We start from the raw sequence: 56,224 nt of genomic DNA, 5'->3' as shown, positions 1-56,224 counted from the left end.
CGGCCAGACCTTCCAGGTCCCCGCGGGGACGGTCTACGAACGGGTCGTCACCGAGGGCGTGCCGATGGCCCTGTACGCGTCCGACATCCCCGTGCTGATCACCGACCCGCGCGAACAACCCCTGCGGGACTACCTCGCCACCCTCGGCTCGGCGCGCATGGTGCCGCTGGTCGCCCGCGGCACGGTGCTCGGCGCCGTGGCCGTGACCCGGGTCCGCGCACGCGAGCCGTTCGACGAGCAGGACGGCGTGCTCATCGACGAGCTCGTCGCCCGCGCCGCCCTCAACATCGACAACGCCCGCATGTACACGAGCCAGCGCCAGGCCGCCCGCACCCTGCAGCGCAGCCTCACCAACAGCGCCCTCCCCGAAGTCCCCGGCCTCGAACTGACCGGCCGCTACCTGCCCGCCAGCGAGCACGACGTCGGCGGCGACTGGTTCGACGTCATCCAACTGCCCCGGGGCCGCACCGGGCTCGTCATCGGCGACGTGATGGGCCACGGCATCCACGCCGCCGCCGTGATGGGCCAGCTCCGCACGGCGGTACGGACCCTCGCGCGCGAGGACGTGCCGCCCGCCCGCCTGCTGCGCTCCCTCGACGCGGTCGTCGCCGACCTCGGCGAGGACGAGATGGCCACCTGTGTCTACGCCGTCCACGACCCGGCGACCGGCGGCTGCGTGATCGCCCGCGCCGGCCACCCGCCGCCCGCCGTGGCCGCCGCGGACGGCACGGTCACCTTCCTCGACGGGCCGCCCGGGACCCCGCTCGGCACCGGCGGCCAGGACTTCCGCACCGAGGAGGTGCCGCTGCCGCCGGGCAGCCTGCTCGTGCTGTACACGGACGGCCTCATCGAGGCCCGCGACCGTGACCTCGACGAGGGCATGGAGCGCCTCGGCCGTGCCCTGCGGTGGGCCGCACAGCCCCTGGAGGAGCTGTGCGACGGGATCCTGACCCAGCTGCTGCCCAGCGCCCCCCAGGACGACGTGGCGGTCCTCCTGGCCCGCACCAGGGCCTGCTGAGGGCTCCGCCCCGCACGTCCCGCCGTCACCAGGCGAGGTCCTCCAGCGCTTCGAGGTCCGGGGCGGCGCCCGCCATGGGCTCGGGGCCGCCCGTCAGGGACAGCTCCGCCCAGATGACCTTCCCGCGGTCCGTGTAGCGGGTGCCCCACCGCTCCGCGTACTGGGCCACCAGGAACAGGCCGCGACCGCCCTCGTCGGTGGTCGCCGCGTACCGCAGGTGCGGGGACGTGCTGCTGCCGTCGGACACCTCGCAGATCAGGTTCCGGTCGTACAGCAGGCGGACCCGGACGGGCGCCGAACCGTACCGGATGGCATTGGTGATCAGCTCGCTGAGGACGAGCTCCGCGGTGAACGAGATCTCCTCCAGCCCCCACGCGGCGAGCTGGGCGGCGCCCGCGCCCCGCACCCGCGACACGGCCGACGGGTCGCCGGGCACCTCCCATTCCGCGATCCGGCCGGGGTCCAACCGCCTGGTGTCGGCGATCAGCAGGGCGATGTCGTCGCTCGGCGACGGGAACAGCAGCGCGGCCAGCACGTCCGCACAGGCCTGGTCGGGGCTGCGGCCGGGCTGCGAGAGGGTTTCGCGCAACAGCGCGAGCCCGGAGTCGAAGTCCCGGTCGCGGTCCTCCAGGAGACCGTCGGTGAACAGCACGAGCCGGCTCCCCTCGGGCAGCCGCAGCCCCGTCGCCTCGAACGGCATGCCGCCCACGCCCAGGGGGAGACCCGGCGGCAGCTCGGGGAACTCCACCCGTCCGTCGGCGTGCACCAGGGCCGGCCCGGGATGGCCCGCGCTGGCGATCGTGCAGGCACCGGAGGCCGGGTCGTAGACGGCGTACAGGCAGGTGGCCCCGGTGATTCCGGCGGGCTCCTCCTCGGTGTCCGGGCCCTCCCCGTCCGCGCCGGGACCCGCCCGGCCGCCGGTCCACGTGGGCCCGTCACCGCCCCGGCCCGAGGCCGCGCCGCCGCCCGGGCCCACGGCCGGTACGCCGCGCTCCAGTTGGTCGATCCGGTCGATCAGCTCGTCCAGGTGCCCCAGCAGCTCGTCGGGCGGGATGTCGAGGGTGGAGAAGTTGTGCACGGCCGTGCGCAGCCGGCCCATGGTCGCCGCCGCGTGCACGCCGTGCCCCACCACGTCGCCCACCACCAGCGCCACCCGGGCCCCGGGCAGCGGGATCACGTCGAACCAGTCGCCGCCCACCCCCGCCTTCGCGGGCAGGTACCGGAAGGCGACGTCGACGGCGCTCAGATCGGGTAGCACCCTGGGCAGCAGACTGCGCTGGAGGGTCACCGCCGTGGCGTGTTCCCGGGTGAAGCGGCGGGCGTTGTCGATGGACACCGCCGCCCGCGCGCCCAGCTCCTCGGCGAAGGACAGGTCCTCCTCGTCGAAGGCCTCCTGGGTGTCCGCGGCCCGCCAGAAGTTCGCCATGCCCAGCACCACGCCCCTCGCCTGGAGCGGTACGGAGATCAGCGAGTGCAGCCCGTAGTCGAGGGCCACCCGGGTGCCCGCGGCGTCCTGGGCACGCCAGCCCATCGCGGCGTTCAGGTCGGCCGCGAGCACCGCGTGCCCGGCGTCCAGGGCGGTGGCCATCGGGGCGGTGGGGACGGCGAACCGGATCACGTCGCCGACGGGCTGGAGCGGCTGGTCGGTGCGCACCCCCGACATCGCCGCCCGGCGCATCTCGGTGTGCACGCCCGCGGCCGGTGACGGCTCCTCGCCGCGCAACACCGGCTCCAGCAGCTCGACGGTGACGAAGTCCGCGAAGCGCGGCACGGCCACCTCCGAGAGTTCCTCCGCGGTGCGCACCACGTCCAGGGTGGTGCCGATCCGCACCCCGGCGTCGTAGAGCATCTGGAGCCGCTCGCGGGCCACCTCGGCGCGGCCGGCGAGCGCCGCGAGCTCGGTGGAGTCGCGCAGGGTCATGACGCTGCCCGAGGGCCGTCCGGAGAAGGTCTCGGTGGGGCGCACGTTCACCGCGATGAGCCGGTCGCCCGCCCGGTGGACCTCGTCGGTCACGACCCTGCCGGAGGTCAGCAGCTCGGCGGTGCGCGGGTCCAGGCCCAACTCCGCGACGGGTCGCTGCTCGGCGTCGGGGGGCAGGTCCAGCAGCCGGCGGGCCTCGTCGTTGGCGAGGACCAGCCGGTCGGAGTCGTCGATGATCAGCACGCCCTCGCGCACGGCGTGCAGCACCGCCTCGTGGTGCTCGTTCATCCGGGCCATCTCGGCGGCGCCCAGCCCCCGGGTCTGGCGCCGCAGCCGCCGGCTGACCAGGGCGGCGCCGCCGGTGCCGAGGAGCAGGGCGCCCGCCGCCGCGCCGAGGAGCAGCGGCAGCTGCCCCTCGACCACGTCCGCGACGTTCTCGATCTCGATGCCGGTGGAGACCAAACCCACCACCTGGCCGCTCTCGTCCCGTACGGGCACCACCGCACGGACCGCGTCACTGGGCTTGCCCTGGAACACCTCGGTGAACGAGCGGCCGGCCCGCGCGCGGGCGAGGTCGCCGGAGGCCCGTTGCCCGATCAGCTCGGGCCGGGAGTCGGTGTAGCGGACGCCGTCGGTGGTCATCACCGCGACGAAGTCCACGCCGGAGCCCTTGCGGGCGCCCTCGGCCAGGGCCTGGAGACCGACCGTCGGGTCCGGGCCCCGCAGGGCCGCCGGCAGTCCGGGGGCGTGGGCGAAGGCCTCGGCGGCGGCCAGGGAGCGGTTTCGGGCGTCCTGCCGACTGTCGTAGCGGGCCTGGAACACCAGGGCCAGCGCGGCTGCGGTGATCAACACGGCGACGATCACGGCCTGGAGGGCGAACACCTGCCCTGCGACGCTGCCGGGCGCCAGGGAGAGGCGCGCGAGCAGGCTTGCCGGCCGCGCGTCCCGCTGTCGACCCGAACTTCCGGTCATGAGCCCTTTCTAACACTGTCGCCGCGTCCCGGTGCGGTGGCCGCCGCCGCACGGTACGCGCGCGGGCTGAGGCCGACCCGCGCACCGAAGTGCTGGCGGAAGGTGACCTCGCTGGCGAACCCGGCCCGCCGGGCCACTTCCGGGACGGGGTGGTCGGTGCGCTCCAGGAGTTTGCGGGCCTCGTCCAGACGCCGCCCGAGCAGCCACCGGTGCGGGGTGGTGCCGGTCGCCGCCGTGAAGTGCCGGGCGAAGGAACGGGGCGACATCCCGGCCCAGCGGGCCAGCGTGGCCACGTCCAGCGGCTCGTGCAGCCGACGCAGCGCCTGTTCCCGTACGGCGGCGAGGGTCTCGGCGATCCGGTCCGCCGCCGGAACGGGCCGGTCCAGGTACTGGGCGTGGTCACCGGTGCGGAAGGGCCCGGTCACCATCGAACGGGCGACGGCCGCCGCGGCCTCCGCCCCGTGGGCCTCGCGCACGAGGTGCAGACACAGGTCGATCCCCGAGGCCACCCCGGCGGACGTCCACAGCCCGTCGTCCTCCACGTAGAGCGGGGCGTCCTCGACCAGCACCCCCGGGTAGCGGGCCGCGAGCTGCGGGGCGAGCCACCAGTGGGTCACCGCTCGGCGCCCCTCCAGCAACCCGGCCTCGGCCAGCACGAAGGCCCCGGCGCACAGGGCGGCCACCGGCACCCCCCGGGCGTGCGCGGCGCGCAGCGCGGCGAGCACCGGCTCGGGCGTCGGGTCGGCGGGTTCGGCCAGCGCGGGCACGACGATCAGGTCGGCGGTACCGAGCCAGTCGAGTCCGCGGTCGGGCATCAGGGTCAGCCCGCCGGGCAGCGCGATCGGGCCGCCGTCCAGCGCGCACCGGCGCAGCTCGAAGGGGGGCACCCCGACCCGGCTGCGGTCGGGTCCCCACACCTCGGTGATGACGGCGAGGTCGAAGCTCCGGATCCCGGGCTGGGCGACGATCGCGACGCGCTCCATGGGGCCACTGTGCCAGACCCCGCCGCAGCGTCCTGCCAGGCCGGCAGGATCCCATCGATCAAGGTCCCGGGAGCCCCTGGGACCGGCGTGCCGCCGGGGACACGATGGAGCCATGACCGACACCGCGCACACCACGTCCCACCCGGCACCCACCACCCCCGTGGCCGGCGCCCCGCAGCTTGCCGCCGACAGCGCCCTGATCGTCATCGACGTCCAGAAGGCCTTCGACGACGCCTCTTTCTGGGGCCGGCGCAACAATCCGGACGCCGAGGACAACATCGCCGCCCTGATGGACGCCTGGCGGGAATCGGGGCGCCCGGTGGTCCTCGTCCGGCACAGGTCCGTGCAGCCCGGTTCCGTCCTGGCCGAGGACCTGCCCGGGTACGCCTTCAAGGACCTGGTGGAGGAGCGCCGCCACGAGGACCTGCTGATCACCAAGTCCGTCAACTCGGCCTTCTACGGGACGCCCGACCTGGCCGACTGGCTCACGGCCCGCGGCATCCGCCAGGTGGTCGTCGCCGGGATCCAGACCAACATGTGCGTCGAGACCACGGCCCGGATGGCGGGGAACCTCGGATACCGGGTCCTCGTACCGCTGGACGCCACCCACACCTTCGACCTCGCCGGTCCCGACGGACTGTCCCTGACCGCCGACGAGCTGGCCACGGCCACCGCGGTGAACCTCCAGGGCGGCGGCTTCGCCCGGGTCGTGACCACCGCCCAGCTGCTGTCCGCGGCCCGCGTCGGGGTCACCGCGTAGTCGGGGTCACCGCGCCGTCCGGGCCACCGCGTGGAAGGCGAGCCGGGCGTCCTCTCCGACGCACCGCATCCCGGCGGCTGCCATGACCCGCCGGGACGCCGTGTTCCCCCGGTCGGTGTCGCCCGGCACCGCGGTCGCCCCGTGCCGGCGGGCGTGCTCCACCAGGGCGCGCAGCACCGCGGTCGCCCAACCCCGGGCCGCCGGGGCCGGCCCGTGGCCGACGGTCGCCCGGCCCCCGCCCCGTCGGCCGGCCCGTGGAAACCGGCGCCGCCGATCACCGTCCCGTCCGCGCGGCGCAGGATCTCGTACGCCCCGAAGGGCGCGGGGTCCCGCTCGCGGCCAGGACCGCCAGGTACCGCTCCGCCCCGGCCCGGTCCCCGGCGTCCGGATACCCGGGACACCCCGGGCGGCCCGCGGCGGGGCCGCCGGCCAGGATGCGCCGGGCGCCGTCCGCGTCGAGGGGCAGGAGGTCCGGTCGGGGCGTCGCCAACGTGTCCATGGCACCCCGGACCACCGGCCGTCCCGGACCCGCGCATCCGGATATCGGCGGGGCCGGTTCACCCCGGCCGGCCCCGCCGATGGCGAAGGCCCGGCCCCCCGCCGTCGCGGGGGAGCCGGGCCTTCGACCGTACGGGCCGGTCCGTGGGTCAGAGCACGTCGGCGGCGATGTTCTCCGCGACCCGCTCCAGCAGGGGACCGGCGTTCGGAATGGACTTCGCCGGGTCGGGCTCCAGGTCGGTCAGCGGGTAGGCCTTGCGGATGCCCGCGGCCTCCAGCGCGCCCTGGTCCAGCAGCAGCCGTCCGCAGACCGCCACGACCGGCTTGCCCGCGGCGCGCGCCGCGGCCGCCACGCCCGCCGGGGCCTTGCCGTGCAGGGTCTGCTCGTCGAGGGAACCCTCACCGGTGATGACCAGCGTGGCCCGCTCCAGCGCGGGCGCGAAGCCCAGCACCTCCAGCATCAGCTCGATGCCGGGACGGAACGTCGCCCCGAGGAGCAGCGCCCCGTAGCCGATGCCACCCGCGCCGCCGGCGCCCGGCAGCACCGCGCACTCGGCCGCCTTCGCGCCGATCGACTTCTCCAGCACCACGGCGAAGTGCGCCAGCGCCGCGTCGAGCGTCGCCACGTCCTCGGGCGAGGCACCCTTCTGCGGGCCGTAGACCGCGGGCGCGCCCTTCGGGCCCGTCAGCGGGTTGTCCACGTCGCTCGCCAGGACGAAGTCGACCTCGGCGAAGCGGGGGTCGATCCCGGACAGGTCGGCCGAGGCCAGACCGGCCAGCGCGCCGCCGCCCGGGCCGACCGGTTCACCGTTCGCGTCCAGGAACACCGCGCCCAGCGCCGCCAGCATGCCGGCGCCGCCGTCGGTGGTGGCGCTGCCGCCGACACCGAAGACGATCGAGCGGGCGCCCGCGTCCAGCGCGGCCTTGAGCAGCTCGCCCGAGCCGTACGTGGTCGCCGTCAGCGCGGCGAAGGTGCCGGCGGGCAGCAGCTGGAGGCCGGAGGCCTCCGCCATCTCGACCACGGCGGTACCGTCGCGCAGCGCGAAAGCGGCCGTGACCTGGTCGCCGAGGGGTCCGGTGACCCGTACCTCCCGGCGTTCGAAACCGGCCGCCACGGCGGCCGCGACCGTACCGTCGCCGCCGTCCGCGACGGGGAGGGTCTCGATCTCCACGTCCGGTACGGCCCTGCGAAGGCCGGCCGTCACCCGCTCCGCGACCTGAACGGCCGTGAGCGAGCCCTTGAATTTGTCCGCGGCGATGAGCACGCGCGCGGTCTCAGTTACTGCTCCGTCCGTCACCTTGCTAATCCCTTGCTATCGAACAGTGCAGTCGCGCCCCCATGAGCCTATCCGGAGGATCCTCCTATGCCCATGGGTGGCCTACGCCACAGGCGGCGCGCCATGCGGCTAAATGCGGATATACGCCCGCATAGTGTGGCCGCATGAGCACGGATTCACTGGAACAGCCACGTCCGGATACCCCGGGCGGGGGGCCCGGACGTCCTGCGGACGGCACGCCCGACCGCGGCGTCGTCACCATCGGCGTGATCGCCGTGCTGGCCGTCGTCGCCTGGGCGGCCCTGGGCAAGGACTCCTTCGACTCCGCCTCCGGAGCCGCCCTCGCCTGGGTGCTCGCCAACTTCGCCTGGCTGTTCGTGATCGCCGCCGACGTCTTCCTCGTCATGTGCGTCGTCCTCGCGTTCAGCCGCTTCGGCCGGATCCGGCTCGGCGCCGACGACTCCGAACCGGAGTTCACGAACCTCGCGTGGATCGCGATGATGTTCAGCGCCGGCATGGGCATCGGCCTCATGTTCTACGGGGTCGGCGAGCCGCTCACCCACTACCTGGCCCCGCCCCCCGCCTCCGGCGCGGCCCCCGGCACCGGCGCCGCAGCCCTCGCGGCCATGGAGTACTCCTTCTTCCACTGGACGCTCACCCCCTGGGCCATCTACGGCATCGTCGGGCTCGCCCTCGCCTACGCGACCTTCCGCAAGGGCCGCGGCAACCGCCTCAGCTCCGCCTTCGTCCCGCTGATGGGCACGGCACGGGCGAACGGCCCCGCCGGGAGGGCCATCGACCTGCTCGCCGTCTTCGCCACCGTCTTCGGCACCGCGACCAGCCTGGGCCTCGGTGCCCTCCAGGTGTCGAAGGGCCTCAACATCACCACCGGCGTCGAGGACTCCACCACGGTCGAGCTGATCATCATCGGCTCGCTGTCCGCCGCGTTCGTGCTCTCCGCCTTCTCCGGTCTGCACAAGGGCGTCAAGTGGCTGAGCACCATCAACATCGTGCTCGCCGCGACCCTGATGCTCTTCGTCTTCGTGCTCGGCCCCACCGTCCACATCCTGGACGTGATCCCCGCCGGCGTCGGTGGCTACCTGGACGAGCTGCTGCCCATGGCCAGTCGCACCGGGGCCTTCACCGACAGCGCCTGGCTCGGTGCCTGGACCATCTTCTACTGGGCGTGGTGGCTCTCCTGGGCGCCCTTCGTCGGCACGTTCATCGCCCGGATCTCCCGGGGCCGCACCATCCGGGAGTTCCTCGTCGGCGTCCTCCTCGTCCCGAGCGGCGCCACCGTGGTCTGGTTCTGCGTCATGGGCGGCACCGCCATCCAGCTCCAGTCCACCGGCGCCGCCGACCTCGCGAGCAAGCTCAAGGAGGGCACCGAGGCCTCGCTGTTCGCGATGCTCGACGCGCTGCCGCTCGGCACCGCCACCTCCTGGGTCGCGATGGTCCTGGTCATGACGTACTTCGTCACCAGCGCCGACTCTGCCTCCCTGGTCATGGGTTCGCTCACCAGTCGGGGCTCGCTGAACCCGCCCACCTGGCTCGTCGTCACCTGGGGCGTGCTCATGGCCGCCGTGGCCGCCGTGCTCCTCGTCGCGGGCGGGCTGAAGTCCCTGCAGACGGCGACCATCCTGGTCGCCCTGCCCTTCGTCGTCGTCATGCTGCTGCTGTGCTGGGCCCTGGTGAAGGAGCTGCGCGAGGACCCCGGCGCCGGCCCGGCGCGCCACCACGCCCTGCACGGCATGCGGGACGCCGTCAAGGCCATGGTCGGCGACGCCGTCACCGAACAGGGGGCGGGCCGTCACCCCCGGCTTCGGCGCGTCGCCGAGTCCAGGGGGCGGGACCGCGAGGACGGCGGTACCCCGGGGGTGTGATCGCGCGGGGCTGCCCTGCGGACGGCCGGGGACGGCTGGGTAGGGTGGCGCCGTGACCACCACCGAAGACTTCGCCACCTACATCGCGAGCCTGCCCCGGGTGCTGGCCGGCGCGGCCGCCCTCTTCCGCGACGCCGAGGGCCGGGTCCTCCTCGTGGAGCCCAACTACCGTGAAGGCTGGGCCCTGCCCGGTGGCACGATCGAATCCGACCTGGGCGAGACCCCGCGGACGGCGGCCCGCCGCGAGAGCGCGGAGGAGATCGGTCTCGACGTCCCGCTCGGCCGGCTGCTCGCCGTGGACTGGTCGGTGGCCACCGACCGCCCGCCGCTGGCCGCCTACCTCTACGACGGCGGCGTGCTCGACGACGCGCAGCTCGCCTCGATCGTGCTCCAGGAGGAGGAACTGCTCTCCTGGAAGCTGGTCGAACCGGGCGAACTCACCACGTACCTTCACGGATCCCTCGGGTTGCGGACCGAAGAGGCCTACCGCGTGCTGGAGTCCGGCGAGGGCACCGTGGAACTGGAGAACGGCCGGCGCCCGGTGGCGTAGCGGCAGATCGCAGGGCAGGCGGGTACCCGAAGCGGACACGAGCAGGACAGAATCAGCAGATGATCACGATGTACGCCTGGCCGAGCACGGCCGACGGGCCCGACGCCCTCCCCATGGTCCACTTCACCACCGATCAGCAGGCCGGTGACGAGGTCACCGAAGACGGGTCGCCCGTCTGGCTGTTCGACAACGCGATACGCGAGGGCGGCTGGGCCCCCTTCGAGGACTTCGAGGGCTGGTCCGCGCCCGCCGAGGGCTGGCAGGCCTTCTACCGCCGCGAGGACGACCTCCTCGCCGTCACCGGCCCCGCCTCCTGCGAGGGCTGGTACCAGGGCCGCCTCGGCGCCGACCCCGCCTGGGTGGACGCGGCCTCCGCCCAGCAGAGCGTCGTCCTCCTCGCGGCCCCCGTCCAGCACCCGGACCTCTACGCCTACGCGGTGGAGGCGGGCGCCGGCTTCGCCCTCCTCGTCCCGCTCTCGGTGATCTGAGCTACTTCCCCGCCCCCTCGAACTCCAGCAGCCGCACCTTGCGCTCGATGCCGCCCCCGTAGCCCGTCATGCCGCCCGAGGCACCGATCACGCGGTGGCAGGGCACGATGATGCCGACCGGGTTCTTCCCGTTGGCCAGGCCCACCGCGCGCGAGGCGTTCGGCTTGCCCAGTTCCGCCGCGAGCTGCCCGTACGACCACGTCTCGCCGTACGGGATCCGCACCAGCTGCTCCCACACGCTGCGCTGGAAGGCGGTGCCCTCCATCCGCACCGGGACGGTGAACTCCCTCAGCTCACCGGCGAAGTACGCGGTCAGCTGCCGGCGCACCTCCGGGAAGGGCTCCTCGGTGTCCGCGACCCGTTCGCCGAAGGACTCCTCGTCGGGCCGATGCCGCTGACCGGTCATGTACAGGCCGCTGAGGACGCCGTCGGTGGCGACCAGGGTCAGCGGGCCGTAGGGGCTGTCCACGACGGTGTACTGCTTGCTGCTCATGGGGTGTGCTCCTCAGACGGGCAGGTGGTTGATGGGGTGGGCGTCGGTGGCCCACAGGTACTGGACGGCGTAGGCGCGCCAGGGCCGCCAGAGCGCCGCCCGAGCCGTCAGCGCGGCCGGGGTGGAGGGCAGCCCGAGGCCCTGGGCCGCCCGCCGCACCCCCAGGTCCGACGGCAGGAACGCGTCCGGGTCGCCCAGGGCCCGCATCGCGATGATCTCGGTGGTCCACGGCCCGAAGCCGGGCAGGGCGCTCAGCCCGGCGCGGGCGGCCTCCCAGTCGCTGTCGATGCCCAGCGGCAGCGAGCCGTCGGCCAGCGCCCCGACGAGGGTGGTGAGCGTCGCACGGCGGCTGCGCGGCATCGACAGCGTCTCGGGGTCGAGGGCGGCCAGGGCCTGCGGGGAGGGGAACAGGTGGGTGAGGCCGCCGTGGGGGTCCTGGACCGGCTCCCCGTGGGCGGCCACCAGCCGGGCGGCGTGCGTGCGCGCCGCGGCGGTGGACACCTGCTGTCCGAGCACCGCCCGGACCGCGAACTCCGCCGCGTCGACCGTGCGCGGCACCCGGCGCCCCGGAGCCTTGTCCACGAGCGGGGCCAGCAGCGGGTCGGCCCGCAGCTGGTCGTCCACGGCCTCCGGGTCGGCGTCGAGGTCGAGCATCCACCGGCACCGGCTGATGGCGATGGTCAGGTCGCGCAGATCGGTCAGGGCCAGCCGGCAACCGATGTGGTCGGGCCCGGGCGTCAGGGCGACCACGCCGGTGCCGTACGGGAGCCTCAGCGTCCGCCGGTAGGCGCCGTCGCGCCACTCCTCGACCCCGGGGACGGCGGTCGCGGCGAGGTGCCCGAACAGGTTGTCCGGGTTCAGCGGGGCCCGGTACGGCAGACGCAGGCTGAGCGTCCCCGGGATCCGAGGCTGCGCCTCGGGCCGCCCGGCGGTCCGGCCGGCCCGGGTCCGCAGGTCGCTGGGGGAGAGTGCGAAGACCTCCCGGACGGTGTCGTTGAACGCGCGGATCGAGGAGAACCCGGCGGCGAAGGCCACGTCGCCCATCGGCAGCTCCGAGGTCTCGATCAGCAGCCGGGCCGTCTGGGCCCGCTGGGCCCGGGCCAGGGCCAGGGGACCGGCCCCGAGCTCCGCGAGGAGCTGGCGCTCCACCTGCCGGGTCGAGTAGCCCAGCCGGGTGGCCAGTCCCGGCACGCCCTCCCGGTCGACGACCCCGTCCTGGATCAGCCGTACGGCGCGCGCGACGGAGTCGGCGCGGGCGTTCCACTCGGGGGAGCCGGGGCTGGTGTCGGGCCGGCACCGCTTGCAGGCCCGGTAGCCGGCCTGCTGGCAGGCCGCGGCACTGGGCAGGAAGCTCATGTTCTCGACCTTGGGAGGGACGGCCGGGCAACTGGGCCGGCAGTAGATCCCCGTCGTGCGGACCGCGGTGAAGAACCACCCGTCGAAGCGGGCGTCCTTGGACTGTACGGCTCTCACGCAACGGTCGGTATCGGTGTGCATGGCTCCAGGATCCCGACCCCGGACCCTCCGGGCTGGCGGTTTTCCGACATCAAGGCTAACGCCGGGTCCCGCCCGCGGGGGCTCACCGGCGCAGGCGGGGACGGCGGCTGCGGACACGGCGAAGGCCCCGGGTGCCAGGGCACCCGGGGCCTTCGTCACGTGCGTACGGGCCCAGGCCCTACGGCAGCTGCGCCGCCCGTGCCTCGCGCCGGTTGTGCCGGAAGGTGTTGGCCCTCCGGGTCGTCGCGAACAGCGGGATGGTCGCGGCCAGCGCGATCTGGAGCGCACAGCCGGCCTGGAGCAGGATCTGACCGCCCGGGGCGTCGAACGCCCAGGCGGCGAGCAGGCCCATCGCCCCGACGATCCAGCTGAGCATCGCCGCCGCGAGGACGCCCCGCGGCTTGGGGTACTCGACCCGGCTCACCATCAGCCAGGCCACCCCGATGATCGCCAGCAGCGTCGGGATGAAGGGCAGCTCCAGCAGCACGATCGAGACGACCGTGAGCGCGCCGAAGGGGCTCGGCATGCCCTGGAACATGCCGTCCTTCAGCGTCACGCAGCTGAATCTCGCGAGTCTGAGCACCACGGCGAGCAGGACGACGATCGCGGCGAGCGCCGACATCTTCTGGTGCGCGTCGTCGGCGACCATGCCGTAGACGAGCACGAAGTAGGCGGGAGCCAGACCGAAGCTGATCAGGTCGGACAGGTTGTCCAGCTCGGCGCCCATCGGCGAGCTGCGCAGCTTGCGGGCCACGATGCCGTCGAAGAGGTCGAAGACCGCGGCGAGCAGCATCAGTATCACCGCCGTCGCGGCGCTGTGCCGGGCCATGCCGGACTCACCGCTGCCGGTGAGGTGCGGAATGAGGATTCCGGTGGTGGTGAAGTACACCGCCATGAATCCGCACGTCGCGTTGCCGAGCGTGAGGGTGTCCGCTATCGACAGCCGCAACGAGAGCGGCATGTCGTCCTCGGCGGACTCCTCCTCGGCGGACTCGGGCACCCACCCCGCGGACGGGGTGGAGGGAGTCTCAGGGTCAGTCACGGTCAATTCGGGTCACCCCCGCGGTGGTGGTCTGACCGACCTCGACCGCGACCTCGACGCCCTCGGGGAGGTAGATGTCGACGCGCGAGCCGAAGCGGATCAGTCCGATGCGTTCGCCCTGCTCCACCTTGGTGCCGGCCGGCAGGTACGGGACGATGCGCCGGGCGACGGCGCCGGCGATCTGCACCATTTCGATGTCGCCCAGTTCGGTGTCGAAGTGCCAGACAACGCGCTCGTTGTTCTCGCTCTCCTTGTTGAACGCCGGGACGAACCCGCCGGGGACGTGCTCCACGGACGTCACCGTGCCCGCGAGGGGCGCGCGGTTGACGTGGACGTTCAGCGGGCTCATGAAGATCGCGACGCGGGTCCGCCCGTCCTTCCACGGCATGATGCTCTGCACCACACCGTCGGCGGGCGAGATGACGCGGCCCTGCGTGATCTCACGCTCGGGGTCGCGGAAGAACCACAGCATGCCCGCCGCGAGCGCGGTGGCGGGCACGGCCGCCGCGGCCCAGCGTCCGGACTTGCGGGCCCGGGTGAGGCTGAGCGCCGCGGTGGCGACGGTCGGCAGAAGCCACGGCGATGCTCCGCGAGCGATACGTCCGCCGAGGAGGCCGACGCGGGGTGCAGAGGTTTGGCTGTGGGGCATGGATGACCTTCGTAGCGGGTGATTGCCGCGCCGTAAACGGGGGGACGGGACGGCGGCTTTACTGGAATGCTATCGGTTGCGCGCAACAACTGGGCAAGCCAGAAGCCGAGTCGATGGCCGCCGTCCAGTCACTGGCTGTGATCCCGTTGCGATGGATCGCTGGACGATCCATCGCAAATGGGACTTTCAGCCCTGGAGCCGGTACTCCTCAAGCAGGCGTCGCCCGATGATCATTTTCTGGATCTCGGCGGTACCTTCACCGATGAGCAGCATCGGCGCCTCCCGGTAGAGGCGCTCGATCTCGTACTCCTTCGAGAATCCGTATCCACCGTGGATACGGAACGCGTCTTCCACGACTTCCTTGCAGTATTCGGAGGCGAGGTACTTCGCCATCCCTGCTTCGAGGTCGTTTCGTTCCCCGGAGTCCTTTTTGCGTGCTGCATTGACCATCATCGCATGGGCTGCTTCGACCTTGGTAGCCATCTCGGCCAGCTTGAACTGGATGGCCTGGTGCTCAGCGATGGCCTTGCCGAAAGTATGACGTTGCTGGGCGTAAGAGACACCCAGTTCGAACGCACGTTGTGCGACGCCACAACCACGGGCCGCCACGTTCACGCGGCCGACCTCCACGCCGTCCATCATTTGGTAAAACCCTCGGCCCGTCTGTCCGCCGAGGACGCGATTGGCCGGAATGCGCAGTCCGTCCATGATGAGCTCGGTCGTGTCGACGCCCTTGTAGCCCATCTTGTCGATCTTGCCGGGGATGGTCAGGCCCGGACGGACCTCACCGAAGCCCGGCTCCTTCTCGACGAGGAAGGTCGTCATCGACTTGTGGGGCGCCGTGCCCTCGGGGTGTCCTTCGTCACTTCGCACCAGAACGGCCACGAGAGTGGACGAGCCGCCGTTCGTGAGCCACATCTTCTGGCCGTTCAGGACGTACTCGTCCCCGTCCTTCACCGCCTTGGACGTGATGGCCGACACATCGGAGCCCAGCGCCGGCTCGGACATCGAGAACGCGCCGCGCACCTCGCCCAGCGCCATCCGCGGGAGGAAGTGGTCCTTCTGCTCCTGCGTGCCGTGCTGCTTGAGCATGTACGCCACGATGAAGTGCGTGTTGATGATGCCCGAGACGGACATCCAGCCCCGCGCTATCTCCTCCACGCACAGCGCGTAGGTGAGCAACGACTCACCCAGGCCGCCGTACTCCTCGGGGATCATCAGCCCGAAGAGGCCGAGTTCCTTCAGGCCGTCGACGATCTGCTGGGGGTACTCGTCGCGGTGCTCAAGCTCGGTCGCGACCGGGATGATCTCCTTGTCGACGAACTCCCGGACGGTCTTGAGGATCTCCCGCTGGACGTCGGTCAGCCCGGCGGTCTGGGCGAGTCGGGCCATGGCTACTTCCCCTGTTCCTTCAGCGTGGGCCGGCCGGGCTGCTCGCCGCCGCGCTCCTTGATGTACGTCTCGGTCGGGACCATCACCTTGCGCCGGAAGACGCAGACGAGGGTGCCGTCCTGCTTGTAACCCTTGGTCTCCACGTACACGATGCCGCGGTCGTCCTTCGACTTCGACGGCGTCTTGTCGAGGACCGTGGTCTCGCCGTAGAGCGTGTCGCCGTGGAAGGTCGGCGCCACGTGCCGCAGGGACTCGATCTCCAGGTTGGCGATGGCCTTCCCGGAGACGTCCGGCACGGACATGCCGAGCAGCAGCGAGTAGATGTAGTTGCCCACGACCACGTTCTTGCCGAAGTCGGTCGTGTTCTCGGCGTAGTTGCTGTCCATGTGGAGCGGGTGGTGGTTCATGGTCAGCAGACAGAACAGGTGGTCGTCGTACTCGGTGACCGTTTTTCCGGGCCAGTGCTTGTAGACCGCCCCGACCTCGAACTCTTCGTACGTGCGTCCGAACTGCATGGGACTCGGGGCCTTTCTAGCCGACGGGGATTTCGAACTTGCTGGTGCGCTGCATACCGGCGGCGCGACCCTTGCCCGCGATGACCAGGGCCATCTTGCGGCTGGCCTCGTCGATCATCTCGTCGCCGAGCATCGCGGAGCCCTTCTTGCCGCCCGCCTCGGACGTGCACCAGTCGTACGCGTCCAGGATCAGCTCGGAGTGGTCGTAGTCCTCCTGCGACGGGGAGAAGACCTCGTTGGCCGCGTCGACCTGACCGGGGTGCAGCACCCACTTGCCGTCGAAGCCGAGGGCCGCGGCGCGCCCGGCGACCTCGCGGTAGCCGTCCACGTTCTTGATCTGGAGGAAGGGGCCGTCGATCGCCTGGAGGTCGTGGGTGCGGGCGGCCATCAGGATGCGCATCAGGATGTAGTGGTAGGCGTCCGCGCCGTAGCCGGGCGGCTGCATGCCCACGACAAGGGACTTCATGTTGATCGAGGCCATGAAGTCGGCCGGTCCGAAGATGATGGTCTCCAGGCGCGGCGAGGCGCCCGCGATGGCGTCGACGTTAACCAGGCCCTTGGCGTTCTCGATCTGCGCCTCGATGCCGATCCTGCCGACCTCGAAGCCCATGGTCTTCTCGATCTGGGTGAGCAGGAGGTCGAGCGCCACGACCTGCTGGGCGTCCTGGACCTTCGGCAGCATGATGCAGTCGAGGTTCTGGCCGGCGCCCTCGACGACCGTGATGACGTCGCGGTAGGTCCAGTGCGTCGTCCAGTCGTTGACGCGCACCACGCGGGTCTTGCCGGTCCAGTCGCCGTTGTTCAGCGCGTCCACGATGGTGTGGCGGGCGCCTTCCTTGGCGAGCGGGGCGCAGGCGTCCTCCAGGTCCAGGAAGACCTGGTCGGCGGGCAGGCCCTGGGCCTTCTCCAGGAAGCGCGGGTTGGAGCCCGGCACCGCGAGGCAGGAACGGCGAGGCCGCAGCCGGTTCACCGGGGAAGAGGGCGTGGTCATGCGGGGACCTCCGTGCTTTCGAGAGAGTCGAGCTTGTTGGCCTTGCGGATCTCGTCGACGATACGGCCGATGATCTCCGTGATGCCGAAGTCCTTCGGAGTGAACACGGCGGCCACCCCGGCCGACTTCAACGACACCGCGTCGGCCTGGGGAATGATGCCGCCGACGATGACGGGGATGTCGGCCGCCCCCGCCGCGCGCAGGCGTTCCAGGACATCGGGTACCAGCGCGCTGTGCGAACCGGACAGGATGGACAGTCCCACGCAGTGGACGTCCTCGGCCAGCGCCGCCGAGGAGATCTCCTCGGGCGTCAGCCGGATGCCCTGGTAGACCACCTCGAAACCCGCGTCGCGGGCCCGCACGGCGATCTGCTCGGCGCCGTTGGAGTGCCCGTCCAGGCCGGGCTTGCCGACCAGCAGGCGCAACCGGCCGGAGCCGAGCTCGTCGGCCGTGCGGGAGACCTTCTCGCGGACGAGGGCCATGGGCGTGCCCGCCTCGGCGGTGACCGCGACCGGGGCCGAGGAGACACCGGTCGGGGCCCGGAACTCGCCGAAGACCTCGCGCAGGGCGCTCGCCCACTCGCCGGTGGTGACGCCCGCCCGGGCGCACTCCAGGGTGGCCTCCATCAGGTTCTCGGTGCCCGCCGCGGCTTCCTTCAGGCGTTCGAGGGCCTGCTGGGTGGTCGGGAAGACGAAGGGATCGCCGTTGCCCTGGCGGTCCGAGGACTCCTGCCGCTCGGCGCGCCAGCGGCGGATGCGCTCGACGGTCACGGCCTCCGTGGCCGGGTCGACCGTCATGATGGCGCCGTCCAGGTCGGCGGTGAGCGGGTTCTCCTCGGTCTGCTGGAAGCAGTTCACCCCGATGATCTTGTCCTCGCCGGCCTCGATCCGGGCGCGCCGCTCCGCGTGCGAGGAGACCAGCTCGCCCTTCAGGTAGCCGGACTCGACGGCCGCCATCGCGCCGCCCATCTCCTGGATCCGGTCGATCTCGGCGAGGCACTCCTCGACCAGGGAATCGACCTTCGCCTCGATGACGTGGGAGCCCGCGAAGATGTCCTCGTACTCCAACAGGTCGCTCTCGTGCGCCAGGACCTGCTGGATGCGCAGGGACCACTGCTGGTCCCACGGCCGGGGCAGGCCGAGCGCCTCGTTCCAGGCGGGCAACTGCACCGCGCGGGCGCGGGCGTCCTTGGACAGGGTGACGGCCAGCATCTCCAGCACGATGCGTTGGACGTTGTTCTCGGGCTGCGCCTCGGTCAGGCCCAGGGAGTTGACCTGGACGCCGTAGCGGAAGCGCCGCTGCTTCTCGTTCGTGATGCCGTAGCGCTCGCGGGTGACCTTGTCCCAGATGCGGCCGAAGGCGCGCATCTTGCACATCTCCTCGATGAAGCGGACTCCCGCGTTCACGAAGAAGGAGATCCGGGCGACGACCTCGCCGAACCGCTCCTCGGGGACCTGGCCCGAGTCGCGGACCGAGTCCAGGACGGCGATGGCGGTGGACATCGCGTACGAGATCTCCTGGACCGGGGTGGCCCCGGCCTCCTGCAGGTGGTAGCTGCAGATGTTGATCGGGTTCCACTTCGGGATGTGGTTGACCGTGTACGCGATCATGTCCGTCGTCAGGCGGAGCGAGGGCCCGGGCGGGAAGACGTGCGTCCCGCGCGAGAGGTACTCCTTGACGATGTCGTTCTGGGTGGTGCCCTGGAGCAGGGCGATGTCCGCGCCCTGCTCCTCGGCGGCCACCTGGTAGAGCGCCAGGAGCCACATGGCGGTGGCGTTGATCGTCATCGAGGTGTTCATCTGCTCCAGGGGGATGTCCTGGAACAGGCGACGCATGTCACCCAGGTGGGAGACCGGGACCCCGACCCGACCGACCTCGCCGCGGGCGAGGATGTGGTCGGGGTCGTAGCCCGTCTGCGTCGGCAGGTCGAAGGCGACGGACAGGCCGGTCTGGCCCTTGGCGAGGTTGCGGCGGTACAGCTCGTTGGACGCCTCGGCCGTGGAGTGGCCGGCGTACGTCCGCATGAGCCACGGCCTGTCCTTCTGGCGCTCTGTCATCTCAGGCGATCCTCTGCGGACTTCAGATGTTCCGGAACCGGTTGATGGCGTCGATGTGCCGGGCGCGCAGCTCGTGGTCGCGGACGCCCAGGCCCTCCTCGGGGGCCAGCGCCAGGACGCCGACCTTGCCCTGGTGGAGGTTGCGGTGGACGTCGTAGGCGGCCTGGCCGGTCTCCTCCAGGGAGTAGACCTTCGAGAGCGTGGGGTGGATCTTGCCCTTGGCGATCAGACGGTTGGCCTCCCAGGCCTCGCGGTAGTTCGCGAAGTGCGAGCCGATGATCCGCTTGAGGGACATCCACAGGTAGCGGTTGTCGTACTCGTGCATGTAGCCCGAGGTGGAGGCGCAGGTGGTGATGGTGCCGCCCTTGCGGGTGACGTAGACCGAGGCGCCGAAGGTCTCGCGGCCGGGGTGCTCGAAGACGATGTCGATGTCCTCGCCGCCGGTCAGCTCGCGGATGCGCTTGCCGAAGCGCTTCCACTCCTTCGGGTCCTGGGTGTGCTCGTCCTTCCAGAACTTGTAGCCCTCGGCGTTGCGGTCGATGACCGCGGTCGCGCCCATGGCCCGACAGATGTCGGCCTTCTCGGGGGAGGAGACGACGCAGATCGGGTTGGCGCCGCCGGCCAGCGCGAACTGGGTGGCGTAGCTGCCGAGGCCGCCGCTCGCGCCCCAGATCAGGACGTTGTCGCCCTGCTTCATGCCGGCGCCGTTGCGGGAGACCAGCTGGCGGTAGGCGGTGGAGTTGACCAGGCCGGGGGAGGCGGCCTCCTCCCAGCTGAGGTGGTCGGGCTTGGGCATCAGCTGGTTGGACTTGACGAGCGCGATCTCCGCCAGGCCGCCGAAGTTGGTCTCGAAGCCCCAGATGCGCTGCTCGGGGTCGAGCATCGTGTCGTTGTGGCCGTCGGAGGACTCCAGCTCGACCGAGAGGCAGTGCGCGACGACCTCGTCGCCGGGCTGCCAGGCGTTGACGCCGGGGCCGGTGCGCAGCACGACGCCCGCGAGGTCGGAGCCGATGACGTGGTACGGCAGGTCGTGGCGCTTGCTGAGGTCGCTGAGCTTGCCGTAGCGCTCCAGGAAGCTGAACGTGGAGACCGGCTCGAAGATCGAGGTCCACACGGAGTTGTAGTTGACCGACGAGGCCATGACGGCCACCAGGGCCTCGCCCGGGCCCAGCTCGGGCAGCGGGACGTGATCGAGGTGGAGGGACTTGCGGGGGTCCTTCTCGCGGGTCGTGAGCCCCGCGAACATTTCCGCTTCGTCCTTGTGCACGGTGATCGCGCGGTACGAGTCGGGCAGCGGCAGCGCCGCGAAGTCTGCGGCGGTGGCGGACTGCGACTGAATCGCGTCCAGGATGTCCTTCACGGTATTGCCTCCGGCGAGCGCTGGTGAGGGTGCGCTGAGGGATACGCGGGTGCGCGGGGTGCGTGTGGTGTGGGTGGTGCGAGTGCCGTCGGTCCGGCGGAGCTGTGGTGCCGGCCCGCCTGTGGTGAGGCGGGCCCGGTGGCCTGGTGACGCAGGCATCCGGGGCGCGTTCCGTGCCGAGTGGGCGTGGGCCGCGGGGACATCCGGACGAGATTCAACGTATGGCACCCCGTGTCACTCGACAAGGCACCGCGTGCCAAAAGTTTCTCTCATTTGCCGATTGACCTGCGCAGATGAGCGATGATCGATCAGAGTTACCCGCGAGTAGGGGCAAGCTGGACATACGACAACGGCCGCCCCCGAAACCGGGAGCGGCCGCTGTGACCGGAACCACCCGGCCGATGGCCGGGAAGTTCGCCTACTTGTTCCTGAGTGCCTCTTCGATGGTCCGCATGACCTCGTCCAGCGGGGCGTCCGTGCGGGCCACCGCGACCAGCACCTCGCCCTCGGTGCGCACCGCCGCCGGCGCCGGCGCCGCGGCGACCGCCGTGCGGCCCGCGCCGATCCCGGACCCGAACGTCTTGCGCACGATCGAGAAGGCGTGGTCCAGCTGCGCCTCCACGTCGCCCTGTCCGCCGGCCCGCAGCCAGCGCCGCAGCACGTGGTTGTGGGCGGTCACCACCGCCGAGGCGGCCACCTCCGCCAGCAACGGGTCGTCGTTGCCGTCGTGGTGGTCGGTCTCGTCGAAGTGCGCCAGCAGGTACCGGGTGAACAGCCGCTCGTAGCGGGCCACCGAGGCGATCTCCCGCTCGCGCAGCGCCGGGACCTCGCGGGTAAGCCGGTAGCGCTCCACCGACACCGACGGGGCGGCGGCGTACATCTTCATGACTTCCTTGATCCCCCGGCACACCGTGTCGAGCGGGTGCTCGTGCGCCGGCGCCACGTCCAGCACGGCCTCGGCACGGGTCAGGGTGTCGTCGTGGTCCGGGAAGATGGCCTCTTCCTTGGACCGGAAGTGCCGGAAGAACGTCCGGCGGGCCACCCCGGCGGTCGCGGCGATCTCGTCGACCGTCGTGGCCTCGTACCCCTTGGTCGCGAACAGCTCCATGGCCGCCGTGGCCAGCTCCCGGCGCATCTTGAGCCGCTGGGCGGCCGCTCGGGTGCCGGCCGCGCTCTCCGGGACGTCCGGGGCGGAGGAGGCGCGGGGTGAGGTCTTGGCGGGCTGGGACATAGAGCGAAAGTACTTCATTCGCGCAGGGGAGCGCGCCTGTGGGGGGTGGAGGGAGGACGGATGCGGGGGAGGGCCCGCACTGGGCTCGGGAGGGTTCGTCCGCCGTGAGGGTCCGGCGGACCCGAGCAACCCTCCCCACGCATCCTGCTCGGGGCCCGGCCGGTTACCGGCGGGCGTACTCACGGAATCCGCGGCCGGTCTTGCGCCCCAGGCAGCCCGCCGCCACCAGGTGTTCCAGCAGCGGGGACGGGGCCAGACCGGGATCGCGGAACTCCTGGTGGAGCACCTTCTCGATGGCGAGCGACACGTCCAGGCCGACCACGTCGAGGAGCTCGAAGGGCCCCATCGGGTAGCCGCCGCCCAGCTTCATCGCGGCGTCGATCTCGTCGATGCCCGCATAGTGCTGCTCGACCATCTTGATGGCGTTGTTCAGGTACGGGAACAGCAGCGCGTTCACGATGAAACCGGCCCGGTCCCCGCAGTCCACCGGGTGCTTGCGCACCTTGCCGCAGACCTCGCGGACGGTGGCGTGCACGTCGTCGGCCGTCAGGACGGTCCGCACGACCTCGACCAGCTTCATCGCCGGAGCCGGGTTGAAGAAGTGCATCCCGATCACGTCCTGGGGCCGCGACGTGGCGCGGGCCACGGCGATCACCGGGAGCGAGGAGGTGGTGGTGGCCAGCACCGCGCCCGGCCGGCAGACCTTGTCCAGCCCGGCGAACAGCTCCTGCTTGACCGCGAGGTCCTCGGCGACGGCCTCGACGGCCAGGTCCACCTCGGCGAACGCCTCCAGCGAACCGGCCGGCGTGATCCGCCCCAGGGTCAGCTCGGCGGCCTCCTCGGTCAGTCGGCCCTTGGACACCGCACGGCCCAGGGACTTCCCGATCGCGGCCTTGGCGGCCTCCGCCTTCTCCTGGCTGCGGGCCGCCAGCACCACGTCGTAGCCGGCCTGCGCGAAGACCTGGGCGATACCGCTCGCCATCGTCCCCGAACCGGCCACGCCGACCGAGGAGACCGGGCGGCCGGCGCCGAGCAGCGAACCGTCCGGCGGGGTCTGGAGATCACGGACGATCACCGAACTGCCCGGGGCCTCGTACGTGTAGAAGCCGCGCCCGGACTTCTGCCCGGTCAGACCGGCCTCGGCGAGGTGGCCCAGGATCGGGGCCGGGGCGTGCAGCCGGTCACCGGAGGAGGCGTACATGGCCTCCAGGACGGTCCGGGCCGTGTCCACGCCGACCAGGTCGAGCAGGGCCAGCGGTCCCATCGGCAGGCCGCAACCGAGGCGCATCGCGGCGTCGATGTCCTCGCGGGAGGCGTACCGGGACTCGAACATGGCGGCGGCCTGGTTGAGGTAGCCGAAGAGCAGGCCGTCGGCGACGAATCCGGGCCGGTCACCGACCGACACGGGCTCCTTGCCGAGCTCGCGGGCCAGCTCGGTGACCGCCTCGACGGCCGGCGGCGCGGTGAGCACGCAGGAGACGATCTCGACGAGCTTCATCGCGGGCGCCGGATTGAAGAAGTGCAGGCCCAGGACGCGTTCGGGGCGCAGGGACTCGGCGGCGAGCCGGGTCACCGAGAGGGCGTTGGTGCCGGTGGCCAGGATCGTGTCGGGCCGCACGATCGCGTCGAGCTCGCAGAACAGCCGGTGCTTGAGCTCGTAGTCCTCCGGGACGACCTCGATGACCAGGTCGGCCTCGGCGGCCGCCGCGAGGTCGGTGAAGGTGCGGAACCGGGCGAGGACCCCCTCCCGCTCCTGCTCGGTGATCAGTTCCCGGGTGACGGAACGGGCCGTGGCGGAGGCGAGGGCGGCGGTGGCGCGCCGGGCCGCCGCCTCGCTGACGTCGATGCCGATGACCTCACGGCCGGCCCGGGCCAGGATCTCGGCGATGCCGGTGCCCATGGTGCCGAGGCCGACGACGGCGACGGTGCGGAGGGTGGACTGACTGGACGTGGACGGACGGTCCATCGCGGGACTCCAGTGGAAGAGGGTGACGACTGAGGGTGGCGGCGCGCGGTGCACGGCGCGCGCGGAAGCCGTACGGAGGAAACCGTGCGGAATGGGCCCGGCGGAAAGCGCCCTGAGGGAGGGGCGCGGCGGGCGGAGGAGCGGCACGACCCTGTCCCGGGGTCCTGCCGTGTGGTGGTGCGGGTGAACCGACTGGTCCGGGGCGGCTGCGTCACCAGGCCGTTCCCGTACGTGTGTCAGTGACTCTAACCGGCCGGTAACTGGTCCGCCAGAGTGCGGAGATGTGACCTGGAACGCCCAAATGTACCGATCATCGATCATCGATCAACCAGGTCCGCCGAACGCCCCGTACCGGGGGGCCGGCGCCCCTAGGGTGGTCGGGTGAACGACGTGCTGGAGCGCCTGCGGGCGGAGTCGACCGGATCCCCGGAGTACGAGGCGCTGCTCGCGGCGGACCGCGACGCACTGGCGGACTCCCTGACCTCGGCCGGCCGGCCGCTGTGGGCCCGAGAACTGGCCGCCTACCGCCTCGGCCTGGCCGGCGACCGGCGCGCATTCGAATCGCTGGTGCTGCTCCTGAACCACCGGGACCCGCCGCGCTGCGAGGCCGCCGCCCGGGCCCTGGCCGTCCTCGGGGACCCGCGCACCGCCCGCGCGGCGGCGGCCCTGGCCACCAACTCCCTGCGCACCGCCTACGCCCTGCACCCGGTGCGGCTGCTGGCCGCGCTGCGCGCCCCCGAGTCGGCCCCCGCCCTGATCGCCACCCTGGCGCGCCTGCTCGCGCCGCACGACCCGTACTGGCGCGTGGCCCTCGCCTGCGTGGAGGGGCTGGGGGCGCTGGCCGACGCCCGCGCCCGCGACGTGCTCGTGCGGGCGCAGTCGCACCCGCGCCTCGCGGTCGCGGCGACGGACGCCCTGGGCCGGCTGCCGGGCGGACACCCGGACGCGTAGCCGCCCCGACCCGGGGGGCGCGGTTCCCCCGGGTCGGCCGGTCGGCCGGGACGGGTCAGGCGGGCAGGACCGCGAACGCCTCCACCTCCAGCAGGAGTTCGGGGCGGACGAGCGCCGCGACCTGGACCGCCGAGGAGGCCGGGAGGAGGTCCGGGGCGATCAGCTCGTCCCGGACCGCGCGCACGGCGGGCAGATGGGCGACGTCCGTGACGAAGTAGGTCAGCTTCACCACGTGTTCGAAGCCCGCGCCGGCCGCCGCCAGGCACCGGCGCAGGTTCTCGAAGACCTGCCGGGTCTGGGCGGCGGCGTCGCCCTCGCCGACCACCTCGCCCCTCTCGTCGAAGGCGCACTGTCCGGAGACCGCCACGAAGCGGCCGGTCCCCCAGACGACGTGGCTGTATCCGGAGCCGGGCGCGACGCCCTCGGGAGCGGCGACGCGGGTGATCCCGCCGGGGCCGTGCGGTGTTGTGATCATGAGGACGATCCTGCCCGGGCCGGCGTCAGTGGCGGAACCCCAGGAGGCCGTGCAGGGCGGCACCTCCCGAGGAGGGCGGGAGGGCCTTGGTCGCCGCCGGGGTCGGGGCGGGCTGGGCCGGGCACGTGGCGTCGGCGGCCGATCCCGTCCGCAGGTACGCGGCGAGCTTCTCGTCCAGGCACTTGTTGCCGCTGAGGGCGATGCCGTGGTTACCGCCGCCCTCCTCCACCACCAGCGCCGAACCCTTCAGCTTGTCCCGCATGCTCACCGCGCCGCCGAAGGGCGTCGCCGCGTCCTCCGTCGCCTGGAACAGCAGCGCGGGCGGGAGTTCGGAGTTCGTCACGTCCGGCGCCCGCAGGGACTCCGTCGGCCAGAACGCGCAGGGCGCGTTGTACCAGGCGTTGTTCCAGGTCATGAAGGGCGCCTTGGCGTGCGTGCGCCACATGTCGGCGCGCCACGCGTTCCAGTCGGTCGGCCAGGCCGAGTCCCGGCACTGCACCGCCGTGTACACGCTGTACCCGTTGCCCGCCGAGGGCTCGACCGCGCCGAACCGCTCGTACGCCGCCACGAGGGGCTTCTGGTCCTGCTTCAGGACGTACGCCGCGAAGGCCTCGGCGAGGTTCGGCCAGTAGCCGTTGTAGTAGCCGCCCGGCATGTACGTGTCCTCCAGCTCGGCCGGGCCCACCTTGCCGTCCGCCGGGGCGCCGCGCAACGCGTCCCGCATCCCGTACCAGAGCTTCTCGACCCGCGCCGGGTCGGTGCCCAGCCCGTACGTGGCGTCGTACTTGGCCACCCACGCCAGGAACGCCTTGTGGCGGGCGTCGAAGGCCAGGTCCTGGGCCAGGTTGTCCTCGTACCAGACCCCGGCCGGGTCGACCACGGAGTCCAGGACGAGGCGGTGCACCCGGTCCGGGTGGAGGCGGGCGTAGACCGCGCCCAGGTAGGTCCCGTACGAGTAGCCGAAGTAGCTCAGGCGCTGCGCCCCGAGGGCGGTGCGCAGCACCTCCAGGTCGCGGGCGGCGGAGACGGTGCCGACGTGGGGGAGGACGTCCGCGTGCTTGGTCCGGCAGGAATCGGCGAAGGCGCGCACCCGCTCCAGGTTGGCCCGCTCGGTCGCCGCGTCGAGCGGTACGGAGTCCGGACGGACGGGGTTGAAGTGCCCCGCGGCGCAGTCCAGGGTGGGCTCGCTCCTGCCGACGCCCCGCGGGTCGAAGCCGATCACGTCGTACTGCGCGGCCACGTCCTTGGGCAGCGCCGCCGCGACGAACCCGGCCAGGGCGCGCCCGCTGCCGCCGGGGCCGCCGGGGTTGACCAGCAGCGGGCCCTGGGAGGTGGCGGCGGTGTGCGGCACCCGGGTCAGGGCCAGGGAGATCTGCCGCCCGGCGGGCCGGTCGTGGTCGAGCGGGACGGGGAGGGAGGCGCACTGGAGCGTCGGGTGGCGGGGGGTCGCGCAGCCGGTCCAGCGCAGCGCCGCCTGTCCGGGAGTGGCGGCCGCCGGGGCCGCGGGGTCCGCGGGCGCGGCCGTCACGGGACTCGTCAGCACGGCGGCGACGGCGGAGATCGACAGCAGGACGGCGGCGCGCCTCTTCGCGGCGGCGCGCTTCTTCGTGGGGTGGAGCATGGGGCCTCCCAGCCGAGGGTTCTGGGCGGAATCGTCCCGGAAACCGTGCCCGGAAAGCGGGATTGGGCGGCGCATTGGCCCGATGTGATGACCCTTCGGGGAGCGCCGCGGGTCACAGCAGGGTCAGCTGCGTCGGCCCGGCCGCGGCGCGCCCGGTCGGTCCCGCCGGCGTCGGCCCGGCCGCCCCCGCCCGGCGGGACGCCCCGCGACCGCCCGGGCCGATGCCGAATTCGGCCGCCAGTCGGTGGACTTGACGGGTGATCTGCCGCTGGTACCAGGTCGGCGCGTACGAACCGCCCGCGTACATTCGTTCGTACCGTTCGACCAGGTGGGGGTGGTGCTCGCCCAGCCAGGCCGTGAACCACTCGCGCGCCCCGGGCCGCAGATGGAGTACCAGGGGTGTCACGGACGTGGCCCCGGACTCCGCCACGGCCCGGACGGTGTCCCGCAGCTGCTCCGGGGAGTCGCCGAGGAAGGGGATCACCGGGGCCATCAGCACCCCGCACTCGATGCCCGCGTCGGTCAGGGTCCGTACGGCTGTCAGTCGGGCCGCGGGGGACGGCGTGCCGGGCTCCACGGTCCGCCACAGGGCGGTGTCGGTGAAGCCGACGGAGACGGAGATGCCCACGTCGGTGACCTCGGCCGCCTCCCGGAGCAGGGGCAGGTCGCGCAGGATCAGCGTGCCCTTGGTCAGGATGGAGAAGGGATTGGCGCGGTCCCGCAGCGCCTCGATGATGCCCGGCATCAACCCGTAGCGGCCCTCCGCGCGCTGGTAGCAGTCCACGTTGGTGCCCATCGCTATGTGCGCGCCCGTCCAGCGGGGTGCGGCGAGCTCGCGGCGCAACAGCTCCGGGGCGTTCGTCTTGACGACGATCTGCGAGTCGAACCCGAGGCCCGTGTCGAGATCGAGGTAGGCGTGGGTGCGGCGGGCGAAGCAGTACACGCACGCGTGACTGCAACCGCGGTACGGGTTGACCGTCCATTCGAACGGCATGCGTGATGCGCCCGGGACCTTGTTGACGAGGGACCGCGCCCGGACCTCGTGGAAGGTGATCCCGCGGAACTCCGGGGTGTCGATCGTGCGGGTCACGACGGCGCCCGCCCCGAACAGCGCGGCGGGGCCGCCCGTGCGCACGTCTCCCTCGTCCCCTGCGTCATCGGTCAGGCTGTCCCAGCGCATCGGCGCCTCCCTCGGTGGCTCGGCCCCGAGAATAGAACAAACGTTCCCATGATCGTGCGGACCGGCACCGGCGGCCCGCACGCGCCGGTGGCCGACCGGCGCGGATTTGGGAGCCCGGGCCGGAGATGGTTGGCTTCGCCGTGACGAGCGATCACAACTGCTGGAGGAACAGGTATGGCGCAGGTCGAGGCCACCACGGAGCGGATCATCGCGGCCGACGCGGAGACCGTGTTCGACACGCTGGCCGACTACAGCGGCTCCCGCGGCAAGCTGCTCCCCGAGCACTTCAGCGAGTACGAGGTCCGCGAGGGCGGCGACGGCGAGGGCACCCTCGTCCACTGGAAGCTCCAGGCCACCAGCAAGCGCGTGCGCGACTGCCTGTTGGAGGTCACCGAGCCCACGAACGGCCAGCTCGTGGAGAAGGACCGCAACTCCTCCATGGTCACCACCTGGACCGTGACCCCGGCCGGCGAGGGCAAGTCCAAGGTCGTCGCCGCCACCGTCTGGAACGGCGCCGGCGGCATCGGCGGCTTCTTCGAGCGCACCTTCGCCCCCAAGGGCCTCGCCCGCATCTACGACACCCTCCTCGACAACCTGGCCCGCGAAGTCGAGAGCTGAGCGGGGCCGTTCGCGCGGCGCGCACCGGGGCTCACCGGTTCGGGTGGAATTCCGGCGGCCCCGCGCCGCCGGAACCCCGCCCCGCCCTGCCCCGGCCCGCACCGCCGGATGCCCCCGGCCTCCCGCCCCCGCGCGACCCGCGGTGCGCCGCGCCGGACTGAACCGGCCGCTCCCCGCGGATCGCCCGGCCAGGGCCTAGGGTGGGCCTCCCGCGACCCGACCCACCGGGGGGCCCGATGAAGATCCTCATCTCCGCCGACATGGAGGGCGCCACGGGCGTCACCTGGCCCGAGGACGTCCTGCCCGGCGCGCCCCAGTGGGAACGCTGCCGCGGCCTGCTCACCTCCGATGTGAACGCCGCCGTACTCGGCTTCTACGACGGCGGCGCCGACCAGGTCCTCATCAACGAGGCCCACTCCACCATGCGCAACCTGCTGCTGGAGAAGCTCGACGCCCGAGCCGAACTGCTGACCGGCCGCCACAAGAACCTCTCCATGGTCGAGGGCGTCCAGCGCGGCGATGTCGACGGCATCGCCTTCGTCGGCTACCACACCGGCGCGGGAGCCGAGGGCGTCCTCGCCCACACCTACCTCGCCAACTCCATCACCGGCGTCTGGCTGAACGGCCTGCGGGCCGGCGAGGGCACCCTCAACGCACACGTCGTCGCCGAGTACGGAGTCCCCGTCATCCTCGTCACCGGCGATGACCTGACCTGCGTCGACGCCGCCGGCTACGCCCCGGACGCGATCACCGTCGCCGTCAAGGACCACGTGTCGCGCTACGCGGCCGTGTGCCGCACCCCCGCCCGCACGGCGGCCGACATCCGGGCCGCGGCCGCCGAGGCCACGGCGCTCGCCGTCCGCCACGAGCCCGTGCGGGGCGGCCCGTTCACCGTCGAGGTGGAGTTCGACGCCGAACACCTGTCGCTGGCCGCCACCGTCGTCCCCGGCGTCGAACGTTCCGGCGAACGCCGCGTCGAGTACACCAGCGGGACCATGTACGAGGGGATCCGCACCTTCAAGGCGGTCACGACGGTCGTCTCGGCGGCCGTGGAGGAGCAGTATGGCTGACATGCACCCGGTGGCCGAGGACGACGCAGCACTGGACCGGACGGCGTTCGACGAGGTGGTCGAGTTCACCTCCGCGCTGATCCGGATCGACACGAGCAACCGCGGCGGCGGTGACTGCCGCGAGCGGCCCGCCGCCGAGTACGTGGCCGAACGCCTGGCCGGCGCCGGACTGGAACCCGTCCTGCTGGAGCGCACCCCGGGCCGCACCAACGTGGTGGCCCGCATCGAGGGCACCGACCCCTCGGCCGAGGCCCTCCTCGTCCACGGCCACCTCGACGTCGTCCCGGCCGAGGCCGCCGACTGGAGCGTGAACCCCTTCTCCGGCGAGGTCCGGGACGGGGTGGTCTGGGGCCGCGGCGCCGTGGACATGAAGAACATGGACGCGATGGTGCTGGCCCTCGTGCGGGCCTGGGCGCGCCGGGGCGTCCGGCCCCGCCGGGACATCGTGATCGCCTACACCGCCGACGAGGAGGACAGCGCCGTCGACGGCTCCGGCTTCCTCGCCGACCACCACCCCCACCTCTTCGAGGGCTGCACGGAGGGCATCGGCGAGTCCGGCGCCTTCACCGTGCACGCCGGACCCGGCCGCACCCTCTACCCGATCGCGGCCGGCGAACGCGGCACCGCCTGGCTGAAGCTCACGGCCCACGGCACCACCGGGCACGGCTCCAAGCCGAACCGGGCCAACGCCGTCACCCGGCTCGCCGCGGCCGTCGCCCGGATCGGCGCACACCAATGGCCCGTCCGCCTGACCGACACCGTCACCGCGTGCATCACCGAACTCGCCGCCCTGCAGGGCCTGTCGGTCAACCCCCGCGCCCCCGGCTTCGACGTCGACGCCTTCCTGCCCAAGCTCGGACCGGTCGGCGCGCTCGTCGAGGCCACCGTCCGCAACAGCGCCAACCCGACCATGCTCAGCGCCGGTTACAAGCTGAACGTCATCCCCGGCCACGCCACCGCCTACGTCGACGGGCGCATCCTGCCCGGCGGCGAGGCCGAGTTCATGGCCACCCTCCAGGAACTCACCGGCCCCGACGTGCACTGGGAGTTCCACCACCGGGAGGTCGCGCTCGAAGCCCCCGTGGACGGCCGCACCTTCGCCGTGCTGCGCGAGAGCGTCGAGCACTTCGACCCCGACGGGAACGTCGTCCCCTTCTGCATGGCGGGCGGCACCGATGCCAAACAGTTCTCCCGGCTCGGCATCAAGGGCTACGGCTACTCCCCGCTCCGACTGCCGCCCGGCTTCGACTACTGGTCCCTCTTCCACGGCATCGACGAACGGGTCCCCGTCGACGCCCTCCACTTCGGTGTCCGCGTCCTCGACCGCGCCCTGCGCGCGCTGTGAAGGGAGCCCGGTGATGACGGCCCCAGGCCCGTACCTGCCGTACGGCAGCTGGCCCTCCCCGATCGACGCCGTGCTCGCCGCCTCCCACGACGGCCGCCCCGAATACCTGGGCACCGTCGGCGCCGAGGTGTGGTGGACCGAGCCCCGCCCGAAGGAGGGCGGCCGGCGCGCCCTCGTGCGCCGGCCCGCCGACGGACGGGCCGCCCGATCAGTGCTGCCCGCCCCGTGGAACGTGCGCAGCCGGTTCACCGAGTACGGCGCCATGCCCTGGGCGGGCACCGAACGGCCGGCCGGAGGACCCCTCGTGGTGTTCGTCCACCACGCCGACCAGCGGATGTACGCCTACGAACCCGACGCACCCGGCAACCCCGCGCCGCGCCCGCTGACGCCCCTGTCCTCGCGACCGGCGGAGTGGGGCGGCCTGCGCTGGGCCGACCCGGTGCTGCGCGGCGCCGAGGTGTGGTGCGCGCTGGAGGAGTTCACCGGACCCGGACCGGGTGACGTGCGCCGGGTGACGGCCGCCGTACCGCTCGACGGTTCGGCCGCCGACGACCGGACCGCCGTACGGGAGCTCACCGACGACCGGCATCGCTTCCGGACCGGACCCCGGCTGTCCCCCGACGGGAGGCGCGCCGCCTGGCTGGTCTGGGACCACCCCCGGATGCCCTGGGACGGCACCGAACTCCAGGTCGCCGACGTGACCCCGGACGGCACGCTCGGCACCCCCCGCACCGTCCTCGGCGGCCCGGACGAGGCCGTCGCCCAGGTGGCGTGGGCCGCCGACGGGAGCCTGCTCGCGGTGAGCGACCGCAGCGGCTGGTGGAACCCGTACCGGGTGGACGTCGCAGGCGGCGGGGCGGTCAACCTGTGCCCCCGCGAGGAGGAGTTCGGCGGCGCCCTGTGGAAGCCGGGGCTGAGCTGGCTGGCCCCGCTGTCCGGCTCCCGCGCCGAGGGATCCGGCGGCGGGCTCCTCGCCGTCCTGCACGGCCGCGGCTCCTCGGTGCTCGGCGTCCTCGACCCCGACAGCGGGGACCTCGTCGACGCCGCGGGCCCCTGGACCGCCTGGCAGCCGACCCTGGCCGTCAGCGGCACCCGCGTCTACGGCGTCGCGGCGAGCCCGCGCAGCGCCTACGAGGTCGTCGAACTGGACACCGCGACGGGCCACGCCCGGGCCGTCGGCGCCCACGCCGCCGACCCCGTGGACCCCGCGCACTACCCGGAACCGCAGACCAGGACCTTCCCCGGCCCCGGCGGACGGGAGATCCACGCGCACGTCTACCCGCCGCACCACCCCGCCGTGCGGGCCCCGGCCGACGAGCGGCCCCCGTACGTCGTGTGGGCGCACGGCGGCCCCACCGACCACGTCCCGCCCGCCCTGGACCTGCACATCGCCTACTTCACCTCGCGCGGCATCGGCGTCGTCGAGGTGAACTACGGGGGCTCCACCGGATACGGGCGCGCCTACCGGGAGCGGCTGCGCGAACAGTGGGGGGTGGTCGACGTCGAGGACTGCGCGGCCGTCGCCCGGGCACTGGCCGCCGAGGGCACCGCCGACCCCGCCCGGCTCGCCGTCCGCGGCGGCAGCGCCGGCGGCTGGACGGCGGCCGCCTCCCTGGCCGCCACCGACCTGTACGCCTGCGCCGCGATCATCTACCCGGTACTGGACCTGCGGGCCTTCGCCGCCGAGACCCACGACCTCGAATCCCACTACGCCGACGGCCTGGCCGGACCGCCGCAGACCCTGGCCCTGCGCAGCCGCGAGCGGTCCCCGGTGGCCCGCGCCGACCGGATCACCGCCCCCTTCCTGCTGCTCCAGGGGCTGGACGACGCGGTCTGCCCGCCCGCCCAGGCCGAGCGGCTGCTGGCCGCGCTGCGGGGCCGTGCGGTACCGCACGCGTACCTCACCTTCGAGGGCGAGGGCCACGGCTTCCGGCGAGCGGAGACGATCGTCAGGGCACTGGAGGCGGAACTGTCGCTTTACGCACAGGTCTTCGGGATCGACCGGGACGACGTCCCCCGTCTGGCCCTGCACAGCTGACCCCCGGGCGCCCCGCGGGCGGATCATGGGCCCATGACCCACCACGCCCCGAAGGGCGGCTCCCAGGGCCGCGGCATGTTCACCCCGGCCCGCGTGGGCATCCTCGCCCTCGCGGTCCTCACCCTCGTCTTCATCTTCGAGAACACCGGGTCGACGGAGATCCGACTGCTCGTCCCGATCGTCACGATGCCCCTGTGGGTGGCCCTGCTCGGCACGGCGCTGCTCGGCGGGCTCTGCGGCGCCTACCTGGCCCGGCGCCGCCGGCCCCGGTAGCGCGGGCACACGCCGTCCCGGGCGGCCGGAGCCGGCGCACCCGCGGCGGCCGGACCGGCCGCCGCGGCCCGTGCCACGTGGGCGCCGGCCCCGGCGGCCGACCGCTCAGGCCGTGTGGAGCCAGACGCGGAGCGGACCGATCGGGGCGAACCCCGCACGGACGGCCGCGTCGAGGTCCTCCCCGTGCTCGTAGCCCACGACCGGCAGCCCCGGCCACAGCTCGTGGGCCGCGCCGACCGCGGCCGCCCAGGCCGAATCCGCGCCGGCCGGGTCCGGGGCGAACAGGTTGGACACCCCCACGACTCCGCCCCCGAGGCTGAGCACGGCCCCGGCCACGATCCGCCCCCCGGCGCGCCCCGCCAGGAAGACGATCCCCGGGGAGAGCAGCTCCGGTCGGAACGGCCCGGCCGACTCCCCGCCGGCCCACGCCGCCTCCCAGTCGGCCAGCTCCCCGGCATCGCGGACCGGCGACCACGCCGGGCCCCCGTCGCCCGCGCCGGCGGGCGCGGGCCCCGCCGGACGGTGGATCCACCGGGCCTCGAAGAGCACCTCGAAGCCCGCCGGGGCCAGGTCCAGCACGGCGAAGCTGTCCTTCACACCGCATCCCGGCGACGCCGTGTCGACGCCGCCCAGCACCTCGGCCGCGGTGGCCCCCGGAGTCAGGGACACCGCGTCGGGATACAGCGCGGGGGTGCGCGCGGCGCCGCTCCAGACGGTCGGCGCGAAGGCGGTCGGCACCCCGTGGGCGCGGCTCACGGCGTCGCACCAGTCCGCGTTGTTGCGGGCCGCGGCGAGCAGCAGGGCGGAAACGTCCTCAGTGATCATCACCGGGGGATGCTGTCACGGCCTCTAGCCTGGGGCGATGGAATATTCGCACTACGTCGCCACCGGCCCGGCGGTCGGCCTGCGGCCCTTCCGGCAGGCCGACGGCCCCGAGTTCACCGCCCGCGCGCACGAGAGCCGGCACCTGCACCGGCCCTGGCTGTTCCCGCCCGTCACCGTCGCGGAGTACGAGCCCTGGGCGGCCCGCCTCGGCGGCGACGAGGGCCGCGTCGGGTTCCTGGTCTGCGAACTCGCCACCGGGGCCATCGCCGGCTTCGTCAACGTCAACAACATCGTCCTGGGCGCCTTCCGCTGCGGCGCACTGGGCTACGGAGCCTTCGCGCACGCCGCCGGCCGCGGACTGATGGGCGAGGCCCTCGACCTCGTCGTCGACCAAGCCTTCGCGCCGGCGGACCGGGGCGGACTCGGCCTGCACCGCCTGGAGGCCAACATCCAGCCGGCCAACGCCGCCTCCATCGCCCTGGTACGAAGCCGCGGTTTCCGCCTCGAAGGCCTCTCCCCGGACTTCCTCCACATCGACGGCGCCTGGCGCGACCATGAACGCTGGGCCGTCACGGCCGGCGAACCCCGCCGGCCGAAAACCGGGACCGCGGAGCCCGAGTCGCCCAGGATGGAGTCATGAGAAGCCTCGTACTCATCGACGCACCCTCCAACCTCGGCCTGCGACCGCCCGCGCCCGGCACGGTCCCCGGGGTTCACAAACTGGCCGGCGCCCTGCGCGAGCAAAGGCTGCTGCACCGGCTCGGCGCACGCGAGGGCGGCGTCGTCGTCCCGCCCCGCTACGACCGGGGCGATTGGCAGGAGGGCGACGGCGTCTTCCACGCGAAACCCCTCGCCGGATACACCACCGTCCTCGCCGACCGCATCGAGAAGCACCTGCGGGCCGGGGAGTTCCCCGTCGTCCTCGGCGGCGACTGCTCCATCCAACTCGGCGCCGCACTCGCCATGCGCCGCATCGGCCACTACGGGCTCGCCGCGATCGACGGGTCCGCCGACTTCCGCCACCCCGGCAACGAGGCCGTCAACGGACCCGTCGGCGCCGCCGCCGGCGAGGAACTGGCCCTGGCCACCGGCCGGGGCCAGGCCGACCTGACCGCTCTGGAAGGCCTCGGCCCCTACCTGCGCGACGAGGACGTACGCCTCTTCGGACTCCGCGACGGCGACCCCGACCTGCCCGAACTGCACGCCGCCGGGATCGCCGCCGCCACCGTCGGCGACATCCGGGAGCGGGGCGCCGCGGCCGTGGCCCGCGCCGCGCTGGAAGGACTCCACCCGCCGCGTACGGACGGCTTCTGGATCCACCTGGACGCCGACGTCCTGGACCCGTCCGTCATGCCCGCCGTGGACAGCCCCGAACCGGGCGGGCTGCTGCCCGACGAACTCGCCGCACTGCTCGACGTACTGGCCCGCTCCCCGCGCTGCGTCGGGCTCAACGTCACCGTCTACGACCCGGACCTGGATCCGGACGGGCGTGCGGGAGCGCTGCTCGCCGACCTGGTCTCGGACGCCTTTGCGTAATCCTGACCGGTGGTGATGCGCGGAACCCCTGTGCACCGGCCGCGCCGGCGTGTTCCATTTCCCCATGGCCACAACCGTCCGACGTGCCCTGCTGACCCTTCCCGCGGCCCCGTTGGGTCCCGACAACCCCCTCCCGGCCCTGCGCGCACCCGACGGGGTGCACGTACTGGACGAACGCGCGCGCGACGGGCTGCCGCGCGACATGGCCCGCCAGATCGGGTACGAACCGCTGCGCTCGCTCCTGCCCGTCCCGGTCCGGGACGGGTACGGACGCGAGCGCGCGGAGCGCGAGTTCGAATCGGTCGTCATCGAGAACGGCCTGCTCCGCGTCACCGTGCTGCCCGGACTCGGCGGCCGGATCCACTCCCTCGTCCACCTGCCGACCGGCCGCGAACTGCTGTACCGCAACCCGGTGTTCCAGCCCGCCAACTTCGCCCTCAACGGAGCCTGGTTCTCCGGCGGCGTCGAATGGAACATCGGCGCCACCGGACACACCACCCTGTCCTGCGCCCCGCTGCACGCGGCGCCCGTCCCCGCACCCGACGGCGGCGTGATGCTGCGGATGTGGGAATGGGAACGGCTGCGCGACCTGCCCTTCCAGGTGGACCTGTGGCTCCCCGCCGACTCGGAGTTCCTCCACGTCGGCGTCCGCGTCCGCAACCCGCACGAACGCCCCGCGCCCGTGTACTGGTGGTCCAACACAGCCGTCCCCGAGGAGCCGGGCAGCCGGGTCCTCGCCCCCGCGGAAGAGGCCTGGCACTTCGGCTACGAACGCTCCCTGCGCCGCGTCCCCGTACCCGTCATGGACGGCGAGGACCGCACGTACCCGCTGCGCGACACCTATCCCGCCGACTACTTCTACGAGGTCCGCGACGCGGACGCGGACCGACCCTGGATCGCCTCGCTCGACGCCGACGGGTACGGGCTGGCGCAGGCCTCCACCGCCCGACTGCGCGGCCGCAAGCTGTTCGTGTGGGGCAGCGGGGCGGGCGGCCGGCGCTGGCAGGAATGGCTGACCCGGCCCGGCACCGGCGGCTACGCCGAGATCCAGGCCGGCCTGGCCCGCACCCAACTGGAACACGTACGCCTCGAAGGCGGCGCCGAGTTCAGCTGGCTGGAGGTCTACGGACCGCTGCGCGCCGACCCCGCCCAGGTGCACGGAGCCGACTGGGCGGCGGCCCGCGGCGCGGTCGCCGGGGCCCTGGACGCGGTCATGCCCGCGGCGACCCTCGACGCCGCCTTCAAGGCCTGGCAGGCCCGTGCCGACACCGAACCGGGGGAGCGGATCGCCACCGGCTCCGGGTGGGGCGCGCTGGAGGTGCTGTGCGCGGGCCACTCCCTGCCCGGCACCCCCTTCGAGGAATCGACCCTCGGCGCCGCCCAGGAACCCTGGCTGAGGCTGTGGCGCACCGGGGTCCTGCCCGCGCCGCGCAGGGCCGCCCCGCCCGGCGAGGCCCTCGTCGCCGGGCACTGGCGGGACATGCTGGAGACGGCCCCGGCCGACCCGCTCACCGAGTACCACCTGGGCGTCGCCCAGTGGCACGCCGGTGACGTCGCCCAGGCCGTGCGGAGTTGGGAACGAGGCCTGGTCCTGGCGCCCTCCCGCTGGCCCCTGCTGCGCTGCCTCGCGGTGGCCGACGCCCTCGCCGGGGATCCGCTGCGGGCCGCCGACCGGTACGCCGAGGCCTTCGCGGACCTGGTCGCGGAGAGCCGGGGCGGGGAGGTCTGGGCCGCCGCCGAATCCGCCCTGGGCCGGGAGGCGATGACAGCCCTGCTGGCCGCGGGCCGGCCGGCCGCCGCCCGCGAGGTGTGGGACGGGCTCCGCCCTGCCTTGCGCGAGCAGGGCCGGTTCCGGCTGCTCGCCGCCCGGCTGCTGGCCGCGGAGGGCCACGTCGGTGCGGCACGCCGGCTCTTCGAGGACGGCTTCGAACTCGCCGACCTCCGCGAGGGCGAGGAGGCCCTGTCCGAGCTCTGGGCCGACCTCACGGACGCCCCGCTGCCGCCCGCGTACGACTTCCGCATGCGCCCGCCCGGTGGTTCGGGCCGATCAGCCCCCTGACGACAGGTCCCGGACCTACGGCGCCGCCCGGCCGAGCTCGTCCCGGACGACCCCGCGCACCAGGCCGCGCAGCCAGGCGTGGGCGGGGTCGGCCGCGTACCGCGGGTGCCAGGCGAGGGACAGCTCCAACGGCGGCAGGTCGAGCGGCACGGGGAAGGTGGCCAATCCGAACCGACGGGCCGTCGCCGAGTGGACGCGGTCCCCGAGGATGCCGACGAGGTCCGTGTCCAGCAGGGACAACAGGGCCGAGGCGAACGTCGGGTACACGGCGACCACCCGGCGCGCCAGGCCCCGGTCGGCCAGCGCCGTGTCGATCGGTCCGCCGAACCGGCCGCGGCGCGAATGGTTGATGTGGCCGGCGGCGGCGAACCGTTCGACGGTGACGTCGCCGTCCAACAGGGGGTGGCCGGCCCGGACCACACCCACGAAGCGGTCCTCCAGGAGCGGTTCGATCCGGGTCTCCGGACCGGAATCGGTGACGTTGCCGAGTTCCAGGTCCGCCAGACCCTCGCGGAGGTACTGGACGTCCTGCGGGCCCTCGCCCAGGAACCGGAGCGAGACGCCGGGGGCCTCGGTCCGGATCCGGGTCAGCAGCGGCGCCCCGAGCCGGACGACCAGTGACTCGTCCGCCTGGACGGTGAAGACCTGCTCCAACCGTGCCGGATCGATCTCGCCGACCGGCGTGAAGACGGCCCGGGCCCGGGAGACCAGCTCGTGGACCTCCGCCCGGAGGGCCAGCGCGCGCGGTGTGGGCACCATGACCCGCCCCGACCGGACCAACACCGGATCGCCGAGGGCGCGCCGGATGCGGGCGAGGGTCCGGCTCATCGCCGGCGACGACAGGCTGAGCCGGTCGGCGGCGCCCCCGACACTGCCCTCTTCGAGCAGGGCGTCCAGGGCGATCAGCAGATTCATATCCAGGTGCATGCGGTGCACTTATCTCTTCGCAAGGTTGCATTTGAAGGCAAGTCCGATGCGAGCCTACCGTGGGGTCACGGCCGGCCCCGTCACCCTCCCTCGGACGAAAGACCCCTGAAATGAACCTGGTTGCAGAGCGCCGCACACCCCGGCCGGCCGGCCGCCGAGCCGTGTACACGGTGATGGCCGCGTGTTCCGTGCTGGTGGTGTCGCTCGTCGCGGCGGTCAACCTCGCGATCCCCGCACTGGCGGCGAGCCCCCTCGAACCGTCCGCGGGCCAACTCCTGTGGATCGTCGACACCTACGTCCTGGTGTTCGGCTGCCTGCTGATACCCGCCGGCGCGCTCGGCGACCGCCACGGCCGCAAGGGCGCCCTGCTGGCCGGACTGGCCCTGGTCGCCGTCGGGGCCCTGCTGTCCGCCGCGGCCCCGGGCGTGGCCGTACTCATCGCCGGACGGGCCGTCACCGGCATGGGGGCGGCCCTCGTGATGCCGGCCACCCTGTCGCTGATGCTGGAGGTGACCGAACCCGCCGGACGCCCCCAGGCCGTCGCCGTGTGGACGGCCGCGACCGGCATCGCCGGAGTCGTCGGGAACATCGGCGGCGGCCTCGTCCTGCAGTACCTGCCCTGGCAGGGCCTGTTCCTGGCCGTCGCGCCGGTCGCCGTCGTCCTGGGCCTGCTGGCGGCCCGCTTCGCCCCGCGCGGCGAACGGCGCCCCGCGGCACTGGACGTGATCGGCTCCGTCCTCCTCGTCGCGGCCGTCGCGGCCCTGCTCCACGGCATCATCGAGGGCCCCTCGGCCGGCTGGGCCTCCGTACGGGTGCTCGGCGCGCTCGCCGCGTCCGCCGTCCTGCTGACCCTGTTCGTGGCCCGCTCGCTGCGCACGGCCCACCCGCTGATCGACCCCCGACTGTTCCGCGACCGCAGGTTGCGCGCCGGTTCCCTCGGCGTCGGCGTCGCGTTCTTCGGGCTGTTCTCGCTGTTCTACGTCAACGCCCAGTACCTTCAGTACGCCAAGGGGTACTCGCCCCTGCTCACGGGCTGCGCGATCGTCCCCCTCGCCGTCGGCATGATGGTCGCCTCCCGCCGCAGCATCGCCCTGGCCGCGCGCTTCGGTGACGCCGTCGTCGCCGTCGGCCTCACCGGGATCGTCGCCGGCCTCTTCCTGATCTCCTTCGCCACCGCCGCCACCCCCTATCCCGTCTACGCCCTCTTCCTCGTGCTCCTCTCCCTCGGCATGGGCCTCTGCGTGCCCGTCCTGTCCTCCGCCGTGATGACGTCCCTGCCCCAGTCCCGGGCCGGTCTCGGCTCGGGCCTGAACGGCGCGACGCGTGAGATCGGCAGCGCGCTGGGCGTCGCCGTCCTCGGCACCGCCCTCTCCACCCACGGCTCGCAGGACTTCTCCCAGGCGATGTCCTTCGGACTGCGCGTCGTCGCCGTCCTCGTCGCCGCCGGCTCGCTCCTCACCCTGTCCTGGTGGCGCCGCGGTTAGGGTCCGCCGGCACATCCCGTCGTGGGCGGGGCCGGCGGCCGTGGGGAAGGTCGGTGCCCCGTGGAGGCCCGCGCGTGCCCCGGCGCTAGGCGCGGCAGATCAGTTCGCCGTTCAGGACGGAGAACCAGGCGTCGGGGGCCGCGCCCCACGCGTGCCAGGCACCGGCGGCGGCGTCCAGGTCGGCGGGGGTGCCGTGGCCGCCGTCCGTCGCGATGGCCGCGTAGGCGGAGGCCGTCGTGCGGTCCGCCCACAGGGAGGACCACCAGGCGACCTCCTCGGCGGTGGCGTAGCACCAGGCCGTCGCCGAGGCGGAGATCTCCGCAAAGCCCGCCGCGCGGGCCCATGACAGCAGCCGACGGCCGGCGTCGGGCTCGCCGCCGTTCGCCCGGGCCACCCGCCGGTACAGGTCCAGCCATTCCTCCAGGCCCGGAGTCGCCGGGTACCAGGTCATCGCCGCGTAGTCGGCGTCGCGCACGGCCACGATGCCGCCCGGCCGGCACACGCGGCGCATCTCGCGCAGGGCCCGTACCGGGTCGCCGACGTGTTGCAGCACCTGGTGGGCGTGGACCACGTCGAAGGTGTCGTCGGGGAAGTCCAGGGCGTGGACATCGGCCGTACCGAAGTCGATGACCCCGGCCAGGCCGCGTTCGCGGGCGTGGGCACGGGCCTGCTCGACCACGTCCGCCGCCGCGTCCACGGCCGTCACCCGGCCGCCCGGGGCGACCAGTTCCGCCAGGTCCGCCGTGATGGTGCCGGGCCCGCAGCCGACGTCCAGCACCCTCATGCCCGCGCGCAGTTCCCCGGTCAGATAGGCGGCCGAGTTGGCGGCGGTGCGCCAGCGGTGGGAGCGCAGTACGGACTCGTGGTGGCCGTGCGTGTAGACGGCCGTCTCGTGGGCGGTGCGGGCGTCGTTCTCGTGGGTGGCGCGGGTGGCGTCGTTCATGGCGGAACCCCTCCTCGTCGAAGCGTCGTGATCACGGTAGAGGATCCGACCGTCATGTGAGACCTGCGTTTTGAAATGTGGACAGGAGGCTTGCGCGGCAAGGGGTGAGGAGTGCACGTCCCGGGTTCGGGTCGCGCGGACGGCTCTGCGGTTCGACGGCCCGGCCGACGGGCACGGTGGGCCGAATGACCGTATAAAGGGCAGTGACGAAGCCGGTCGGCGGCAGTGCGGCGGCAGCGGAAGGCGGACGCGGTGGCGGGGATGGCCGAGGGGACGACGCACGGTCCGGGCACGGCCCGGGCCTGGGGGCCGGTGTCCGTCGGGCGTGGGCCCGTCCGCTACGGCCCCCCCGCTCCGGAACCCGGCCTGCCCGCCCTCCCCGAACTGACCGAGGCCCTGGCCGGGGCGGCGGACCGGGCCGCCCCCGAGCCGCCGGGCGGCGGGGAGCCGCTGCGCGAGGCCGCCTGCCGGTACTGGGCCCGGCGCGGGCTCGCCACCGCCCCGGAGAACGTGGCCGCGGGGCCCGGCGCCCCCGCCCTGCTGCTGGCCCTGCTCGGCGCGTACGGCGGCGACGTCATGCTGCCCCGCCCCTGTCCCGCTTGGTGGACCCCGCAGGTCCGACTGCTGGGACGGAGGGCCTACCACGTGCCGACCCCCGCCGAGTGCGGCGGCGTACCGGACCCGTACGCCCTGCTGGAAACCGTACGGAGGGTCCGGGCCGAGGGCGGCGATCCGCGCGTGCTGCTGCTGTCCGTGGCCGACGACCCGACGGGGACCGTGCCCCCTCCCGAGCTGCTCCGCGAGGCCTGCGAGGCGGCGGAGTCCGCGGGCCTGTTCGTGGTCGGCGACGAGAGCTGGCGCGACACCGTCCACCGCCCCCACGACACCCTCGCGCTGAGCCCCGCCGAAATGCTCCCCGACCAGGTCGCCGTCCTCGTCGACCTCTCCGGCGCGCTGCTGCCCGGCGGCTGGCCCGCCGCCGCGCTCCGCCTCCCCGGAACCCCGCGCGGCACCTGGCTGCGCGCCCGGACCCTGGACATCCTCACCGCCACCGGCGCCCTGGTCGCCGGTCCCGTCGCGGGGGCCGCCGCGCACGCGCTGGACGAACCGGACCCGGTCACCGAACGGGCCTACGCCGCCGCGGCCCTGCACGGCACGGTCGCCGCCGCCGCGCACCGGGTGCTGTTGGCCGCCGGGGCCTTCGCGCGACCCCCCGAGGCCGGCCGACACCTGTACGCCGACCTCACGCCGCTGCGGGCCGGGCTGGCCCGGCACGGGGTGGGTGACGCCATGGAGCTGGAGGACTGGCTCGGCGCCCGGCTGGGTGCGGCGACCCCCGGCGGGCAACGGTTCGCCGACGACCTGGGAGCGTTGCGGGTACGACTGTCGACCGGGCCGCTGCTGGGCGGCGGACCGCGACAGCGACTGGCCGCCCTGGAGTCCCCGGACCCCCTGGCGCTGCCGCACGTCCGCGGGGCGCTCGACCTGCTCGGCTCGGTCCTCGCCGGGCTGGCCGACTGACCGGGCCCGCGCGTGAACTCGTGTCGTAGGATCCCCTGTTCATGGACGCGAGTGCGGAACCGGGGATGATCGCCGTGCCGCCGGGGCGGGTCACCCTGTCGGACCGGCGGACTATGCGCAGTTGGGGCGTGGACCTCGCGCCGTACCGGATCGCGGCCCTCCCCGTCACCCAGGCCCGGTACGCGGAGGTCACCGGCCTGCGGCCCAGCGCCGCCCGGGGTGACCGGTTGCCCGTCGAGAGCGTGTCCTGGTGGGACGCCGTCCGGTTCTGCAACGCGCTGTCGGAGGCCGAGGGCCTCGCACCCGTCTACCGCTTCCACCCCGACGGTCTGGGCGTCGACCACGAGGAATCCGCCGACGGGTACCGGCTGCCGACCGAGGCCGAGTGGGAGCACGCCTGCCGGGCCGGCACCACCGGACCGCACTACGGGCCCCTCGACGAGATCGCCTGGTACCGCGGCAATTCGCTGGAGCGGATCCACGAGGTGGGCGGCAGGCTCCCCAACGCGTGGGGCCTGTACGACATGCTCGGCAACGTCTGGAACTGGTGCTGGGACGTCTACGACGCCGAGGTGTACGGGAGTTACCGGGTACTGCGCGGCGGCGGTTGGTTCGACGAGCACTGGAGCTGCCGGGCCTCCGCACGCCGCCGCAGCCACCCGAGCTTCCGGGTCGAGGACGTCGGATTCCGGGTGGCACGCTCCCTGCCCGGCACCACGAGCGGGACCGGGCGCGACGCGCGGGACGCGAAGCGGGACTCGGCGGACGTACGGAACGTGCAGGGAGTGCAGGACGTGCGGAACGTGCAGGACGTGCGGAACGTGCAGGACGTGCGGGACCGACGGAACGGGAAGGACGTCGATGGACGATCGTGAGCTGGTGTTCCTGGGAGCCGCCCGACAGGCCGAACTCGTGCGCACCGGAAAGGTGTCGGCGCGCCGGTTGGTGGAGGCGACGTTGCGCCGCGCCGAGCGGATGGATCACCTCGGAGCCTTCCGCGTGCTGCTCGGGGAACGCGCCCTGGCCGAGGCGGACGCCCGCGACGCCGCGCTCGCGGCGGGCGGACCCGGCGCGGACGGGCCGCTGTTCGGGGTACCCGTCGCGATCAAGGACGAGCTGGACGTGGCCGGGGAGGTGACCACCTTCGGCGGCGCGGCCAACCTGACGCCCGCCGCGCACGACGCCGAGGCCGTCCGGCGGTTGCGGGCCGCCGGAGCGGTGGTCATCGGGAAGACCACGATGCCCGAGTTCGGCCAGTGGCCGTTCACCGAGTCGGCCGCGCACGGCTACGCACGCAACCCCTGGAGCCCCACGCACACCACCGGCGGATCCAGCGGGGGCAGCGCAGCCGCCGTCGCCGCCGGTCTCGCCGGCGCCGCGCTCGGCGGGGACGGCGGCGGGTCCATCCGGATCCCGGCCGCGTGCTGCGGCCTGTTCGGCCTCAAACCGCAGCGCGGCCGCGTCCCCACCGCCCCGCACCCGCACCTCTGGTACGCCCTCGGCACGATCGGACCGTTGACCCGCACCGTGTTGGACAGCGCCCTGCTCCACGACGTGCTCGCCGGCCCGGCCGAAGGGGACCGCTGGACCGCGCGGCCCGCCCGGACGAGCTTCGTCCACGCGGCGTCCACCGAACCCGGCAGGCTCCGGATCGGCTACTCGGCCGCCCCCGCGGTGTTCGGAGTGCGCCCGCACCCCGAACACGTCGCCGCGCTCCTCGACACCGTCCGGATCCTGCGCGAACTCGGCCACGACGTACGGGAGGTGGACCCCCGCTACCCCGACAGCACGGCCCCCTTCGTGGCGCAGTTCTTCGGGGGCGTGCGCGCCGAGGCGGCGGCCGTGGAACGGCCCGAGCTCCTGGAGCGGCGCACCCGTGGCACCCTGCGCCTGGCCCGGCCGGTGTCCGGGGCCGTGGTGGAACGGGCCGTCCGCGCGGGCGAACGACTGGCGGCGCGGGCCGGCCGCTGCTTCGCCGGGGCCGACCTGCTGCTCACGCCGACCCTGGCCGCCCGGCCCCGGCGCGTCGGAGCCCTCGACGGGGTGGGGACGGTCGGCGCGATGCTCCGGTCGCTCCCGATGATCGCCTACACCGCACTGTGGAACGTCACCGGTCACCCAGCGGCCTCCGTCCCGGCCGGTTTCGGCTCCGACGGACTCCCGCTCGCGGTCCAACTGGTCGGCAGGGAACACCAGGAGACGACCGTCCTCCAAGTGTCGGCCCAACTCGAAGCCGTCCGCCCCTGGGCCCACCGGACCCCCGGCCCGTGACCCCCGACACCGTCGTGGCGCAGCCGCCGCCTACCGACGTGCCCGCCGCCACACCGCCGGCCCCGCGCTGATCAGCAGCGCGAGGCCGACGGCCAGCGCCACGCCCTTCCACGGCTCGGAGAACAGGGACCCGCCCAGGATTCCGATCAACCCGTACGTCGCCGCCCAGGCCAGGCAGGCCGGGGCGTCGCCCCGGGCGAACCGCCGCAGCGGCATCCCGGCCAGCAGGCAGGCCAGCATCACCGGGATCCGGCCCGCCGGGACCAGCCGCGACAGCACCAGCACCATCACGCCGTTCTCGTCGAGCTTCGCCTGCGCCCGTTCCAGCCGCTCCGGCGTGGCCCGTCCACGGAGCGACTCCAGCCACCGCGAGCCACCGCGCGAACGCACCCCGCGCCGCCCCAGCCAGTACAGCGCGACATCGCCGAGGAACGCCGCCGCGGCGGACACCCCGAACACCAGCAACAGCCCGAACGGCAAGGTCTGGTGGTGGAACGCCACCACGGCCGCCGTGCTCACCAGCGCGCCCGTCGGGATCACCGGCACCAGCGCGCCCAGCGCCACCAGCACGAACAACGCCGGGTACCCCACCGCCTGCTGGGTGGTCTCCGGCGGCACCTGACCGGCGGCAGCCGCCGCCTCCCGCCAAGGGATCACGGAAGCCGCACCCGCTCCCCGTGGGCCGGTACCCGTACCGTCACCTTCGGGGCGTGCCGCAGCGCGTGCCGCGCGAACTCCTCGCCGGGCGCGTGGAACTCGTGCGGACGCACCGCGTCCATGCCGATCGGCCAGTACGTCCCGTAGTGCACCGGCACCGCCGCAGCGGGAGCCAGCTCCGCCAGCGCCCGCGCCGCCCGCTCCGCGTCCAGGTGCCCCGGCCCCAGGTAGGGCCCCCAGCCGCCCACGGGCAGCAGCGCCACGTCCACCGGCCCGACCTCCTCGGCCATCGTGTCGAACAGGCCGGTGTCCCCGGCGAAGTACGTCCTCGACGCGCCCTCGACCACGTACCCGAGCGCGGGCGACCGTTGCGGACCGAACGGCAACCGCCGCCCGTCGTGCCGCGCACTGACCACCCGTACCCGCACCCCGTCCCGTACGGCGACCTCGTCGCCCGGGGCCACCTCCGCCACCACCAGGTCGCGCAGCTCCGCGAGCCGCTTCAGACCCGGCACCGCCCCGCGCGCCCCGCGCGGCACCACCAGCCGGGTACCGCGCGGCACGCGGGCCAGGGACGGCAGGTGCAGGTGGTCGGAGTGCAGGTGCGACACCAGCACCACGTCGGCCCGCGCCGCCTCGGGTGGTGGCGGCGCGCCGCGCCGCCGCCGAAGGTGCGCGAGCCGACGGGCGAACAGCGGATCGGTCAGCAGCCGCACCCCCGAGTCCCGCACCGTGCACGTGGCGTGCCCCCACCAGGTGATCTCGACCGGCACCCCGGCCTCCCTCCCTCGGTCCCGCACCCTCGGCTCCCGCTCCTCCCGAGCTTAGGACCTGTCGTCAAACTCCCGAGGCCGCCCTCCGGGCGATGACGGGACTTTGACGACAGGCCCCAGGGGCGGCCGGGGGGATCCGCGCGGACGGGGCCTCCCCGATCGGATCCGCGCGGTCCCCTCCTCCGCGGGCCCGGATCGGAGTAGGGTCGGGCGCCATGGATGAGCTGCGCGTGGCCGCGATCGCCAGCCTGGCCCCGCTTGAGGAACTCGACACCGATCCCTTCGCCGTGGACACCCGGAGCCAGCACGCCATGTGCGCGCGCTGGGCTGCCGACCAGGGCTACGTGGTCACCCGGCACCTGCTCTTCTACGGGCTGCGGGCCGACCACTGCGGGCTGTGGTGCGACGTCGACGCCGGCCAGATCGACCTGTTCGTCGCCCCCAACAGGCGCGTCCTGGCCCGGGCACTGAGCTCGGTCGACGAGTTCGCCGCGGAATGCGAACGGCGCGGCGTCCGGTTGGAGACCGCCGGGCTCGACGAGCCGCAGTACACCTCGGCGATGAAGGCCGAGGTGCACCGTCGGCTCTCCATGCCGACCGCCGGCTACGACGGCACGTAGCCCCACCACCGCCGGCCCGGCCGACCCCGCCCGCCGGACCGTCGGTCGACGGCCGGCGGGCGCCGTACGTTCGTGCGCCACCCGTGTCCGCCGCACCGCCCCACCACCCTGTGCGAGGCTGGCCGGGACGGCCGCCGGCGGGGCGCGGCCCGGGACGGAAGACGGGGAACGGGCGTGGGGCGAGGGCGTTGGCGTTGGCGGGCCGCGGGTGGTGCGCTGATGCGGGTGGTGATCGTGTGGGCGGTGTCCACGCTCACCATGCTCGTCCTCGCCGGAATCCTGCCCGACTTCCGCCTCCAGTCCTCCGACGGCGACAGCATCACCCGGATCGGGCTGACCGCGGCCTGGGGCGCCGGCGCCTTCGGCCTGCTGAGCGCGCTGGTGTGGCCGGTGGTGGTACGGGCCCTGCTGCTGGTGCCCGCGCTGGTGCTCGGGCTGCTCGTGTTCTTCCTCAACGGCTCGATCCTGCTGATCGCGCTCAGCCTGACCCCGGACGGCCGCGGCGCGGTGGCCCCCGAGACGGCCGTCGTGGTCGCCGCGGTGATGTCCGCGGTGGCGTCCGCCACCTCCACCGCCCTCGCGGTCCGCGACGACGAGGCGTACCGGCGCCGGCTGTACCGCCTCGCCGACCGCAGGCGCCGCCGGCGCCGTGAGGGCGCCCCGGGCGCGGCAGAGGCCGCACCCGGGCTGATCGTCCTCCAGTTGGACGGCGTCGGGTACGAGGTGCTGCGCGGGGCGGCGGCGGCCGGGCTGATGCCGACGGTGGCGGACTGGCTTGAGCGCAGCCACCGTCTCGCGCCCTGGCGCACGGACTGGTCCAGCCAGACCGGCGCCAGCCAACTCGGCATCCTGCACGGCTCCAACTTCGACGTACCGGCCTTCCGCTGGTACGAGAAGGACACCGGCGAGGTGATGGTCTGCAACCGGCCCACGAGCGCGGCCGAGCTCCAGCGCCGGGCCGTACGCCGCACCGGGGACGCCGGCCTGCTCACCCTCGACGGCGCCAGTCGGGGCAACCTGTTCAGCGGCGGGGCCGACCAGCTGGCGCTGGTGCTGTCCGTCGCCGCCCGGCGGGGCCGCGACAACCGCTCCCGCGCGGGCTACTTCGCGTACTTCTCCGACCCGGCGAACGCCGTCCGCACCGCCCTGTCCTTCACCGCCGAGGTGGGCCGCGAGATCAGCCAGTCGCTGCGCTCCCGCGCCCGCAGGACCAAGCCGCGGGTGGCGCGCGGCGGGCTCTACCCGATCATCCGGGCCTTCGCCACGGTCATCGAGCGGGACGTGGTCGTCGCCGCGGTGATCGGGGACGCGCTGGCGGGCCGCACCGCCGTCTACGCCGACCTGGTGGCCTACGACGAGGTCGCCCACCACTCGGGCCCGCAGGGCGGGGACACCGACCGGGTACTGGCCCGCCTGGACCGGAGCCTCGCGCTGATCGCCCGGGCGGCCGAGCACGCCCCGCGCGGCTACCGGTTCGTCCTGCTCTCCGATCACGGCCAGAGCCCGGGGGAGACCTTCTTGGGCCGGTACGGGCTGACGCTGAAGGACCTCGTCCGGGCGGGCTGCGGGCTCGCCGTCTCCCGGCGGGCCGGCGGCACCCGCAGTGGGGCCGAGGCCCGCGCGGCCGTCCTGGCGGCCCTGCACCGGCCTGAGGACGAGGGCGAGGAGGCCCGGCCCGAGTCGGGCTCCGACCCGGTGGTGCTGGCGTCGGGCAACCTCGCGTTGATCTCCTTCCCGGACCTGCCCGGGCGGGCCACGCGCCGGTGGATCGAGCGGGCCCACCCCGCCCTGCTGGCCACCCTGGCCAACCACCCGGGGGTGGGCTTCCTGCTGGTGGACGGCGAGGTGCTGGGCCCGGGCGGCGCCTCGGCGCGGCTGGACGTACCGGGCGCCGCGGAGGAACTGCTGGCGCCGTTCGGGCCTGGCGCGGCCGAGGCGGTCCGCCGGACGGACTCCTTCCCGCACGTGGCCGACATCATGGTCAACTCGGCGTACGACCCGGTGACGGGCTCCGTGCACGCCTTCGAGGAACAGATCGGCTCGCACGGCGGCCTGGGCGGGGAGCAGGCGCGCCCGTTCCTGATGTGGCCCACGGAGCTGTCCGATCCTGGCCGCGAGCTGGTGGGCGCCGAGGCCGTGCACGACGTCCTGCGCCGCTGGCTCCGGGAGGCGGACGGCCCCCAGGTTCCGCTCACGGACCGACCGGCGGAGGATCCCCGGCAGGACCCCGATCCGGGTGGAAGCCTTCCTTCCGTGGGGGTGCCCGCACCGGACGAAACCCGGTGATTTGGTACGCGGTTCACGGTGGTCGACCATGGGGCGTCCTGCCCAACATGTGAGACATTCCGAGGCGCACCACCGATGACCTGCACCGCAGCCCCGACCACCACCGGGGCCACGGTCCCCGCGGAGGTCGCGGACCCCACCGACCCCACCGACCCCCACGATCACGGCGATGCCGCCCGCCGCGACGGCGGCCCCCACGCCCGCCGCTTCGGCCTCCCGGTCGCCCTCTGTCTGGTCATGGGCAACATCATCGGCGGCGGGATCTTCCTGCTGCCGGCCTCGGTGGCGCCCTTCGGCACCATCAGCCTCGTCGCCTTCGCCGTCCTGACCCTCGGCGCGATATCCCTGGCCCTGGTCTTCGGCCGGCTCGCCGAACGGCACCCGCGCACCGGAGGCCCGTACGTCTACGTCCGCGCCGCGTTCGGCGACTTCGCGGGCTTCCTCGCCGCCTACAGCTACTGGATCACCACCTGGGTCTCGAACGCGGCCCTCGCGGTGGCGGCCGTCGGCTACCTCGCGGTGCTGTTCCCCGCGATCGGGGAACACAAGTGGTCCATGTGCCTGGCGGCGCTCGCCGTCCAGTGGCTGCCCGCCCTCGCCAACCTGGCGGGCACCCGGTACGTGGGCGCCGTCCAGGTCGTGGCGACCGTACTGAAGCTGGCTCCGCTGCTGCTGGTCGCCATCGGCGGGCTGTTCCACTTCGACCCGGCGAACCTCGGCCCGTTCCGCGCCACGGACGGGAGCGCGGTCGGAGCCGTCTCCGCGTCCGCCGCGATCCTGCTCTTCAGCTACCTGGGCGTCGAGTCGGCCGCCGTCAGCGCCGGCGAGGTCCGCGATCCGGCCCGCAACGTCGCCCGCGCCACCGTCCTCGGCACCGTCGGCGCGGCCACCGTCTACCTGCTCGGCACCCTCGCCGTGTTCGGTCTGGTCTCCCACGACGCGTTGGTCTCCTCGCAGGCCCCCTTCAGCGACGCCGTCGACGCCATGTTCGGCGGTACCTGGGGTGGCACGCTCGTCGCCTGCGCGGCGGTGGTGTCGATGGTCGGCGCGCTCAACGGATGGACCCTGCTCAGTGCGCAGACCCCGTACGCGGCGGCCCGGGACGGGCTCTTCCCGAAGGTCTTCGCGGTCAGGCGCCGCGGCGTCCCGGTGGTGGGCGTCCTCGTCACCGTGGTCCTGGCGTCCGGCCTCACCGTCTACAACTACACGGCCGGTTCCGAGGGCGTCTTCGAGGTCCTGGTCCTCGTCACGACCTTCACCGCGACCGTCCCGTACCTGCTGTCGACGGCCGCGCAGCTCCACTTCCTCGCCTCGGGTCGCGCCGACGAGGTCTCGCGCGGTCGCCTGGTCCGCGACGCCTCGATGGCCTGCCTGGCCTTCGGCTTCTCCATGTGGCTGGTCGCGGGCTCCGGCCACGCGGCCGTCTACCAGGGCGTCCTGTTCCTCTTCGCGGGCGTGCTCGTGCACGCCCTGATGGCCGCCCGCCGCCGGACCACCGAACCCGCCGGGTAGGAACCCGGAAGCGGGCGGGAAAGCGGAAAACCCCGCGGATCCGGGACGAGCGCGCTCGTCCCGGATCCGCGGGGTTCCTCCCGACGGATCAGTCGAGGTAGTCGCGCAGCACCTGCGAACGCGACGGGTGGCGCAGCTTCGACATGGTCTTGGACTCGATCTGGCGGATGCGCTCACGGGTGACCCCGTACACGCGGCCGATCTCGTCCAGCGTCTTCGGCTGGCCGTCGTTGAGGCCGTAGCGCATGGAGACCACGCCCGCCTCGCGCTCGGAGAGCGTCCCCAGGATCGACTGGAGCTGCTCCTGGAGGAACGTGAACGACACCGCGTCGGCCGGCACGACCGCCTCGGAGTCCTCGATGAGGTCACCGAACTCGCTGTCGCCCTCCTCACCCAGCGGGGTGTGCAGGGAGATCGGCTCGCGGCCGTACTTCTGGACCTCGATGACCTTCTCGGGGGTCATGTCGAGTTCCTTGCCCAGCTCCTCCGGAGTGGGCTCCCGACCGAGGTCCTGGAGCATCTGACGCTGCACGCGGGCGAGCTTGTTGATGATCTCGACCATGTGGACGGGGATGCGGATGGTGCGCGACTGGTCGGCCATGGCACGCGTGATCGCCTGCCGGATCCACCAGGTCGCGTACGTGGAGAACTTGAAGCCCTTGGTGTAGTCGAACTTCTCCACCGCGCGGATCAGACCGACGTTGCCCTCCTGGATCAGGTCCAGGAAGAGCATGCCGCGGCCCGTGTAGCGCTTGGCCAGGGAGACCACGAGGCGGAGGTTGGCCTCCAGCAGGTGGTTCTTGGCCCGGCGGCCGTCCTCGACGAGGATCTCCAGCTCGCGCTTGAACGCGGGCTTGTGGTCCTCCTCCTCTTCGAGCTTGTACTCGGAGAACAGGCCCGCCTCGATGCGCTTGGCGAGCTCGACCTCCTGCTCGGCGTTGAGGAGCGGCACCTTGCCGATCAGCTTCAGGTAGTCCTTGACGGGGTCGGCGGTGGCACCGGCCACCATGACCGTCTGCGCCGGGGCGTCGTCCTCGTCGTCGTCGGACAGGACGAAGCCCTGGGTTCCGCCGGTCTTGGGCGCCTCCTCCTCGGGCTCGTCGGCGAGGTCCTCGGCTGCCCAGTCCTCACCCTCGGCGGCGGGGGTCTCGCCCTCGTCGGAGTCCTTCGCGCCCTTCTTGGTCGCGGCGGTCTTCTTGGTCGCCGTCGCCTTCTTGGCGGCGGTCTTCTTGACCGTGCGCTTCTTGGGCTCGGCGGCGGCCTCGGCCGCCTCCTCGCCCTCGGCGCCGGTCGACGAAGCGGATATCGCCGCCGCGGTGGCCGGGGCTGCCGTCTTGCGCGCGCCGATGGGGCGCGGCGCGGCGGCCGCCTTCTTGGTCACGGTGCGGGCCGGGGCCGCCGCCGCCTTGCGGGGCTTCTTCGCGGGAGCCTTGGTGGCGGGGGCGGCGCTGACGTGGAGGGCGACGCCCTCCTCGTCCAGGACCTGGTTCAGGCTGCGCAGGACCCGCTTCCACTGGTCCACCGGGATGCGGCCGGCCTCGAAGGCCTGGCGCACGTCGTCACCGTTGATGTGACCCTGCTCGCGGCCGCGCTCGACGAGCGTGACGAGGGCCTCCGATTCGGCGATCTCCGGAGGGAACGTACGGGACGGGCTGAGCGACACAAGGAGCCTCTCGTTGCGAACAGATAAGGGGTGAGCGGGACATCATCGCGCGAACTCGGGAAACAGACCCGAGGGGGGTCTGTATTCCGGGGCCGCGCGAGGACACCTGTCGGTTCATCGCATGCCCGAGTCGATTCGTTACGCGCTGAATTGAGTGACCTGCGCCACGCTGTGGCCGCGCAACCGATCCGGCGAAGATCCGTCCGCTCCGCGAACGCCTTTCCGTAGGCCTCCTCTCAGTCCGTTTTGCGGGCTTCGATGAGGAAACGGGCGGTGTGCGCGACGAACGGGCCCTCGCGCCCGATCCGTTCGTGGAGCTCGCGCAGCCGGTCCCGGTACTGCCCGACCGTGAAGCCGGGCACCATCCAGATCACCTTCCGTAGAAAGTAGATCACGGCTCCGATGTCATGGAACTCCGTCCGTAGTCGTTCGGAACGCAGATCGACCACTTCCAGGCCCGCCTTCGTGGCGTCGGCGACGGCGTCGTCGGGGTGCCTGCCGCGCCGGACGTGATCCGGCTGCGGACCGAGGAAGTACTCGACGAGCTCGAAGACGCTCGCCGGGCCGACCTGCTGGGAGAGGTAGGTGCCGCCCGGTGTCAGTACCCGGGCGATCTCGTCCCACCAGATGGTCACCGGGTGTCGACTGGTGACCAGCTCGAAGGCCCCGTCGCCGAAGGGCAGCGGGGGTTCGTCGGCGTCGGCGACCACCACCGCGCCCAGCGGGTGCAGCAGGCGGGTCGCCCTGTCGATGTTCGGCGGCCACGATTCGGTGGCCGCCATCAGAGGTGGCAGCGGGCCCGCCCCGGCGAGCACCTCACCGCCCCCGGTCTGGACGTCGAGGGCGGAGCGCACCAGGGCCAGACGCTCCCCGAGGAGCCGCTGGTAGCCCCATGAGGGCCGTTGCTCGGTCGCCCGCCCGTCGAGCCAGGAGAAGTCCCAGCCGTCGACGGACACGGATTCGGCCTCGGCGACGAGATGGTCGAAAGTGCGCGTCATGTCTCGATCGTCCCAGCTCCGACGCCGAGGAACCAGTGGATAAGTCGACTACAGTGGGCGGCGGGCCGTGACTGGCGTTCGGGTGGATCACCACCGGGGAGCGGCCCGGCGTACGCCGTACGTCGACTGCCGCGCGCCTGGGCGAACCGCGATCCGCAGCGACGTTCAGGAGACCCCATGACGACCGCCACTGCCCGGCTGATGGACGGCACCGCCGTCGCCCGCCGTATCTCGGAGCAGACCGCCGCCCACGCGGCGAAGATCACCGAGCGCACCGGCACCGCCCCCTGCCTGGCCACCGTCCTCGTCGGCGAGGACCCGGCCTCCGTCACGTACGTGCGCATGAAGCAGAACCGTTGCGCCAAGGCCGGGATCACCTCCCGCCACGTGGAGCTGCCGGCGACCACCACGACCGACGAACTGATCGCCACGCTCACCGAGCTCTCCGAGGACCCGCTGATCAGCGGCATCCTGCTGCAACACCCGGTCCCGCACCACATCGACGAGCGCGCCGCCTTCGAGGCCATCGCCCCGGGCAAGGACGTCGACGGGGTCACCATGCACTCCTTCGCGGCCATGGGCTTCGGGCTGCCCGGCTTCGTCTCCTGCACGCCCGGCGGGATCATGCGCCTGCTGGAGGCCTACGACGTCGACCTCACCGGCAAACACGCCGTGGTCGTCGGCCGCAGCGCCATCCTCGGCAAGCCCGCCGGGATGCTCCTGCTGGAGCGCAACGCCACGGTCACCTACTGTCACTCCCGCACGGTCGACCTGCCGTCGATCGTGCGCCAGGCGGACGTCCTGGTCGCCGCCGTCGGCAAGGCCGAGTTCATTCGCGGCGAGGACATCAAGCCGGGCGCCGTCGTCCTGGACGCCGGCTACAACGAGGGCAACGTCGGCGACGTCCACTTCGAGTCGGCCGCGGCCCGCGCCTCCCTGATCACCCCCGTGCCCGGTGGCGTCGGCCCGATGACCATCGCCGTCCTGCTGGAGCAGACCGTGCAGGCCGCCGCCGCGCAGGCCGGCCTGGACCTCGCGACCCTCTGACCGCGCCGCACACGACGAAGCGCGACGTACGGCGAACGCCCCGGACCCCTCGGTCCGGGGCGTCCCGCTTTCCCGGCGCGCCGTAGGCACGGGCGGGCGGGGAGGAGGACGGTGTGCGGCGGGGCCGCCGGATAATTCCGTGCCGCGCCGCCGGTCGCAGGGCAGACTCGCCGCATGGTGGACATGTGGGCGTTCCGGGACGCCGTGAACAACTGGGCGGCCGGCGGGCCCGGCGGCCCGGCCGGTGACCTGGCGGCGCGGCTCGGGCTGCGGACGGCGGTGCTGCTGGAGGGGCCGAGCGACCTCGAAGCCGTCGAGGCCCTGGCCGAACGGCACGGCCGGGACCTCGCGGCCGAAGGGGTGTCCGTCGTGTCGATGAGCGGAGCGATGAACGTCGCCCGCTACGCCGGTCTGCTCGGGCCGCCCGGACTGGGCCTGCGCCTGACCGGACTGTGCGACGAGAACGAACGGGGCTTCTACGAGCGCGGCTTGGATCGGGCCGGAGCGCCCGGTGCCGCCTTCTTCGTGTGCGTCGCGGACCTGGAGGACGAACTGATCCGCACGCTCGGCACGGCGCGCGTGGAGGAGATCATCGAGGCCGAGGGCGACCTGCGCGCCTGGCAGACCCTGCTGCACCAGCCCGCCCACCAAGGGCGGCCCCGGCAGCGGCTGCTGCGACGCTTCCTCGGGACGAGGAAGGGCCGCAAGATCCGCTACGGCCGCCTCCTGGTGGAGTCCCTCGCGCCGGGTCAGGTCCCGCCCCCGCTCGCCGACCTCCTGGAAAGCCTCTGACCGTGCCGTCCCCGCGGCCCGCCCCGCGGGCGTCGCGCAGGGGGAGCGCGCGTGCGGGCCGCGGTCAGCACGTCGATGCCGGCCGGTCCACGTCCGCGCCGGCTCGATTACGCTGGTCGAGCCCCCGCCCGTGAACGAAGGACGCGCATGGCCCGCCCCTACAAGCCCGGACCGAAACAGTTCGTCTTCGCCGTCGGCGGTGGAGGTGACGCCCAGGAGGTCTCCGTCGGCGACGCCCAGGAAGCCTACGTGGCGTTCTCCGAGTACTTCCGCGGCCGGGATTCCGACACCTACACCATCGAGGACGAGGCGTCGGGCCAGAGCCTGGTGCTCATGCCCGGGCGAGGAGTGATCTCCCGGACGAAGGACGCGGCGGACGGGCCCCGGTCGGAACACCTCCTGGTCGACAGGGGCAATCGCTTCCTTCCGGGCGCGATGCTGTTCTTCGAGAACGGATACGCCGGCCTCGACCGCTTCGGCCAGTGGTTCTCCGACCTCGCCGACCTCGACGCGTCACCGGAGACCCGGGGCGCCGCCCGCGCCGCCACGATCACGACGGAATCGGCGGCGATCGAGGAAATCGCTCGGATCTGGGCCGACTCCGGCATCGTGGACCCGAGCGACCAGTACCACGTCTTCTTCGACTCGCACGGTGTCGACGACGACCGGGCCGAACGGGCGGTGGTGCTCAAGTTGATCGAGTTCCTCGGCTTGGAACGGGTCGACGCCCCGGCCGACGCCGCCGGGGGCGAGGTCTGGGTGCGCACCGACGCGCGCCTCGACGCCGCATGCGCACGGTGGTCGTGAACGGACGGTGCGGGGCGGGCCCGCGACGTCGCCGTGATGCCCGCCGGTGCCGTTCCCGGAGGGGCTGAGTCCATGGGCGACATCGTCTTCACACGGCGGAGCGGCTGGATACCGAACGTCATCAGCGAGGCCGGCGGGCTGAAACTGATGCTCGGTGCCGGGGCCGACGCCAACCACGACCCCCGCACGTTCAAGTTCCCGATCGGCGAGGCCCACCTCGCGGTGATCCGGGACGACCTGGCCCGACACCTGCTGCTGTGGAGTGCGGTCCTCCCGTTGTGCGACGCCGCCGGAACCCGCGGCCGGCTCGACGAGGACGCCGCCGTCGCGCTCCTGGACCCGATCCTCCTCGCCGCGCCCGAGGACGTCGACGCGCTGTTCCGGCGCAT

At 73.2% G+C, this 56,224-nt stretch carries 49 protein-coding genes, 1 pseudogene and 1 riboswitch (2 of these 51 running past the window's edge); of the genes and pseudogenes, 25 read left to right on the top strand and 25 right to left on the bottom strand.

What is annotated here, in order from left to right:
- Positions 1–1,018, top strand: partial view of a SpoIIE family protein phosphatase gene (locus tag ACZ58N_RS15280; RefSeq protein ID WP_471159181.1) — the end only. It extends 1,043 nt beyond the left edge of the window; only the last 1,018 of its 2,061 coding nucleotides appear in the window; its start codon lies beyond the left edge, outside the window; it ends in the stop codon at positions 1,016–1,018.
- Between the two features lie 25 nt (positions 1,019–1,043).
- On the opposite strand, the gene ACZ58N_RS15275 is transcribed toward ACZ58N_RS15280, so the two are convergent.
- The gene (locus tag ACZ58N_RS15275) at positions 1,044–3,911 is read right to left on the bottom strand and encodes a SpoIIE family protein phosphatase (protein ID WP_471159179.1); all 2,868 of its coding nucleotides are present in this window, start codon (positions 3,909–3,911) and stop codon (positions 1,044–1,046) included.
- On the bottom strand, positions 3,908–4,894 hold the full coding sequence (locus ACZ58N_RS15270; RefSeq protein ID WP_471159177.1) for a GlxA family transcriptional regulator: 987 nt from the start codon (positions 4,892–4,894) through the stop codon (positions 3,908–3,910). The genes ACZ58N_RS15275 and ACZ58N_RS15270 overlap by 4 nt, the downstream gene beginning before the upstream one ends.
- A gap of 112 nt (positions 4,895–5,006) precedes the next feature.
- On the opposite strand from ACZ58N_RS15270, the gene ACZ58N_RS15265 reads away from it, so the two are divergent.
- A complete protein-coding gene (locus ACZ58N_RS15265; protein ID WP_471159175.1) occupies positions 5,007–5,654 on the top strand; it encodes a cysteine hydrolase family protein in 648 nt (215 codons plus the stop codon).
- Positions 5,655–5,660: 6 nt separating this feature from the next.
- Here the strand turns inward: ACZ58N_RS15265 and ACZ58N_RS15260 are convergent, their stop codons facing one another.
- Together ACZ58N_RS15260 and ACZ58N_RS15255 are read right to left on the bottom strand one after the other, a co-directional pair.
- On the bottom strand, positions 5,661–5,831 hold the full coding sequence (locus tag ACZ58N_RS15260; protein ID WP_471159173.1) for a hypothetical protein: 171 nt from the start codon (positions 5,829–5,831) through the stop codon (positions 5,661–5,663).
- Between the two features lie 470 nt (positions 5,832–6,301).
- Entirely contained in the window at positions 6,302–7,450 is a 1,149-nt protein-coding gene (locus ACZ58N_RS15255; RefSeq protein ID WP_471159171.1) for a glycerate kinase, read from the bottom strand.
- A 143-nt stretch (positions 7,451–7,593) separates the two neighbouring features.
- On the opposite strand from ACZ58N_RS15255, the gene ACZ58N_RS15250 reads away from it, so the two are divergent.
- From ACZ58N_RS15250 to ACZ58N_RS15240, 3 genes are read left to right on the top strand one after another with little or no spacing between them, the layout of a single operon-like run.
- Positions 7,594–9,312: a BCCT family transporter gene (locus ACZ58N_RS15250; protein ID WP_471159169.1), complete on the top strand. Its 1,719-nt coding sequence runs from the start codon at positions 7,594–7,596 to the stop codon at positions 9,310–9,312.
- A 52-nt stretch (positions 9,313–9,364) separates the two neighbouring features.
- The gene (locus tag ACZ58N_RS15245; protein WP_471159167.1) at positions 9,365–9,862 is read left to right on the top strand and encodes an NUDIX domain-containing protein; all 498 of its coding nucleotides are present in this window, start codon (positions 9,365–9,367) and stop codon (positions 9,860–9,862) included.
- Between the two features lie 59 nt (positions 9,863–9,921).
- Positions 9,922–10,350, top strand: a complete 429-nt coding sequence (locus tag ACZ58N_RS15240) for a hypothetical protein (protein WP_389707874.1) — start codon at positions 9,922–9,924, stop codon at positions 10,348–10,350.
- Between the two features lies 1 nt (position 10,351).
- Here ACZ58N_RS15240 and ACZ58N_RS15235 read toward each other — a convergent pair whose 3' ends face one another.
- The 11 genes from ACZ58N_RS15235 to ACZ58N_RS15185 all read right to left on the bottom strand — a co-directional run bounded on the left by ACZ58N_RS15235 (position 10,352) and on the right by ACZ58N_RS15185 (position 23,543).
- Complete coding sequence (locus ACZ58N_RS15235; RefSeq protein WP_471159165.1) at positions 10,352–10,843, bottom strand: methylated-DNA--[protein]-cysteine S-methyltransferase; 492 nt, start codon at positions 10,841–10,843, stop codon at positions 10,352–10,354.
- A gap of 12 nt (positions 10,844–10,855) precedes the next feature.
- Positions 10,856–12,340, bottom strand: a complete 1,485-nt coding sequence (locus ACZ58N_RS15230) for an AlkA N-terminal domain-containing protein (RefSeq protein WP_471159163.1) — start codon at positions 12,338–12,340, stop codon at positions 10,856–10,858.
- A 178-nt stretch (positions 12,341–12,518) separates the two neighbouring features.
- Positions 12,519–13,301 carry a CDP-diacylglycerol--serine O-phosphatidyltransferase gene (pssA, locus tag ACZ58N_RS15225; RefSeq protein WP_384001646.1) on the bottom strand — a complete coding sequence of 261 codons (783 nt, stop codon included), beginning with the start codon at positions 13,299–13,301 and terminating at the stop codon, positions 12,519–12,521.
- Positions 13,302–13,374: 73 nt separating this feature from the next.
- On the bottom strand, positions 13,375–14,031 hold the full coding sequence (locus ACZ58N_RS15220) for a phosphatidylserine decarboxylase (protein ID WP_471159161.1): 657 nt from the start codon (positions 14,029–14,031) through the stop codon (positions 13,375–13,377).
- A gap of 186 nt (positions 14,032–14,217) precedes the next feature.
- Positions 14,218–15,423 carry an acyl-CoA dehydrogenase family protein gene (locus ACZ58N_RS15215; protein ID WP_031158096.1) on the bottom strand — a complete coding sequence of 402 codons (1,206 nt, stop codon included), beginning with the start codon at positions 15,421–15,423 and terminating at the stop codon, positions 14,218–14,220.
- A 2-nt stretch (positions 15,424–15,425) separates the two neighbouring features.
- Positions 15,426–15,938, bottom strand: a complete 513-nt coding sequence (locus ACZ58N_RS15210) for a MaoC family dehydratase (RefSeq protein WP_073909130.1) — start codon at positions 15,936–15,938, stop codon at positions 15,426–15,428.
- 16 nt (positions 15,939–15,954) lie between these two features.
- On the bottom strand, positions 15,955–16,929 hold the full coding sequence (locus tag ACZ58N_RS15205; RefSeq protein ID WP_389707881.1) for an HpcH/HpaI aldolase/citrate lyase family protein: 975 nt from the start codon (positions 16,927–16,929) through the stop codon (positions 15,955–15,957).
- Entirely contained in the window at positions 16,926–18,986 is a 2,061-nt protein-coding gene (locus ACZ58N_RS15200) for a protein meaA (RefSeq protein WP_471159158.1), read from the bottom strand. Before ACZ58N_RS15200 ends, ACZ58N_RS15205 begins: the two co-directional genes overlap by 4 nt.
- Positions 18,987–19,008: 22 nt before the next feature.
- Positions 19,009–20,346, bottom strand: coding sequence for a crotonyl-CoA carboxylase/reductase (gene ccrA, locus ACZ58N_RS15195; RefSeq protein WP_471159156.1), 1,338 nt, complete (start codon positions 20,344–20,346; stop codon positions 19,009–19,011).
- A 418-nt stretch (positions 20,347–20,764) separates the two neighbouring features.
- Complete coding sequence (locus tag ACZ58N_RS15190) at positions 20,765–21,577, bottom strand: TetR family transcriptional regulator (RefSeq protein WP_471159154.1); 813 nt, start codon at positions 21,575–21,577, stop codon at positions 20,765–20,767.
- Between the two features lie 163 nt (positions 21,578–21,740).
- Positions 21,741–23,543: a 3-hydroxyacyl-CoA dehydrogenase family protein gene (locus ACZ58N_RS15185; protein WP_471159152.1), complete on the bottom strand. Its 1,803-nt coding sequence runs from the start codon at positions 23,541–23,543 to the stop codon at positions 21,741–21,743.
- 381 nt (positions 23,544–23,924) lie between these two features.
- Between ACZ58N_RS15185 and ACZ58N_RS15180 the strand changes: the two genes are divergently transcribed.
- On the top strand, positions 23,925–24,494 hold the full coding sequence (locus tag ACZ58N_RS15180) for a HEAT repeat domain-containing protein (RefSeq protein WP_471159150.1): 570 nt from the start codon (positions 23,925–23,927) through the stop codon (positions 24,492–24,494).
- Between the two features lie 55 nt (positions 24,495–24,549).
- Here ACZ58N_RS15180 and ACZ58N_RS15175 read toward each other — a convergent pair whose 3' ends face one another.
- The 3 genes from ACZ58N_RS15175 to ACZ58N_RS15165 all read right to left on the bottom strand — a co-directional run bounded on the left by ACZ58N_RS15175 (position 24,550) and on the right by ACZ58N_RS15165 (position 27,770).
- Positions 24,550–24,969: a RidA family protein gene (locus ACZ58N_RS15175; RefSeq protein WP_471159148.1), complete on the bottom strand. Its 420-nt coding sequence runs from the start codon at positions 24,967–24,969 to the stop codon at positions 24,550–24,552.
- Between the two features lie 25 nt (positions 24,970–24,994).
- Complete coding sequence (locus ACZ58N_RS15170; RefSeq protein WP_471159146.1) at positions 24,995–26,590, bottom strand: alpha/beta hydrolase; 1,596 nt, start codon at positions 26,588–26,590, stop codon at positions 24,995–24,997.
- A 112-nt stretch (positions 26,591–26,702) separates the two neighbouring features.
- On the bottom strand, positions 26,703–27,770 hold the full coding sequence (locus tag ACZ58N_RS15165) for an Rv2578c family radical SAM protein (RefSeq protein ID WP_471159144.1): 1,068 nt from the start codon (positions 27,768–27,770) through the stop codon (positions 26,703–26,705).
- A 174-nt stretch (positions 27,771–27,944) separates the two neighbouring features.
- On the opposite strand from ACZ58N_RS15165, the gene ACZ58N_RS15160 reads away from it, so the two are divergent.
- The 5 genes from ACZ58N_RS15160 to ACZ58N_RS15140 all read left to right on the top strand — a co-directional run bounded on the left by ACZ58N_RS15160 (position 27,945) and on the right by ACZ58N_RS15140 (position 33,114).
- On the top strand, positions 27,945–28,388 hold the full coding sequence (locus ACZ58N_RS15160; protein ID WP_471159142.1) for an SRPBCC family protein: 444 nt from the start codon (positions 27,945–27,947) through the stop codon (positions 28,386–28,388).
- A 236-nt stretch (positions 28,389–28,624) separates the two neighbouring features.
- Positions 28,625–29,458: a M55 family metallopeptidase gene (locus ACZ58N_RS15155; protein WP_471159140.1), complete on the top strand. Its 834-nt coding sequence runs from the start codon at positions 28,625–28,627 to the stop codon at positions 29,456–29,458.
- Position 29,459: 1 nt separating this feature from the next.
- A complete protein-coding gene (locus tag ACZ58N_RS15150; RefSeq protein ID WP_471159258.1) occupies positions 29,460–30,803 on the top strand; it encodes a M20/M25/M40 family metallo-hydrolase in 1,344 nt (447 codons plus the stop codon).
- A gap of 13 nt (positions 30,804–30,816) precedes the next feature.
- Positions 30,817–32,841, top strand: a complete 2,025-nt coding sequence (locus tag ACZ58N_RS15145; RefSeq protein WP_471159138.1) for a S9 family peptidase — start codon at positions 30,817–30,819, stop codon at positions 32,839–32,841.
- A gap of 33 nt (positions 32,842–32,874) precedes the next feature.
- A complete protein-coding gene (locus ACZ58N_RS15140; protein ID WP_471159136.1) occupies positions 32,875–33,114 on the top strand; it encodes a DUF1049 domain-containing protein in 240 nt (79 codons plus the stop codon).
- 105 nt (positions 33,115–33,219) lie between these two features.
- Here ACZ58N_RS15140 and ACZ58N_RS15135 read toward each other — a convergent pair whose 3' ends face one another.
- Positions 33,220–33,939 carry a hypothetical protein gene (locus ACZ58N_RS15135; RefSeq protein ID WP_471159256.1) on the bottom strand — a complete coding sequence of 240 codons (720 nt, stop codon included), beginning with the start codon at positions 33,937–33,939 and terminating at the stop codon, positions 33,220–33,222.
- Positions 33,940–33,976: 37 nt separating this feature from the next.
- Between ACZ58N_RS15135 and ACZ58N_RS15130 the strand changes: the two genes are divergently transcribed.
- The 3 genes from ACZ58N_RS15130 (at position 33,977) to ACZ58N_RS15120 (ending at position 37,534) form a co-directional block, all read left to right on the top strand.
- On the top strand, positions 33,977–34,579 hold the full coding sequence (locus ACZ58N_RS15130) for a GNAT family N-acetyltransferase (RefSeq protein WP_471159134.1): 603 nt from the start codon (positions 33,977–33,979) through the stop codon (positions 34,577–34,579).
- Positions 34,576–35,475, top strand: coding sequence for an arginase family protein (locus ACZ58N_RS15125; protein WP_471159132.1), 900 nt, complete (start codon positions 34,576–34,578; stop codon positions 35,473–35,475). The genes ACZ58N_RS15130 and ACZ58N_RS15125 overlap by 4 nt, the downstream gene beginning before the upstream one ends.
- 64 nt (positions 35,476–35,539) lie before the next feature.
- Entirely contained in the window at positions 35,540–37,534 is a 1,995-nt protein-coding gene (locus ACZ58N_RS15120; RefSeq protein ID WP_471159130.1) for a DUF5107 domain-containing protein, read from the top strand.
- 15 nt (positions 37,535–37,549) lie between these two features.
- On the opposite strand, the gene ACZ58N_RS15115 is transcribed toward ACZ58N_RS15120, so the two are convergent.
- Entirely contained in the window at positions 37,550–38,449 is a 900-nt protein-coding gene (locus ACZ58N_RS15115; protein WP_471159128.1) for a LysR family transcriptional regulator, read from the bottom strand.
- Positions 38,450–38,571: 122 nt separating this feature from the next.
- Between ACZ58N_RS15115 and ACZ58N_RS15110 the strand changes: the two genes are divergently transcribed.
- Entirely contained in the window at positions 38,572–39,945 is a 1,374-nt protein-coding gene (locus ACZ58N_RS15110) for an MFS transporter (protein WP_471159126.1), read from the top strand.
- Positions 39,946–40,030: 85 nt separating this feature from the next.
- On the opposite strand, the gene ACZ58N_RS15105 is transcribed toward ACZ58N_RS15110, so the two are convergent.
- Positions 40,031–40,888 carry a class I SAM-dependent methyltransferase gene (locus ACZ58N_RS15105; RefSeq protein ID WP_471159125.1) on the bottom strand — a complete coding sequence of 286 codons (858 nt, stop codon included), beginning with the start codon at positions 40,886–40,888 and terminating at the stop codon, positions 40,031–40,033.
- Between the two features lie 261 nt (positions 40,889–41,149).
- Between ACZ58N_RS15105 and ACZ58N_RS15100 the strand changes: the two genes are divergently transcribed.
- The 3 genes and pseudogenes from ACZ58N_RS15100 (at position 41,150) to ACZ58N_RS15090 (ending at position 44,680) form a co-directional block, all read left to right on the top strand.
- Positions 41,150–42,409 carry an aminotransferase class I/II-fold pyridoxal phosphate-dependent enzyme gene (locus ACZ58N_RS15100; RefSeq protein ID WP_471159123.1) on the top strand — a complete coding sequence of 420 codons (1,260 nt, stop codon included), beginning with the start codon at positions 41,150–41,152 and terminating at the stop codon, positions 42,407–42,409.
- 41 nt (positions 42,410–42,450) lie between these two features.
- Positions 42,451–43,116: pseudogene (locus ACZ58N_RS15095) on the top strand (formylglycine-generating enzyme family protein); the annotation flags it as partial.
- A gap of 154 nt (positions 43,117–43,270) precedes the next feature.
- Complete coding sequence (locus tag ACZ58N_RS15090) at positions 43,271–44,680, top strand: amidase (protein ID WP_471159121.1); 1,410 nt, start codon at positions 43,271–43,273, stop codon at positions 44,678–44,680.
- Positions 44,681–44,710: 30 nt separating this feature from the next.
- Here the strand turns inward: ACZ58N_RS15090 and ACZ58N_RS15085 are convergent, their stop codons facing one another.
- Both ACZ58N_RS15085 and ACZ58N_RS15080 read right to left on the bottom strand, forming a co-directional pair.
- The gene (locus tag ACZ58N_RS15085) at positions 44,711–45,337 is read right to left on the bottom strand and encodes a DedA family protein (protein ID WP_471159119.1); all 627 of its coding nucleotides are present in this window, start codon (positions 45,335–45,337) and stop codon (positions 44,711–44,713) included.
- Positions 45,334–46,110, bottom strand: a complete 777-nt coding sequence (locus tag ACZ58N_RS15080; RefSeq protein WP_471159117.1) for an MBL fold metallo-hydrolase — start codon at positions 46,108–46,110, stop codon at positions 45,334–45,336. The genes ACZ58N_RS15085 and ACZ58N_RS15080 overlap by 4 nt, the downstream gene beginning before the upstream one ends.
- A 215-nt stretch (positions 46,111–46,325) precedes the next feature.
- On the opposite strand from ACZ58N_RS15080, the gene ACZ58N_RS15075 reads away from it, so the two are divergent.
- The 3 genes from ACZ58N_RS15075 (at position 46,326) to ACZ58N_RS15065 (ending at position 50,528) form a co-directional block, all read left to right on the top strand.
- Positions 46,326–46,730, top strand: a complete 405-nt coding sequence (locus tag ACZ58N_RS15075; protein WP_471159115.1) for a hypothetical protein — start codon at positions 46,326–46,328, stop codon at positions 46,728–46,730.
- Positions 46,731–46,949: 219 nt separating this feature from the next.
- Positions 46,950–49,016: a phage holin family protein gene (locus tag ACZ58N_RS15070; protein ID WP_471159113.1), complete on the top strand. Its 2,067-nt coding sequence runs from the start codon at positions 46,950–46,952 to the stop codon at positions 49,014–49,016.
- Positions 49,017–49,091: 75 nt separating this feature from the next.
- On the top strand, positions 49,092–50,528 hold the full coding sequence (locus tag ACZ58N_RS15065; RefSeq protein ID WP_471159111.1) for an amino acid permease: 1,437 nt from the start codon (positions 49,092–49,094) through the stop codon (positions 50,526–50,528).
- A gap of 88 nt (positions 50,529–50,616) precedes the next feature.
- Here ACZ58N_RS15065 and ACZ58N_RS15060 read toward each other — a convergent pair whose 3' ends face one another.
- Both ACZ58N_RS15060 and ACZ58N_RS15055 read right to left on the bottom strand, forming a co-directional pair.
- Complete coding sequence (locus ACZ58N_RS15060) at positions 50,617–52,191, bottom strand: RNA polymerase sigma factor (RefSeq protein WP_471159109.1); 1,575 nt, start codon at positions 52,189–52,191, stop codon at positions 50,617–50,619.
- 236 nt (positions 52,192–52,427) lie between these two features.
- A complete protein-coding gene (locus ACZ58N_RS15055; RefSeq protein WP_471159107.1) occupies positions 52,428–53,189 on the bottom strand; it encodes a methyltransferase domain-containing protein in 762 nt (253 codons plus the stop codon).
- 57 nt (positions 53,190–53,246) lie between these two features.
- A riboswitch (ZMP/ZTP riboswitch) is annotated at positions 53,247–53,339 on the top strand.
- 27 nt (positions 53,340–53,366) lie between these two features.
- Here ACZ58N_RS15055 and ACZ58N_RS15050 point away from each other — a divergent pair.
- From ACZ58N_RS15050 to ACZ58N_RS15035, 4 genes are all read left to right on the top strand, one after another.
- Positions 53,367–54,236, top strand: a complete 870-nt coding sequence (locus ACZ58N_RS15050) for a bifunctional 5,10-methylenetetrahydrofolate dehydrogenase/5,10-methenyltetrahydrofolate cyclohydrolase (RefSeq protein WP_471159105.1) — start codon at positions 53,367–53,369, stop codon at positions 54,234–54,236.
- 174 nt (positions 54,237–54,410) lie between these two features.
- The gene (locus ACZ58N_RS15045; protein WP_471159103.1) at positions 54,411–55,028 is read left to right on the top strand and encodes a TOPRIM nucleotidyl transferase/hydrolase domain-containing protein; all 618 of its coding nucleotides are present in this window, start codon (positions 54,411–54,413) and stop codon (positions 55,026–55,028) included.
- 147 nt (positions 55,029–55,175) lie between these two features.
- On the top strand, positions 55,176–55,835 hold the full coding sequence (locus ACZ58N_RS15040) for a hypothetical protein (RefSeq protein WP_471159101.1): 660 nt from the start codon (positions 55,176–55,178) through the stop codon (positions 55,833–55,835).
- Between the two features lie 72 nt (positions 55,836–55,907).
- Positions 55,908–56,224, top strand: the beginning of a protein-coding gene (locus tag ACZ58N_RS15035; RefSeq protein WP_471159099.1) for a DUF6357 family protein. 949 nt of this gene lie beyond the right edge of the window; only the first 317 of its 1,266 coding nucleotides appear in the window; it begins with the start codon at positions 55,908–55,910; the stop codon falls past the right edge of the window.

This window comes from Streptomyces sp. NPDC040432, assembly GCF_055595445.1.
Note: the sequence above shows the minus strand (reverse complement) of the source record. Positions and strands in the feature narration are given on the sequence as shown.

Coding starts and splice junctions, on each gene's coding strand:
- ACZ58N_RS15045 (WP_471159103.1), top strand. CDS start 54,411: ATGGTGGACATGTGGGCGTTCCGGGACGCCGTGAACAACTGGGCGGCC.
- ACZ58N_RS15215 (WP_031158096.1), bottom strand. CDS start 15,423: ATGGCCCGACTCGCCCAGACCGCCGGGCTGACCGACGTCCAGCGGGAG.
- ACZ58N_RS15235 (WP_471159165.1), bottom strand. CDS start 10,843: ATGAGCAGCAAGCAGTACACCGTCGTGGACAGCCCCTACGGCCCGCTG.
- ACZ58N_RS15270 (WP_471159177.1), bottom strand. CDS start 4,894: ATGGAGCGCGTCGCGATCGTCGCCCAGCCCGGGATCCGGAGCTTCGAC.
- ACZ58N_RS15110 (WP_471159126.1), top strand. CDS start 38,572: ATGAACCTGGTTGCAGAGCGCCGCACACCCCGGCCGGCCGGCCGCCGA.
- ACZ58N_RS15105 (WP_471159125.1), bottom strand. CDS start 40,888: ATGAACGACGCCACCCGCGCCACCCACGAGAACGACGCCCGCACCGCC.
- ACZ58N_RS15100 (WP_471159123.1), top strand. CDS start 41,150: ATGGCCGAGGGGACGACGCACGGTCCGGGCACGGCCCGGGCCTGGGGG.
- ACZ58N_RS15125 (WP_471159132.1), top strand. CDS start 34,576: ATGAGAAGCCTCGTACTCATCGACGCACCCTCCAACCTCGGCCTGCGA.
- ACZ58N_RS15160 (WP_471159142.1), top strand. CDS start 27,945: ATGGCGCAGGTCGAGGCCACCACGGAGCGGATCATCGCGGCCGACGCG.
- ACZ58N_RS15165 (WP_471159144.1), bottom strand. CDS start 27,770: ATGCGCTGGGACAGCCTGACCGATGACGCAGGGGACGAGGGAGACGTG.
- ACZ58N_RS15070 (WP_471159113.1), top strand. CDS start 46,950: ATGCGGGTGGTGATCGTGTGGGCGGTGTCCACGCTCACCATGCTCGTC.
- pssA (WP_384001646.1), bottom strand. CDS start 13,301: ATGCCGCTCTCGTTGCGGCTGTCGATAGCGGACACCCTCACGCTCGGC.
- ACZ58N_RS15220 (WP_471159161.1), bottom strand. CDS start 14,031: ATGCCCCACAGCCAAACCTCTGCACCCCGCGTCGGCCTCCTCGGCGGA.
- ACZ58N_RS15145 (WP_471159138.1), top strand. CDS start 30,817: ATGACGGCCCCAGGCCCGTACCTGCCGTACGGCAGCTGGCCCTCCCCG.
- ACZ58N_RS15040 (WP_471159101.1), top strand. CDS start 55,176: ATGGCCCGCCCCTACAAGCCCGGACCGAAACAGTTCGTCTTCGCCGTC.
- ACZ58N_RS15090 (WP_471159121.1), top strand. CDS start 43,271: ATGGACGATCGTGAGCTGGTGTTCCTGGGAGCCGCCCGACAGGCCGAA.
- ACZ58N_RS15205 (WP_389707881.1), bottom strand. CDS start 16,929: ATGACCACGCCCTCTTCCCCGGTGAACCGGCTGCGGCCTCGCCGTTCC.
- ACZ58N_RS15175 (WP_471159148.1), bottom strand. CDS start 24,969: ATGATCACAACACCGCACGGCCCCGGCGGGATCACCCGCGTCGCCGCT.
- ACZ58N_RS15065 (WP_471159111.1), top strand. CDS start 49,092: ATGACCTGCACCGCAGCCCCGACCACCACCGGGGCCACGGTCCCCGCG.
- ACZ58N_RS15210 (WP_073909130.1), bottom strand. CDS start 15,938: ATGCAGTTCGGACGCACGTACGAAGAGTTCGAGGTCGGGGCGGTCTAC.
- ACZ58N_RS15230 (WP_471159163.1), bottom strand. CDS start 12,340: ATGCACACCGATACCGACCGTTGCGTGAGAGCCGTACAGTCCAAGGAC.
- ACZ58N_RS15155 (WP_471159140.1), top strand. CDS start 28,625: ATGAAGATCCTCATCTCCGCCGACATGGAGGGCGCCACGGGCGTCACC.
- ACZ58N_RS15185 (WP_471159152.1), bottom strand. CDS start 23,543: ATGGACCGTCCGTCCACGTCCAGTCAGTCCACCCTCCGCACCGTCGCC.
- ACZ58N_RS15115 (WP_471159128.1), bottom strand. CDS start 38,449: ATGAATCTGCTGATCGCCCTGGACGCCCTGCTCGAAGAGGGCAGTGTC.
- ACZ58N_RS15140 (WP_471159136.1), top strand. CDS start 32,875: ATGACCCACCACGCCCCGAAGGGCGGCTCCCAGGGCCGCGGCATGTTC.
- ACZ58N_RS15050 (WP_471159105.1), top strand. CDS start 53,367: ATGACGACCGCCACTGCCCGGCTGATGGACGGCACCGCCGTCGCCCGC.
- ACZ58N_RS15130 (WP_471159134.1), top strand. CDS start 33,977: ATGGAATATTCGCACTACGTCGCCACCGGCCCGGCGGTCGGCCTGCGG.
- ACZ58N_RS15250 (WP_471159169.1), top strand. CDS start 7,594: ATGAGCACGGATTCACTGGAACAGCCACGTCCGGATACCCCGGGCGGG.
- ACZ58N_RS15120 (WP_471159130.1), top strand. CDS start 35,540: ATGGCCACAACCGTCCGACGTGCCCTGCTGACCCTTCCCGCGGCCCCG.
- ACZ58N_RS15150 (WP_471159258.1), top strand. CDS start 29,460: ATGCACCCGGTGGCCGAGGACGACGCAGCACTGGACCGGACGGCGTTC.
- ACZ58N_RS15265 (WP_471159175.1), top strand. CDS start 5,007: ATGACCGACACCGCGCACACCACGTCCCACCCGGCACCCACCACCCCC.
- ACZ58N_RS15075 (WP_471159115.1), top strand. CDS start 46,326: ATGGATGAGCTGCGCGTGGCCGCGATCGCCAGCCTGGCCCCGCTTGAG.
- ACZ58N_RS15190 (WP_471159154.1), bottom strand. CDS start 21,577: ATGTCCCAGCCCGCCAAGACCTCACCCCGCGCCTCCTCCGCCCCGGAC.
- ACZ58N_RS15200 (WP_471159158.1), bottom strand. CDS start 18,986: ATGACAGAGCGCCAGAAGGACAGGCCGTGGCTCATGCGGACGTACGCC.
- ACZ58N_RS15275 (WP_471159179.1), bottom strand. CDS start 3,911: ATGACCGGAAGTTCGGGTCGACAGCGGGACGCGCGGCCGGCAAGCCTG.
- ACZ58N_RS15135 (WP_471159256.1), bottom strand. CDS start 33,939: ATGATCACTGAGGACGTTTCCGCCCTGCTGCTCGCCGCGGCCCGCAAC.
- ACZ58N_RS15055 (WP_471159107.1), bottom strand. CDS start 53,189: ATGACGCGCACTTTCGACCATCTCGTCGCCGAGGCCGAATCCGTGTCC.
- ACZ58N_RS15170 (WP_471159146.1), bottom strand. CDS start 26,590: ATGCTCCACCCCACGAAGAAGCGCGCCGCCGCGAAGAGGCGCGCCGCC.
- ACZ58N_RS15240 (WP_389707874.1), top strand. CDS start 9,922: ATGATCACGATGTACGCCTGGCCGAGCACGGCCGACGGGCCCGACGCC.